At 44.4% G+C, this 42,496-nt stretch carries 28 protein-coding genes, 1 pseudogene and 1 riboswitch; of the genes and pseudogenes, 13 read left to right on the top strand and 16 right to left on the bottom strand.

The genetic code is table 11. The features are described 5' to 3' along the window. The 7 genes from B9T16_RS05565 to B9T16_RS05535 form a co-directional block, all read right to left on the bottom strand. Nucleotides 1-210: phenylpyruvate tautomerase MIF-related protein (locus B9T16_RS05565; protein WP_410244281.1), on the bottom strand; the 210-nt coding region annotated here is incomplete at its 3' end. A 10-nt stretch (nucleotides 211-220) separates the two neighbouring features. After that, entirely contained in the window at nucleotides 221-700 is a 480-nt protein-coding gene (locus B9T16_RS05560) for a flavin reductase family protein (protein ID WP_410244280.1), read from the bottom strand. Nucleotides 701-860: 160 nt separating this feature from the next. Further along, complete coding sequence (locus tag B9T16_RS05555) at nucleotides 861-7,136, bottom strand: glycosyltransferase (protein WP_410244279.1); 6,276 nt, start codon at nucleotides 7,134-7,136, stop codon at nucleotides 861-863. A gap of 32 nt (nucleotides 7,137-7,168) precedes the next feature. Continuing rightward, nucleotides 7,169-8,743: a methyltransferase gene (locus B9T16_RS05550; RefSeq protein ID WP_410244278.1), complete on the bottom strand. Its 1,575-nt coding sequence runs from the start codon at nucleotides 8,741-8,743 to the stop codon at nucleotides 7,169-7,171. Between the two features lie 12 nt (nucleotides 8,744-8,755). Beyond that, nucleotides 8,756-10,174, bottom strand: a complete 1,419-nt coding sequence (locus B9T16_RS05545) for an ABC transporter ATP-binding protein (RefSeq protein ID WP_410244277.1) — start codon at nucleotides 10,172-10,174, stop codon at nucleotides 8,756-8,758. Between the two features lie 74 nt (nucleotides 10,175-10,248). Further along, on the bottom strand, nucleotides 10,249-11,094 hold the full coding sequence (locus B9T16_RS05540; RefSeq protein WP_006618159.1) for an ABC transporter permease: 846 nt from the start codon (nucleotides 11,092-11,094) through the stop codon (nucleotides 10,249-10,251). A gap of 202 nt (nucleotides 11,095-11,296) precedes the next feature. Then, entirely contained in the window at nucleotides 11,297-11,653 is a 357-nt protein-coding gene (locus B9T16_RS05535; protein WP_006618160.1) for a DUF4278 domain-containing protein, read from the bottom strand. 40 nt (nucleotides 11,654-11,693) lie between these two features. Continuing rightward, nucleotides 11,694-11,785, bottom strand: a riboswitch (Glutamine riboswitch). 468 nt (nucleotides 11,786-12,253) lie between these two features. On the opposite strand from B9T16_RS05535, the gene B9T16_RS05530 reads away from it, so the two are divergent. The 10 genes and pseudogenes from B9T16_RS05530 (at nucleotide 12,254) to cheB (ending at nucleotide 28,885) form a co-directional block, all read left to right on the top strand. Next, nucleotides 12,254-15,265, top strand: a complete 3,012-nt coding sequence (locus B9T16_RS05530; RefSeq protein ID WP_410244276.1) for a UPF0182 family protein — start codon at nucleotides 12,254-12,256, stop codon at nucleotides 15,263-15,265. 348 nt (nucleotides 15,266-15,613) lie between these two features. Next, a complete protein-coding gene (locus B9T16_RS05525) occupies nucleotides 15,614-16,090 on the top strand; it encodes an NAD(P)H-quinone oxidoreductase subunit N (protein ID WP_410244275.1) in 477 nt (158 codons plus the stop codon). 39 nt (nucleotides 16,091-16,129) lie between these two features. Further along, complete coding sequence (gene ldpA, locus B9T16_RS05520; RefSeq protein WP_410244274.1) at nucleotides 16,130-17,239, top strand: circadian clock protein LdpA; 1,110 nt, start codon at nucleotides 16,130-16,132, stop codon at nucleotides 17,237-17,239. A 70-nt stretch (nucleotides 17,240-17,309) separates the two neighbouring features. Then, the gene (locus tag B9T16_RS05515) at nucleotides 17,310-19,088 is read left to right on the top strand and encodes a R3H domain-containing nucleic acid-binding protein (RefSeq protein ID WP_410244273.1); all 1,779 of its coding nucleotides are present in this window, start codon (nucleotides 17,310-17,312) and stop codon (nucleotides 19,086-19,088) included. A 178-nt stretch (nucleotides 19,089-19,266) separates the two neighbouring features. After that, on the top strand, nucleotides 19,267-20,829 hold the full coding sequence (locus B9T16_RS05510; RefSeq protein WP_410244272.1) for a CheR family methyltransferase: 1,563 nt from the start codon (nucleotides 19,267-19,269) through the stop codon (nucleotides 20,827-20,829). A gap of 19 nt (nucleotides 20,830-20,848) precedes the next feature. Beyond that, nucleotides 20,849-21,961: a chemotaxis protein CheW gene (locus B9T16_RS05505; protein ID WP_410244271.1), complete on the top strand. Its 1,113-nt coding sequence runs from the start codon at nucleotides 20,849-20,851 to the stop codon at nucleotides 21,959-21,961. A gap of 159 nt (nucleotides 21,962-22,120) precedes the next feature. Then, a complete protein-coding gene (locus B9T16_RS05500; RefSeq protein WP_410244270.1) occupies nucleotides 22,121-23,575 on the top strand; it encodes a methyl-accepting chemotaxis protein in 1,455 nt (484 codons plus the stop codon). A gap of 70 nt (nucleotides 23,576-23,645) precedes the next feature. Beyond that, nucleotides 23,646-25,052, top strand: coding sequence for a methyl-accepting chemotaxis protein (locus tag B9T16_RS05495; RefSeq protein WP_410244269.1), 1,407 nt, complete (start codon nucleotides 23,646-23,648; stop codon nucleotides 25,050-25,052). A 28-nt stretch (nucleotides 25,053-25,080) separates the two neighbouring features. Next, nucleotides 25,081-27,645, top strand: coding sequence for a response regulator (locus tag B9T16_RS05490; protein ID WP_410244268.1), 2,565 nt, complete (start codon nucleotides 25,081-25,083; stop codon nucleotides 27,643-27,645). Between the two features lie 96 nt (nucleotides 27,646-27,741). After that, nucleotides 27,742-28,885: pseudogene (gene cheB, locus B9T16_RS05485) on the top strand (chemotaxis-specific protein-glutamate methyltransferase CheB). Here cheB and B9T16_RS05480 read toward each other — a convergent pair. From B9T16_RS05480 to B9T16_RS05460, 5 genes are all read right to left on the bottom strand, one after another. After that, nucleotides 28,875-29,267, bottom strand: coding sequence for a response regulator (locus tag B9T16_RS05480; RefSeq protein WP_190593699.1), 393 nt, complete (start codon nucleotides 29,265-29,267; stop codon nucleotides 28,875-28,877). The pseudogene cheB and the gene B9T16_RS05480 sit on opposite strands and share 11 nt — an antisense overlap. A 315-nt stretch (nucleotides 29,268-29,582) precedes the next feature. Beyond that, a complete protein-coding gene (locus tag B9T16_RS05475) occupies nucleotides 29,583-30,233 on the bottom strand; it encodes an HAD family hydrolase (protein WP_006618184.1) in 651 nt (216 codons plus the stop codon). A gap of 24 nt (nucleotides 30,234-30,257) precedes the next feature. Next, nucleotides 30,258-31,712 (bottom strand): dihydrolipoyl dehydrogenase family protein, encoded by a 1,455-nt coding sequence (locus tag B9T16_RS05470; RefSeq protein ID WP_410244267.1) that lies wholly within the window; start codon nucleotides 31,710-31,712, stop codon nucleotides 30,258-30,260. Between the two features lie 61 nt (nucleotides 31,713-31,773). Then, nucleotides 31,774-32,439: a Uma2 family endonuclease gene (locus B9T16_RS05465; RefSeq protein WP_410244266.1), complete on the bottom strand. Its 666-nt coding sequence runs from the start codon at nucleotides 32,437-32,439 to the stop codon at nucleotides 31,774-31,776. Nucleotides 32,440-32,563: 124 nt separating this feature from the next. After that, nucleotides 32,564-34,120: a ferredoxin--nitrite reductase gene (locus tag B9T16_RS05460; RefSeq protein WP_410244265.1), complete on the bottom strand. Its 1,557-nt coding sequence runs from the start codon at nucleotides 34,118-34,120 to the stop codon at nucleotides 32,564-32,566. Nucleotides 34,121-34,391: 271 nt separating this feature from the next. On the opposite strand from B9T16_RS05460, the gene cobA reads away from it, so the two are divergent. Next, the gene (gene cobA, locus B9T16_RS05455) at nucleotides 34,392-35,186 is read left to right on the top strand and encodes a uroporphyrinogen-III C-methyltransferase (protein ID WP_410244264.1); all 795 of its coding nucleotides are present in this window, start codon (nucleotides 34,392-34,394) and stop codon (nucleotides 35,184-35,186) included. Nucleotides 35,187-35,201: 15 nt separating this feature from the next. Beyond that, the gene (locus B9T16_RS05450) at nucleotides 35,202-36,434 is read left to right on the top strand and encodes a HEAT repeat domain-containing protein (protein ID WP_410244263.1); all 1,233 of its coding nucleotides are present in this window, start codon (nucleotides 35,202-35,204) and stop codon (nucleotides 36,432-36,434) included. Here B9T16_RS05450 and B9T16_RS05445 read toward each other — a convergent pair. From B9T16_RS05445 to B9T16_RS05430, 4 genes are all read right to left on the bottom strand, one after another. After that, a complete protein-coding gene (locus tag B9T16_RS05445) occupies nucleotides 36,376-37,128 on the bottom strand; it encodes a DUF4079 domain-containing protein (RefSeq protein ID WP_315669963.1) in 753 nt (250 codons plus the stop codon). The genes B9T16_RS05450 and B9T16_RS05445 overlap by 59 nt on opposite strands. Before the next feature lie 37 nt (nucleotides 37,129-37,165). Beyond that, entirely contained in the window at nucleotides 37,166-37,969 is an 804-nt protein-coding gene (locus B9T16_RS05440) for a TIGR03943 family putative permease subunit (protein ID WP_410222943.1), read from the bottom strand. Between the two features lie 11 nt (nucleotides 37,970-37,980). Further along, the gene (locus B9T16_RS05435) at nucleotides 37,981-39,069 is read right to left on the bottom strand and encodes a permease (protein ID WP_410244262.1); all 1,089 of its coding nucleotides are present in this window, start codon (nucleotides 39,067-39,069) and stop codon (nucleotides 37,981-37,983) included. Nucleotides 39,070-39,237: 168 nt separating this feature from the next. Continuing rightward, nucleotides 39,238-41,061, bottom strand: a complete 1,824-nt coding sequence (locus B9T16_RS05430) for an aspartate kinase (RefSeq protein WP_410244261.1) — start codon at nucleotides 41,059-41,061, stop codon at nucleotides 39,238-39,240. A gap of 203 nt (nucleotides 41,062-41,264) precedes the next feature. Between B9T16_RS05430 and B9T16_RS05425 the strand changes: the two genes are divergently transcribed. Beyond that, the coding region (locus B9T16_RS05425) for a fibronectin type III domain-containing protein (RefSeq protein ID WP_410244260.1) at nucleotides 41,265-42,496 on the top strand (1,232 nt) is incomplete at its 3' end.

Below are 42,496 nucleotides of genomic sequence, written 5' to 3'. Positions count from 1 at the left end.
TTCCAAGACAACGGTAAACGCTTCCATATAGCAGACCGGGTCCGTGGTACCACCAAAGGTCATAGGAACATCAGGTTCAAAAGCAGTCATCACATAGGATTCGGGTTTACTTAGATGTTTAGCCAGGGATGCTGACAAATCCTTGAGTAAACTTTCAACTTGGGATTTTTCCGGTTGAGAAATCGATGTTTTGACTTTAATCAGTGGCATAAATCCTGTTTTAACCTCCGTAATTCCATCCTGTACTCGCTAAGGAGAGAATTTCCCCTTCTCGGTGAACTCCGGCCGCGATTACTTCCCCGACGAAAACCGAGTGGTCACCTTTTTCCACGCTACCAACTACATTACACTCGATGTAGCCTAGAGAATCTGAGAGAATCGGGCAGCCTGTTTCTCCTAGGTAAAATTCCAGGTCCTCGAATTTGCTACCGACTAAACGCTGCGGCTTAAAGAATTTTTGGGCAATGTCTTTTTGTCCCAATTCTAAAAAAGTCAGGGCGAACACACCGCTGGCTTTAATCATGGCGTGGGACCGGGAGTCATTGCGAACGCAGTTTACCACTAGGGGAGGTTTAAAGGATGACTGCATCACCCAACTGGCGGTAAAACCATTGATGTCGTCTCCTTCTTTGACTCCACAAATATATAGGGCGTGGGGCATTGTTCGGAGAATAGTTGTTTTTGCTTGTTCGTCTAGCATGGGTTTTTCAGTCTAGGTCTTGTAGTTTTTAGTTTACCGTTATTTTGGTTATGAGAAACGGAATGAGGGCGAAAAATTTAGCGGGGATGTTGAACAAGGAGCAGATATCTGGTTGTGGGGTTTCCGGGAGAGGGAAGTTCCCACACGGAGTCGGATGATTTTAGAACTGTTTGGGGCGTAAAACACATAAACAGAAATCTGACGCTAAACCTCCGGGTATTTCCATCAGGATTTCTTCAAATTCTAATAATAGCCTAACTAATGCTTCTGATTTGGGGTCGCCGGGTAACAGTTGCGTATGTTCTAACAGGGGATACAGAGGATGCAGAATAGCACCGCCAAAGGGATTGTATACCTCGATATTAAAGTAGTATTCGATGAATGGTAAAATTAGCTTAGAACGCACGGCTTCGGATGGGTCGGTGGCGAAGACTTGATGAATGGTGGGATTGATAAAGTTTTCTTGAATTCCAGAACGCAAGATTTCCCCAAAGCATTTATACAGGCGGTTAATTATTTGCACCTGATGGGGGCTATAAATGCAGTAATTATCCCCTACATATTCATTGATGATAAAGTAGCCATCGGGGTGAAGGCAGCCGTGAACTATGCCTAAAAATCTCTCGATTTCTTTGACGTGATGTAAGGATCCCGAACAGAAGGCAATATCGTATTTTTTGCCTTTATCAAGAGTAAAGGTATTGAAATCGTCCTGATAAAAGTTGATATTAACTCCCACATTGGCCGCAGTTTGGCGGGCAATATTTAGGGATGCTTCGGAGAAATCAAAGGCATCAATATGGTTGGCAAACCTTTCTTGTGCCATGACGATTTCATGGTTGCCGATACCACAACCTAGGGAGATTAATTGGTCGAAATTTCGCGGGGTAAAATAGTCTTCAATTAGCCATCGTAGCCAATATTTTTGACTCTGACCACCAGACATTCGCTTATAAATGGTATTAGCTACAATGGGGTTGGATACCCACTGACTAGCTATGGCTGCAGTGGGGTTGGTTTCCCAATAGTTTTTATCCTGGGGGGCTTCTATGGTAACAGTTTCTGGTGGCACTGGGGTTTCGGGGATGGTTTCTGTTTCTACAACTTCTAATTCGGGGGCTTCCTGGGATAACTGAGGATGAGGATGAGGATTCATTAAATAGGCTTCTTGGAAAATCTCACCATAGGCTGCTGTCATCTCCTCAAAGCGATTGAGGGAGTCTAGGACATATTTGGCATTTTGGGCGAATTGCTGCCTTTTAGGCTCATTTTCGAGCAGTTCGGTGAGACATTTGGCTAACTCATCGGGTTGATTGGGTGTATAAAATAGGGCATTAATTTCACAGCGCACTTGTTCAGGAATGCCAAATACAGGGGTGGTGATAATTGGTAAATCAAAACCCATGGCTTCTAAAATTACGCGGGGATAACTTTCGATGCGGGAGGTGCAAATAAAGATATCCGCCGCGCGATAATAAAGGGCTGTTTCGGGGGTTTCTGGGACTACGGAAACGCGACTGCGTAAGGACTCTGGTAGTTGATTAACTAGGTTGGCTAATTGACTGCTATACAGGCTGGGTCGATCGCCTACAATTAAACAACGGATGCGAGAATGCCATTGGGGGGGTAGTAAGGGTAGGGCTTTCACTAGGTCTTGTTGACCTTTGCGATCGCATACTGTTCCTAATAATAAAATCGCGATTTCTCCGGGGTCAATATCCAAGGTTTCGCGGGCTGATTTCCTCGTCCATTTTTCTGCCTGTGTTAAAAGGCGATCGACATCCAAGCCATTATGAATAGTGATAAAATTATGGTGGCTATTCAGTGGCAAATATTGGTTACGGGTAGCATCAGCCACAAAAATCACCCGATAGGGGAAGTGGAAACACTCCAAAGCCTGGGCAGCAATTTCACCCCCAAAGCGATTAAAATAGGTCTGCCACGGTTCACTTTCATGGACATTCCACACACAGGGAACCCCCATATTTTCGGCGGCGGCTACCATAAAGAAATTCTCTAAAGTATTCGCATAAACCAGGTCATAACTATCAAGGCGTAACTCCTCAGCTAAAGCCGAAATAGCCTGACCATAACCCTGTCTATCGTAAACACCAGTTAAGGGATGTTCTCGGACTATTACTTTAATTCCCTGCTGTTCATATACTTGTCGCAGGGGTCCATCAGTCACACTAAAGATGACCGGTTCTATATCCCCATCTCCCGCCAATTTTATGGCTATTTCTAGCTGATGTAAAGGCGCTCCTGTGTATTCTAAGGCATTGCTACACATCAGAACTTTAGGCTGAATTTTGACAGTTAAGTTATGCCCAAAATAGCGCCGGGGTTGTATTTGGAACCACTCATTAGCCAGAGATAAATGGGGGCTATAAAACGGGTCTATTTGATTAGCATACCGACGGCGGAAGGTAGCGACCTCTTTGGGGTTATCCCCAAAACCGCGACTGGTTCCTTCCCTGTGAATTAACTCAGCATCAGGACAATAAACACAACGATATCCCGCCTCAGATAGTCGATAGCCATAATCTGCGTCATTATAGGCTACAGCAAAATCAGTCTCATTAAAACCACCCATTTCCCAAAATAGCGCCCTAGGAGTTAGTAAACAAGCGGCGGTGACGGCTGAGTAATTTTTGACTACTTTAGAATAGGCTAAATAACCAAAATCATCTCGGTGAGTCAGTTTAAAAGCATGACCTGCTAACCCATGATGTAACCCATGAATAATTCCGGCGTGTTGAATAGTATCATTGGGGAAAATCAACCGCGCACCCACAGCCCCCACCGCCTCAAATTGACCATAACCCATCATTTGAGATAACCAGTCTGGATTAATTATTTCGGTGTCATTATTGAGGAATAGCAAATAATCAGCTTCTACCTGTTCAGCGGCGCGATTATTAATGTGGGCAAAACTAAACCCAGTTTCGGGATTAGAAATTTTCAGAACCCTACATTTGGGTAAGTCTGAAAAACTGGCTAAATATGCCAAGGTTTGGGGGTCATCACTTTGGTTATCAATGACTACAATTTGATAGTTTTGATAGCTGGTTTTTGCCAGGGAATTAATACAGGCTTGCAACAGCTTTAATTGATTTTTGGTGGGAATTATAATAGCTACGGAAGGTCCGCTATGGGGGAAAGTATGGCTAAATATACCTAGATTTAATTTAACCGCCCATTGGGGTTGATGAACAGTAGCGGCGCTTTGACGGCGGGCGATCGCATCAATTATGGCATTCTGACCCGCCTGGAAACTAGCAGGTTTGGCGGCACCAGAAACAGCAGTGGAACCGGGTGCAGTACGCCAATGATATAATACTAGGGGAATATGACCGATTTGGCGAGCTTTTTCCGTTGCTCGTAGGGCAAAATCATAGTCTTGGGAACCTTCATAACCAATGCGAAACCCTCCTAATTCTTGGAAGAGGGAATGACGCACTACTAAGGCGTGACCCATGTACATATAAGATAGTAGTAATTCCGGCGACCAGTCGGGTTTAAATTGGGGCGCAAACCGTTTACCTTGGGTGTCTATTTTGTCATCATCACTATAAAGAATATCTGTTTCTGGGTTGGTGACTAGGTAGAGGGCAATTTCTGCTAAAGCGTCGGGGGTGAGTTCGTCGTCATTATCCAGAAATAGGATAAAGTCTCCGGTAGCGAGTGAGGCGGCGCTATTGGTGGCGGCGCTAATATTGCCATTTTCTGACCGGAAATATAGCTTGATACGGGGTTCGGTTTCGGCTAGTTGATTTAGGGTTTTAGCAACTTCTGGGTCGCTGCTACAATCATCAGCTATACAGAGTTCCCAATGGCTGTATACTTGACTACAAACACTGGCGATCGCTTGTTGTAAAAACTCTATAGGAGGGTTATAAACTGGCATCACTACCGAAATTTTCGGCAAAGCTGTCGCCGGAACCGCCGCCAAACGGTTACGCAAAATATCAGCCGCCCTTTCTGTCCAGACGTTAGCTTTTAACCAAGCATCATAAGGGTCAATAGTCGCCGGAATTTCAAACCCTGTTGGTAACAATACTTCCCCAGGAATTTGGCTAGTTTGGTCGTACATTTCCGACATTCGCCGTATGATAGTCGGAATTTCCCAAGGCATGGGAATTAAACGACCAAGACGTTGTTTACGTTCAGCCGCCCGTTGTCGAATAGCCGCGCTAAGTTTAATTAACTGTTTAGTCTTACCAGAAACTTTATTGAGAGGGTTAACGCGCTTAACAGTGAGGGGCTGTTGTTTTTCTAAGGCTACTGTTTCCCCATTTTCCAATTGTGCCTCAAGGGAAATATTCCAAGTTCCCGGAGGTAAATTAATCAACACTTCCCAACCACTATTAGAACTACCTACCCAGTCAGAGAAAATTTCCCCCACGTCACCCCGTGGAAGTCCATAGGCACATTCTACAGTTTGCTGTCCATAACGTAGGAATAGTTTAGTAATTTGGTATTGAGGGTGACAACACCAACCCGCAAATAGAGTTTCTCCCACTGGGACTATATTTGTATTAGGTACATCAAATGCAGCTTGTAGGGGTGAAACTCGCAGGGGATATTCTCCGAACTGATGCCATTGTCCCCTAGTGTCTTTCACTTCTAATTGCAGTCTATTATTACCTGGAATTAGGGGAATTTGTACCCGAAAACCACAGTTAGAACTACCTGGGACGTAATCATATATATTCCCCACGTCCAGGCGTTCTATATTATAGGTTCCCTCGAATATTTCATCATTAACACGGGCGCGAACAGCCTCTAAATTGAGCTTCCCGGTATGTAAACACCAGCCCTGAACTTGCATATAACTATCCCGACACCCCAGCAATTCCCAATTAGTCGGGTTATCAATAGAAGACAAAAACCGAGGTTTGAGGGTGCGTCTGGCTTGCCTTTTCGCCGTAGCATATTTAGTGCGAATTTTCCAGAATTTAGAGGCTTTAATCGCAGCCAATTCCCCTTCCGCCAAGTTCCGCGCCATTTGGGTCTGTCCGAGTTCCTCCTCTAGTTCTCGGAGTTTAGCAAAGGCTTGCTTAAATTGTACTTGGCTAGTTTGTAGTCGAAATTGAGTCTGTCCTAATTCGGTTTCTAAACTGCTAATTTTAAACTGGGCGTTATGTAGTTTAAATTCCGTCGTTCCCAGTTCGGTTTCCGTATTAATTAATTTACTCAAAACATCTTGATATTTGATATCAAAATCTTGATATTTGTCTTGGATTTGTTGCAGTTCCCCCTGGGTTTTTCCGAGTTCTTGTTCCGTGGCTACCAGTTTAGTTGTGGCTTCTTGCAAACCCACTTCTAGGTTGTGGGCGTGGGCTGTCATTCCCCGCAATTCTAGGGTGCTTGCTTCTAGTTCCCCTTGGGTTTTTCCTAATTGTTCTTCGGTGGTAACTAATTTGGCGATCGCATCTTGTTGTTTAATCTCTAAACCATTCAGTTTTAGTTGAGTTCTACCTAGTTCAGTTTCCTTACTAACCAACCTATCTACAGCATCATGAAAATGGTCTTGCCACAGCTTAACATCAGCTTCTAAAATACCGCATTCTTTTTCCAGTTGCCGAATATTTGACCAATCTTTAAACGCCCAACTAGGACTCGGCTTTTGTTGCACAGCTTCCCGCTCAAAATTATTTAAACCACTTCCCAGATTTTTCGCCGCTTCTTCTAGTTCTTGATATAGGCTCAATGCCTCTGGGAAGTAATAGCCAATTAATCCTGGTTTCCTACTTTTAATAATTTCATTGATTAACAGACTTTCGTCAAAATTGCTGCGGTTATCWTCAATTGTTAACCCTAAACCAAGATTTTCATTTATTGCCTTTATAAAATCTTTGGGATAATTTCCCACCTTATAAACATTAGAGATTAAGCATCTTTGGGGATTATTTTTATAAAAGTTTAGCAGCTTGTTATTATAAAAAATCCACATTTTAACCGCCATTTCTGGGGAAGTAATTAAGGCTTCATCTGTAGACCTACGATAAAGAGAGTCCACCACTTCCCAGGGAGTTCTATAAACAAAAATAAACTTAGCTTCTGGTATCAGTTCCCCCCAAAAATCCAACAGCAGAGTCGTCCTCGGATCTTTCCATCCCCAGGGAGATAATGGGTCTTGATTTTGGGCAATTAGCTGTTGTGCCTGTTCCCGTTGAGTCGGTGTTAATGATATCTTATCTTCCGCCACGCAGCCCAATTCATCAATGCCATTATCGCGCAAAATCTCTTTATGAAATTCCACAAAATCAATATTTTCAAAATGACCCTTGATATTTCCATAATTGGAACCCACCAAATTTTGACCAATATTGACACCATACTCCTGGAGCAAAGAAGCCGTCAAGGAAGTGCCAGAACGGTGCATTCCCGTGATAATTAAAATTGGTGATTGACCCTCTGCTGCTATGTCCATAGATTTTACTTAACTAATTCAGATCGATGCGGCTATTCATTTACAGGCAAGCCGAGAACACGCTTTAGTTTAAACCATTTTGTCCGCAGTTTCCAAAACTTGCTACTCTCCATTGCCTGAATACGATTTTCCAGGGTATCAAGCTGATGACTCATTATCTGCATTTGGGGCTGTAGATGCTCCCATTCGCTTTTTTGGGCGAGATATTCTGTCTGATATCGGCTAATTTCAGCTTCCGTCTCGAACTTTCGCGCCTGATATTGGTCTATCTGGGATTGATATTGGGCTATTTGCTGCTTATATTGATCTATTTGGGATTGATATTGGGCTATTTGGGATTGATATTGGTCTATTTGGGATTGATATTGGGTTATTTGGGATTGATATTGGTCTACGGTGGCTGTCAACTGTGCCTGAGTTTGGGTAAGTTGCTGGCGTGTAGTAGATAGTTGAATGTCCCAATTTCTGCGGCTGGAGATAGCCACTAAGCGATCGCCTTCTATAATCGCCTGTAAGCCCTTGCTAGAGACAATTTTGATGATTAATATATCCTGGGGCGAAATCTGGTCACTAGAGAGGACACAGGACCAGCCGGAGAGCAAAAAATCTGGCTGTTGGTAGTGGGCGACAATATCGGGTCGTTCCTCAGAACAGGGATAGACACCAATAAGGCGAGAGTCGGACCACAATTGAATCTCTAAAGTTACCCCAGGGTTAAAATCAATAGCCCATCCACTGAGGCGAACTTCTCCGTTAGGTTGAATATAGCAGTAGTCAATTTTGCCTTCTGGATGATGATAGAATGCCAGAGGATTAGGGGATGCTACAGAGCGATCGCTTACCGCATAAAGGTCTTGATAGCGGTTTAAGCCTTTAGGAATGCGGGTAATTTCAGCATTACCATCACTAATTTGGTCAAGTATTCGCCGCACATATTCTTCCGTCACCCAGGTAGTGCCATACTCTTGTTTATCGAGAGATTTACTTTCACTATCTGGACTAAATACTAACCCCGTTTCCGACCTACGGATATGGGGGTCTAATAATTCCATATCCAAGACGCTAAATAATAGTAAACCCCGCCTTGATTTCAAATCATAAATTTTTTGCATCCAGCCTTCAAAAGTAGTGGCTGGCATATGGCTAAAAAACGAACTAGCCATAATCACATCAAAACTGCGATCAACTTGATAATCTTCAGGTAAAGAGGTGGAATATAKTCCCTGTACTCCAAAGTATTCGCTTTGGAATTTAACCGCCTTTTTATAGATATCAGAAACCCAGATTTTTTCTGGTGGTATTTCTTGGATTAAAAAGCGAGTGAACCGACCATATCCACAGGCAAAATCTAAGAAGGACTCCACCGCCTCAAATCCGCCAAAATGCCAATCAACCAACTGTTTTACTGTGTCCAAAATCGCCCGACCCATAGTATAGTAATAGGTTAAAGCACGATGGGAGTTTTTATCTTCGAGTTGATTAAATACATAGGAGTACATTTCATCGATCGCCATAATTTCTGGTTTAAAAGTTTCAGGCGATCGAGCCAAGGTCTGAATCAAAACATCCACCAGGGGATTATCATGAACAAAAATATTAGTTTTCATGGCAGATGTCATTTATCCCACGGATACACCGTCTAAATTTTCCCAATTAACCTTACCAGAGGTAATAGTTAGTTGTGGTTCAACCAACAGATCAACAACACCCGTACCACAGGACTCTTCGCAGGGTTGAACCCTAAACATAGCCACATCAACGCACCTATCTAAATAGGTAAATTCCCCCTCGACGATACCGGATACACCAGCATTCAAGAAATACACATCAGGAGCCAGGAGGCATTTAAACTGAAATTCTAACATAATTTTAGTTCCAGCATCAATATATTTAATTAACTGAGAGGTTGCCAAAAAAGAAGYCCCCGCCAATTCATAGCCACTAACAGTTTTAACCAACATTCCAAAGCGGACATGGGAGGCTGACTTAATAAACTCAACCTCGTAGTTATAAGTATAGGTTTGACGAGCGACCAAATGATTAACTCGCTTCCCTTTTAAAGTTCTAATATGGGGGTCTTGGATAGTTGCACCCCGACTAGGATAACGAATCAATTGGTCAGGGACTAAATTCGGGTCGTAATAGTCTCGATAATCAGGATTATGTTTAATCATCCCCTGACTCTGAGGCTGACTATGATTACCATTTTGTTGAGAGATGCTAATTACTTTATGGACTTGAGGTTGAGGAGGCAATGAGGCTTTAATCTGCTTAATTTCGGCGCGAACTTGGGCGGCGGCATCTGCATCAGCATAGATCATTTTTTGATATTTAGAAACAATCATTTTCGGGGTATGTTCTAATAACATTTCCCCCTTATCCATAAGTACCGCCGAATCGCATAACTGAATAATTGAGGGTGCCGAATGGGATACAAATAGAATAGTACCGCCCCGGTCTTGGATTTCGTGAATGCGGCTAAAACACTTACGTTGAAAGGCTTCATCTCCCACAGATAGGGCTTCATCAACAATCAAGATATCAGGGTCAACGCTAGTAGCCACAGCAAAACCCAAGCGAATATACATCCCACTGGAATAGGTTTTGACAGGTTGATCGATAAAATCGCCGATATCAGCGAAGGCGGCAATATCATCAAATTTGGTAGCAATTTCTTCAGGTGTCAATCCCAACAACTGACCATTAAAGAAAACATTTTGTCTTCCGGTAAATTCAGGATTAAATCCACTACCTAACTCTAGCAAAGCGGACACACGACCATTAACTTTAACTTCGCCATTAGTGGGGGTTAAAGTTCCCGCAATAATTTGTAGGAGGGTGCTTTTCCCTGACCCATTTCTGCCGACAATTCCGAGAGTTTGACCCCGAAAAACTTGTAGGTTGATATCTTGTAGGGCCCAAAAATTTTCAGCCAGACTGGTTCTAGGCCAAAACATCTCTTTGAGGCGATCTACGGGATGTTTATACCGCTTAAAACATTTGGAAACTTGATTGACGGAAATTGCAATATCAGTCATGGATTCTGATTGAGGATTAGGCTATCAATGGTAAGGTGGCGAACAGTGAAAACTCCGAACAGTAAATATCTGGTCTAAAGCACATCAGCAAAGGCAGGACGTAAGCGCCGATAGACTCCTAAGCCGATAGAGAAAATCACAATGGATACGGCTGTAGCCACGGCTAATTCTCCCCCATGTTGGACAGTTCCCACTAGGACTAGATCTCGATAACTTTCAGCGATCGCCGTAACCGGGTTCAGCCAAAACACCCACACCCGCCACCCTTCAGGGATTTTGCTGGCTGGGTAAACAATTGGCGTTACATAAAACCACAAATTGAGAATCACCCCCAAAGTTTGTGGGATGTCTCGCAGAAAGACTGTCAGCGCCGCCGTTAAATATCCTAAGCCAGCAGTTAACAGCAGTTGTGGGACCCAAATCATCGGTAGTAGCCAGAGGGTTTGGTGAAGGCCTTGATAGGAGAAGCCCACAAATACAATCAACACCGCTAAACCAAAGGTACTTTCAATAAAAGCCGACAAAATTGGCACCAGTGGTAACAATCCCAGGGGAAAGACCACTTTTTTGACCAGATTAGTTTGTCCAATCACAGAAGTAGCCGCCTGGGTCAAGCCATTGATAAATGCAAACCAAGGAATTAGACCAGCAAACAGCCACAGTCCAAAAGTCAGTTTACTGTCCTCTGGCATTCCTGTAATGCTGAGTTTAACCTGCAAAACAATAGAGAAAACATAGGTATAGATGAGCAGTTGCGCCAACTGATTGAGTAAAGGCCAGAGGTTTCCCAGAATAGACCCTTTGTATCGCGCCTCTAGGTCCCGTTGTACAAGGGTAGCGAGTAGGTTGAGTTTTGTGCGCCATTGACTATAGACAACTGGATATCTCCCCCCCCAAACTCTGTGTACAACACCTTTCATTGACCTAAGCAATTTTTTGTCCCTCGTCCACTACACACACCACAGCCAAATATCTTATTAGAGACAATGGTTTGAGGACAAGTGTGCCACATTCGGTGTCTTGATTGCTAGTCCCAGGGCGTTAATAGGGTAGTCGATCGCCAAAAAAAACACCCCAACAGGGGTGCATTAACGTATTTATTGATGGCTAATCAGATATTATTTACCAAGCCGGGTTATAGATTTCGGCGCTGTTGCTATCTAACCCAACCTGATCAGCCAGACGGTTAAACATTGATTTTTCCCGTTTCCAGGTTGACCGTTGCTGCTTGAGGATTAACTCCCGAGAGCGATCGGCTACTGACAGCGGAGTTTGAGAAGGTGTCGCCACTGCTTCCGGGTTATTGGAATATTTCACTCCACGATAAGTCAGGTTATGGCTAGGTTGCAGAACAGGTGCTTTTTTCAAGTTACGGAAGCGCCAGTCTTGACCACGATACTTGCCACCTACTTGGCCAACTGTGGTTTCAACGGATTCGGTATTTTGGCTGTAGCTAACGCCGCGATATGTAAGTCCCATGATTTTCGCCTCTCTTGTTCAAAATTGGTTAACTTAGTGAGGCGCGTTCCTTCGGGATTACTCCCTACTTCCGTCTCCCCTCCTCTGAACTTATGGGCTCGAAAACCCTTAGAGCGAAAAGAGATGAACGATTTGTTTTTGTTTCTGTATCTATTGTTACCGTTTCCCAAATAAATGTCAAGGGTCTATGGGATTTCTTTAGAAAATTTTAATAATTTTGCTAAATACCCCCAAAAGGGGTAGAGACAAGGCCAGCCTTGTCTCCGAGGGGTTTGAGAGGTGGTGGGTTCCTAATGAGCGGAACCGTTACCATGATAGTCGTCGCTGTCGTAGAAGCCGTTTTGTGTGCCGAAGAATATGCAGGCGATGCTAAACACCACGCTTAACCCGACTAAAATTAACTTGATATCCATATTTAAGGTATCCCTCCCGATAAATTTACCAGCGATTAGGATTGTAAACGGTTCTGAGTGAAACCGTGTTGCTACCTCCATAAATTAGGGCCAATTATGGTTTTGACCCCAAAAAGCGATCGCCTTCGACGCGATCGACTCCAGACACTAAAATGGTCAACAGTACAAATTTAACCTACTCCATTCCATGATATCCAAAAACTGGATCCTAAAAGCGCTTCTGTTCCTGTTCGGCGCATGGTTGATATTTGATATGATCACCTGGGTCATCGCCGAATACCTATGGTTTGATGAAGTTGGCTATTTATCCGTATTCAGGCGACGACTGCTAACCCAAGTAGGATTATGGGTCCTAGGGGTAGGTTTGAGTGCAGCCTTTCTATTCTTCAATTTGGCTATTGCTGACAAATTTCGCACTCGTGCCGCCATTAAATCTTACCATCGATTTGAGGATGCCCTATTTTCACCGCCTCCCCCTAGTCCGCCCCCAGCCTTAAATTTGCCATGGCTGTCTTTTCTGGTAATTGGGCCAACTATGTTCATGGTGGTGATGATACTCCACTATGGCCATGAGTTTATTACAGATTTCAACATCAGCCTAGAGCAGGATTTGGTTGTTCCTTTGCTACCCCGTCGGTTTGATTTTGCCGTAGTTTGGGAAATGATCACTCAGCAACCTATCCAATGGTGGCAAATTGCCATGAGTTTGGCTCTGACTATAGCAGTGATAATTAAACCACAACTTTCTCTCAGTGCGATCGCTGTATTTTTTAGCCTCGGTTTTGGTTGGGTTCTTTCCAGTCACTGGATTAATGTACTGGGATTTTTCTACCCCACCGATTTTCAGATTACAGAAGGTCTCTTTAACAAAGATATTGGTTTTTATATTTTTATCCTCTCCGCCATTGACTTAGTAGAATTTTGGCTATTCGGTCTATTTCTGTTAACCCTAATTTCCTGCTCCTTAATTTATCTCCTCTCCGGTGATAGCTTTAACCAAGGAAAATTTCCCGGATTTTCTCGGTTTCAGCAGCGCCACTTACATGGGTTGGCTGGTGTCTTCATGCTATCTATGGCTCTGCGATATTGGTTAAATCGATATGAGTTATTATATTCAGAACGCGGGGTCGTATTTGGGGCTGGCTATACCGATGTTAACGTAGCTGAACCAGCTTATTACCTGATGTTTTTCATTAGTATATTATTTGCACTGTTTCTATTCTGGCAGGCCTTCTTTTCCGTAGAAGTTATTAAACCTTATGTCGAGTTTTTCTTGAAAAATATGGGCTTGCGTCGTCGGCGATCGCAGCCTAAACGCTATGCCAAATTATTCGCGGATAGCTATTCTTTGAGGGCAATTTTATCTGTATATATTTTAATGGGATTTTGTGCCAATGTTTGGTTGCCGGAGATTGTGCAAAGGGTCATAGTTCAGCCTAACGAATTAGAGCGAGAATTGCCCTTTATGGAACGCAATATTCAATTTACCCAACAGGGTTTTAATCTCGACAATATTGAGATTGAAACCTTTGACCCAGACGCTGAACTCAGCCTTGCTGACCTCGAAAGAAATTCTCTCACCATTGACAATATTCGGCTGTGGGACCAGCGACCCCTATTACAAACTAATCGTCAACTCCAGCAAATTCGACCTTATTATGAATTTCTGGATGCTGCAATTGACCGCTATACTTTGCTGAAACCAGAAGAGGAACAAACACCAGATAATCGTACTCAAAAACAACAGGTGATTATTGCAGGAAGGGAATTAGACTATCAGCTAGTCCCCGAAAAAGCGCAAACTTGGATTAATCAACACCTCGTCTATACCCACGGTTATGGATTTACCCTATCGCCAGTTAACAAAGTAGCTGAAGGAGGACTACCCAAATATTTTATTAAAAATATCGGTCCTGCGCCTCGGTTTAACTCAGATACTACCCTAGAAGTTGATCCTCGCGTTGAAGATAGTATCCCTATCGGAAAGCCTCGCATTTATTACGGTCAACTCACTAATACCAATGTCATGACTGGTACTAAGGTTTTGGAGTTTGACTTTCCCTCCGGTGATGAAAATGTCTATAATACCTATAGCGGTGATGGGGGTATCCTGATTAACTCCCTATGGCGGCGGTTACTATTTGCTAAGTATTTAAAAAACTGGCAAATGATTTTTACCCGGAACTTTTTGCCGGAAACTAAAGTCCTATTTCGTCGTCAAATTCCACAGCGAGTTAAAGCGATCGCTCCTTTTTTACGATATGATAAAAACCCTTATTTGGTAGCCGCAGATAGCAGCCTAGGTCAAGATGTGGTTCCCGAAAATGCACAGGATGGCAAATATCTCTATTGGATTTTAGATGCTTACACCACCAGCAGTCGCTACCCCTATTCCGACCCAGAAGATGGCGAATTTAACTACATTCGCAACTCAGTTAAAGTCGTAATTGATGCCTATAATGGCTCCATTAAATTCTACTATCTCAGTGAACCCAGAGACCCGCTGTTAATCACTTTGCGCCAAATTTTCCCCGATTTATTTGAACCCATCGAAAATATGCCCCAATCTTTGTATCAGCATATTCGATACCCCCAAGATTTATTTACGGTGCAATCAGAACGCCTATTAACTTACCATATGCAGGATCCTAGGGTGTTCTATAACCGGGAAGATGTCTGGCGCATTCCCACCGAAATTTATGGCGGTCAAACTCAACGAGTTGCGCCTTATTATTTGATTATGAAACTACCCACAGAAGCCATGGCAGAGTTTATTCTGTTGCAGCCATTTACTCCCGCTAGTCGCCTCAATTTAATTGCTTGGTTAGCGGCGCGATCAGACTCTCCCCAATATGGCAAACTGTTATTATATCAGTTTCCTAAGCAGCGATTAGTATTTGGACCTGAACAGGTAGAGGCACTAATTAACCAAGAACCCCGAATATCTGAGCAGATCTCACTGTGGAATCGTCAAGGCTCCCGCGTGCTTCAGGGTAATTTATTAGTAATTCCCATTGAACAGTCTTTGTTGTATGTAGAACCCATTTATCTCGAGGCGACTGATAATAGTTTACCTACTCTAGTCAGGGTCATTGTTGCCTATGAAAATCGAATTGTCATGCGTCCGACTTTAGATGAATCTCTGCANGCTNTTTTTGATGCTGACCCCATTGAACCCGCCATTATAGTTCCCAATTGATATTGAACAATGGATAATTAACAACAATTAATACAGCTTGTTCAGAAATCGTGCTAAACATTACCCTCACCCTAAATCTGGATCCCAGGGGGGGAGAGGGACTTTGACAGCCTATTGCATGATTACTGAAAAGGCCGTAATAAATAATGAATTGCGGGGTAGGGAGGCGAGGTTGATAATTATTAATTATTAATTATTAATTATTAATTATTAATTGCCGGTTGGGGAGGCGAGGTTATAGAAGAACCCGCCCCTACAATGATCAATTGTGTGGCCGGAAGGTTGCCCGATCGCCTAAATCTGGTAAATTTAAGGTAACAGTTGAGCAAACAGACAGTAATTGAACCTATGGCACTGATTACAACGGGTGGGAAACTAATTCGAGATTTGGAGTCGGAAGGAGCTTTAGCCCTTTATGTTCCCTTGGAGGGAGGATTTGAGGGACGTTACCGCCGCCGTCTCAGAATAGCCGGTTATACTACCTATAGCTTATCGGCAAGGGGATTAGGTGACTTGGCGGCGTACTTGTTGGGGGTTCATGGTGTCCGACCAGCTCACCTAGGGAAAAAAAGCAGCGGTAATGATGCGGCGGTGGGAGACATTTATTATATTCCTCCGGTGGTCAACTATCAGTTAGAAAATCTGCCCCCCAACTCGAAGGGATTAGTATTATGGATCATAGAAGGGCATATTTTGTCAAGCCAAGAGGTGGATTTTCTCAGTCGCTTACCGAGCCTCGAACCTCGGGTTAAAATTGCTATAGAGATGGGAGGCGATCGCCAATTTAGCTGGAAACCTTTAAAAAATGCGATCGCCGTTGCGTAAGCGCCAACCATTTCCTGCAGCTATGTAAACATAGAAAATGTGATCACTATTGATTCCCCCCTAACATCACTGAAAACAGGTCGCTGGTTCAAACTCATTTGCGGAGCCAGTTACCAGCACCTGCCATCAGTTCGCCATCTAGCCTTAGCTTATACCCTAGCGGGGGCGGACTGCATTGATGTGGCGGCGGACCCGGCGGTGATTAAAGCTACCCTCGAAGCGATCGCCATAGCTGCTGACTTAGGAGATAGAGCCCGTCGCCGAGGTTTTGGCTATGGAGGGAGACCGTGGTTAATGGTCAGCCTCAACGACGGAGAAGATCCCCATTTTCGGAAAGCCGAATTTGAAGCTACAGCCTGTCCAACCAATTGTCCCCGTCCCTGTGAAAGCATTTGTCCGGCCGGGGCGATCGCCTTTAGCGACCTACAAGCTGGCGTTATAGATGAACTATGCTATGGCTGTGGTCGGTGTATACCCGTTTGTCCATCAAATTTGATCGGGGCTCGGTCCTATGTATTTAGCCCAGAAGCCGTTGCGCCGCTGGTGTTTCAAACCGGAGTAGATGCCATCGAAATCCATACCCAAAGCGATCGCGAAGCCGACTTCCGTCGCCTGTGGCATCATATTCAGCCCTGGATACACCAACTCAAAGCGATCGCCATTAGCTGTCCCAACAGCCCCGATCTAMTCGATTATTTGCGGAGTCTCCATCAGCTAATCACTCCCCTACCCTCAACCACCGCCTTAATTTGGCAAACCGACGGTAGACCCATGAGTGGCGACATAGGTAGTGGCACCACCAGAGCCAGCATTCAACTGAGCCAAAAGGTCTTATCCGCCCAACTACCAGGATATGTGCAACTAGCAGGAGGCACAAACGATTATACTGTAGCCAAACTGCGATCGCTAAAACTTCTCCCCGATGAGGGAACCGAGAAAAACTCCACTTCCCCAAAAGTCGCCGGAGTCGCCTATGGTAGCTATGCTCGCACCTTACTTTCCCCCATTTTAGAATCCCTAGAATCTCCTAATCAGGAATCTGACCCCCTAGAAATGTCAAAAATCACTCAATTAGAAACCCAAGCAGACCTACTATGGAAAGCCGTTAACCTAGCAAGTTCCCTGGTTTCCCAAATCAAAGGATTTTGAGGTTTCCGTACTCAAATCCCTCAACCAGTTCTCACCCACCCTATTGATTGAACACTTCAACCTGAGAAGTATGCAGATCACAGACGACCTTAACAGATTGCTTGATATTGTTCCCCCAACAGTCCGAAAAAACCTGATCAACCACCCAGAACGCGAATGTTTGATTGAAATAGTCATGGATTTGGGTCGTCTCCCAGAGGCTCGTTTTCCCAGCAATGCCGAATACCTATCCCAACAGCCTGTTACCTGGGATGACCTGAGCCATTGCATATCCCGCATTGGTGAGTTTAGCGGTGACAACCGAGCCGGCATTGAAAAAACCTTACACCGGATTAGTGCCATTCGCAACCGCACCGGGAAAGTTATCGGCTTAACCTGTCGAGTCGGTCGCGCCGTTTTTGGCAAAATCGGCATGATCCGAGACTTGGTAGAAACCGGAGGCTCAATTTTGATGCTAGGTCGTCCTGGTGTCGGCAAAACTACTGCCCTGCGAGAAATTGCCCGCGTCCTAGCTGATGAACTCCATAAACGGGTCGTAATTATCGATACATCTAACGAAATTGCCGGGGATGGAGATATTCCACACCCCGCCATTGGACGAGCCAGACGTATGCAGGTAGCCAGTCCAGAACTGCAACATCAGGTCATGATCGAGGCGGTGGAAAACCATATGCCGGAAGTGATTGTCATTGACGAAATCGGCACAGAATTGGAAGCCCTCGCCGCCCGCACGATTTCCGAGCGGGGTGTGCAATTAATCGGAACCGCCCACGGGAACCGCATCGAAAACCTGATGAAGAACCCCACTTTAGCAGATCTGATTGGCGGAATTCAAGCGGTGACTTTGGGGGATGATGAGGCACGGCGGCGGGGTTCCCAAAAAACCGTTTTGGAACGTAAGGCTCCCCCAACTTTTGATATTGCCATAGAAATGTTGGAACGGGAACGTTGGGTGGTGCATGAGTCTGTATCAACTACCGTTGATGGTTTGCTGCGGGGAATGCAGCCGACTTTACAGGTCAGACAAATGAACGATCGCGGTGAAGTGACTGTTACCCAAGAACGTTATAGCACCCCCGCCGCTCGTAATGCTGTGCCTGCTGGTTCATCCACTGGTTCATCCCGACCCTTACCCCCTTTGTCTGCACCCGGTTTGGGGGGTCTGCGGGCTTCGGGGAAAATGATGCCACTTCCCACTAGCACTACTGTTCGCTCTGGGTCTGTGCCGGAAAAGCAACCCGCCACCCAGGAATTTGAACAGTTGCTAAATGCCTCCTTTGATAGTCAAGGATTGGGGGATGACAATGCTTTGGATCTGGGGGATAATGGATTTAATGAGGATGATTTGCCTCTGCATATCTATCCTTATGCGATCGCTCGCTATCAGATTGAGCAGGTGATTCGCACCCTGATGTTGCCTGTGGTGGTGACTAAGGATATTGATGGTGCTGATGCGGTCTTGGCTTTGCGATCGCATATTCGCAATCAGTCCAAGCTGCGACAAATGGCAAAGAACCGCCATATACCCATTCACACCGTTAAATCTGGCAGTCCCCCTCAGATTGCTAAGGCTCTGCATCGGTTACTACACAGGTCAGATCCTAGCACTCCAGAAGTTCCTGATCTCAGTCTGTTTGCTTCGGGGAATTCCTCTGATGAACTCGAAGCCTTAGAGGAAGCCAGACTAGCGGTAGAGGAAATTGTCATTCCCAAGGGTCAACCTGTCGAACTTTTACCTCGTTCCCCAAAAGTGCGAAAAATGCAGCATGAACTGGTGGAACACTATCGCCTGAAATCTAACAGTTTCGGCGAAGAACCCAACCGCCGGATCAGGATTTATCCAGCATAGCAAATACATCATTACCTAGGGGCAGCCTGTTCGGGTTGCCTCGGTTTATAATACCTGCTCAAAATATAGTCATTTTCCCTTTCAACTTTACCAAGTTTAAACGGGAATAATTAACTCTCCACTGTTCCCTCTTGCCTTTGAGCCTGTTGTGTGGGCAAATAACTTAACTTGATGGTCAATGATTCAACAGCTTATTCAACTAATTACTACCATGACCGGGCTACATATTCGGCCCCAGGATTATGGGACATTCTCGCAAAAAATTTGGCGACGGGTTCAGCAACTGCATCTTTCCAGTTTGAATGAATACTATCATTTACTAACGGCGGCTAATATCGAGAGTAGAACCGAATGGTCGGAATTAATGCCCTTGTTAACCACCACCGAAACCTACTTTTTTCGCGATCGCGGTCAGTTTAAGTTATTGCGTGAGGTGATAGTACCTGAATTGATTGCCGCCCGAAAATCCTCTAAGACTCTGCGTTTGTGGAGTGCTGGATGTTCCACCGGGGAAGAAGCCTACTCTTTAGCCATTTTAGTGCAACAGTTGCTCCCAGACTGGCAAAATTGGTTAATTGAGATTATCGGCACTGATGTTAATGAAGTAGCCCTTCAACGGGCTAGAGATGGGGTATATAGCCATTGGTCTTTTCGCATGGTTGACCCCGAGGTGCAAAGTAAATATTTCTATCCCCAAGGACAGAATTGGTTAGTTAATCGCCCCGCCAAAAGTATGGTTAGGTTCCTGAAACTTAACTTGGTGAGTGATAATTGTATCAATGCGATCGCCAGTCTGGGTAAAATAGATTTGATTTTATGTAGAAATGTTTTTGTTTATTTCGAGAAGCCTTATATTGTACAAGTTCTGAGAAAATTCTATCAGGTACTTAGACCCGGTGGCTATATGATGACAGCCCATGCAGAAATTCAGGGATTATTGCTAGATGAGTTTAAAGCCCACGTTTTTCCAGAGTCCGTGATTTATCAACGGGAAAAACCGACCCGAAATCTGCCTGTATCCTCCCCCAATGACTCCCTAAACCATCAAAGCCAGCCTTTACCCCCGTTACGAAATACGCCCTATTATACCCCCAACGGTAGCCGTTTATCCTCCCCTTCTCAACCTCCGGCAAATCATGGTCAAAATCACCAACGGAATCATCTCTCAACTTTATCTATTGTACCGCCACCAGTTGCCTCGATACCCACCGCATCAGAACAGGCGATCGCCATTAGTCAAAGCCTGGAAGAAGCCCAAAAGCTAATCAACCAAAAAGCCTATAATGAAGCCCTCAAAAAAGTTCAAGAATTTGTGGCTAATCATCCCCACAATTTTGATGCTCATTATCTAATGGCGCAAATTCATGCTAATAGCGGACAGCATGATGCGGCGATTGTGAATTGCCAAAAAGCCTTAGAAATCAATTCCTTGTCCATTGATCCTTATTATATTTTGTTGCACATTTCCCAGGAAAAAGGCGACTGGGAAACGGCGAAAATTTTTGCCAAAAGAATCATCTATTTATCAGATGTTTCTGCCTCGTCAATTTGCGCTCATATGGAGTTGGCGACTGTCCATGAAAGGGAAGGAAATTTGTTGAAAGCCAAAAAACTTTACTTAACAGCACTATCCCTGTTAAATACAATTTCTGACCAGAGTCCTGTTCCCTATTTGGGGAAAATTTCCGCCGGAGAATTAAAGGCTTATCTCCAACAAAAATTAAATCTGATTCTGTATTAATAAATAAGGTACTGTCATCATGGAAATCAAACCTTATCTCATGTTTAAGTTGGGAGGATTGACTTATGGTGTAGATGGCTTGTTAGTGCAAGAGATTTTCTCCTTACCTGAACTCAACCCCATTGTCGAAGCCGCCCCCGAATTAGTAGGGATTCTGAATTTACGCAGTGAATTCTTATCAATCATTGACTTAAATATTCATTTTGGACTGGAAAATGCAGCGAATTCTTATGTAATTGATGATGTAATTATTGTGCTAAGATTAGGTGAGGAAAAGTTAGGAATTTTGGTAAATGAAGTTTGCGAAGTGCAGATGATTGCTACCGAAGATATTACCAGGAATCTCCCCTATAGCGTGATGGTAAACCTACCACCTCAGTCGAGATCGAGAACTCATGATCATGCGATCGCTGGATATGCCGAAATTGAAGATCAGATTATTATGATCTTAGCTCCTGAATCCTTACGGGATAAGATTATCTCTGACAGCAGCGCCCTGATCTCAGATAGCAAGAATGATCATCGAGATGACCATGATTATCCAGTCACCAGAAACCGTAAAATTCCCGTTTTTTGTCCCGACTCAACACCACAAGAAAGGCAGATTTTTCGGGAACGTGCCGATAATTTGAGGCGCAAGACCGAGAAAGATGAGTTATCCGGGTTGATGTCCTTGGTTGTGATTGGTTTAAATGGTGAATACTTTGGCGTAAATCTCCCCATTATTCGGGAATTTACCGATATTCATAATGTTACCCCTATTCCTTGCACCCCCCCTCATATTGTTGGTAATATGAACCTGCGGGGTGAGATTGTCACCTTAGTTGATATTAGGGGAATTTTGGGTTTACCAATGGATATTAACGGTAGTTCCCAAAAGGCGGCGATCGTCCAAGTGGGTGAAGTAGTCGCCGGAATTATTGTTAATGATATTTTTGATGTCACCTATCTAAACCCCTCCGCAATTAAGCCAGTTCCCGCCGCTGTTCATTCTACCCAAGATGAATATTTACGGGGGACAGCAATTTATCGCGATCGCCAAAATCCCGAAGCACAAAACCGGATGATGAGTTTATTAGACCTCGAGAAAATCCTAGTCCAAGAAACCCTGGTAGTTAATGAAGAAATATAAACCAATTGTTAACTAATTATAAAAACTCTATCCTTTGGCATATTCCCAAGTAAAATAGTAGTTATAATCACGATTTAACCTTTTTTTTCAGACTAGCAAACGTTGCCAACCCTCGCCTATTCTAGACACCAATGCCAATGAGCGCATATTTTTACTAACATGATGAAACGATTAACCACCAAACTTTACTGCGGTTTCTTCCTGATACCCGCCACAGTCATCCTAGCTATAAGTAGCTATTCGGTTTTTTCATTCTGGCGCATAGATTCGCGCATTGGCACTATCTATGATGATCGAGTCATACCCCTTCAGCAAATCAAAAATATCTCCGATGCCTATGCGATTGAAATAATTGATGCTGTCAATAAAGCCAACAGTGGCCTAATCACCACCAGTGCCGCATTAAATACTGTTAATCTTGCCATAGAAACAATTAGCACCAACTGGGAAAGTTATAAAAATACCCAATTAACATTAGAAGAGAGAGAAATCGCCAACGAAATTGACCGATTATTTGTTCCTGCCCAGACTCGCATTACCGAACTGCAACAAACACTAATAAGAGGCAATCCCGAAGACTTAGCCGCCTTTGATGGACCGTTATATGATGTCATAGACCCCCTCACCGAGAGGCTTCAGAGGTTAATTGATTTACAACTGCGGGTAGCTTCAGCGGAAAGGGAGAAAGCTCGTGCCGTATTAAATGAAACCCTGTTATTATTTGGATTATTAATCTTACTTGCCATAGTAATCGCCTCTCCCCTAGGTTACTTTTTAAGCCAGTCTATTGCTAATACCTTTAAACAAACTATTAGAGCCATTTCAGATAGTTCCACAGAAATTGCTGTTGCCACAGAACAACACGAACGCATTGCCACAGAACAAGCCGCAGCAGTTAGTGAAACCACCTCCACCATGGATGAATTAGGAGCCTCCTCCCAAGCAGCTACCCAACAAGCAGAAGCGGCTGTCACCGGAGCTAAAAAGGCTTTATCCATGTCCGAAAGTGGTCAAACCGCAGTTAATAGCACCTTAGAAGGTATGGCAAACCTCCAAGATAAAGTGGAGGGAATAGCCCAACAAATTCTCCGCCTCAGTGAACAGACCAATCAAATTGGTAATATCTCCCAATTAGTCGCTGATTTGGCTAATCAAACCAATATGTTAGCCCTGAATGCGGCTGTTGAAGCGGTACGAGCCGGAGAACATGGTCGCGGATTTGGGGTGGTTGCTACCGAAATTCGCAAACTGGCTGATGAGAGTCAGAAATCCGCCCAAAAAATCGGTACTTTAGTTTCGGATATTCAGACAGCGATTAATTCCACAGTGATGGTCACAGAAGAGGGGACTAAAACAGTTCGCTCCAATGTTGATGTGGCGCAAAGAACTGCCCAAGCCTTTTTAGGTGTGAAAGAATCGGTGAATGATGTGGTTGTGAATAATCAACAAATCTCTCTCAATATTAAGCAACAAACCCTGGCTATTAACCAAGTTTTGGAAGCCATGAATTCCCTCAAACAGGGGGCAAACGAAACCGCCAATGGTATCGGACAAACCAAAAGAGGCATGGAACAGCTCAAACATATAGCCGAAGAACTGGAATCCATTATTTAGGGATAATTTTGGGGGTCATAAAACCATGGATATTCAGGGAAAATTATAGAAAATTTAGGAGTCAGGAAAAATGCTGATGTTTAAAAAGCTAAGATACTGGGTTATTGGAGGATATACTATTCCGATATTCCTGATGATTGTGAGTGCTACGGTGGTTTCAGTTAACGTAGGTCGGGTGCAAATAGAATCGCAGCAACTCGAGTTGTCTCGTCAAATAGCTCGAGATGTTGCTAATGTCTCCATAAATCTTCAGGCTATGTCCAGAACCCTGAGAGGCTATCTGATTGATAACAATCCTACATCTATAAATAGCTGGAATGAAGCCAAAAATAGTGTAAATGAAAGCATCAGTTTGTTAAGCCAAATTATGACTGATGAACAGCAACTTAAAACCATGGAGGAAATTAGGAAACAGTATAATGATTTAGACGAATTTCATAGCGATATCATTCAAATCATAGCCAACGGCGAACCTGAAGCAGCTCGTCAAGCCTGGATAGCAAATGGCATAGGAGTGAGAATTGCTGAGGATGTTGCTAAGTTAATTGAGCAGATGAATAGTCGAGAACAGGAACTGGTGGGGTTGAACGTAGCAAGCCAAACCCAGGCTCTGAATAATCTTTTAACATCGGTATGGGTTAGTATTGGTATAGCGATTATCATTTCGATTATTTTAGGAAGTTGGATTATTGCTACTATTGTCCAAAAAATTACCCAGGAAGCCAATAACATCGCCCTAGCAGCTACGGAGATTTCTACTACTATTGAAGAACAGGAACGTGTGGCTGTTCAGCAGGCTGCTTCTGTGAATGAAACTACCACGAGTATGGATGAGTTGGGGGCTTCCTCCCGTCAGTGTGCTGAACAGGCTTCTGCTGCGTCTTCGGGAGCGCGTCAGGTGCTGGCTTTGGCGGGAAATAACCGCCAAGAAGATACTTATGATGGTAGTCCGAGTTTGCGGGAAAAAATGTCACAGGTTCAGGCTCAAATCCTGCGTTTGAGTGAAAACCTCGGCCAGATATATAATATTACTAATTTGGTTAGTGATTTAGCTAATCAAACTAATATGCTGGCTTTGAATGCTTCGGTGGAAGCGGTGAGAGCGGGGGAACATGGTAAGGGTTTTGGGGTGGTGGCTAGTGAAATCCGCAAATTAGCAGATCAGAGTCGCAAGTCGGCGGAAAAAATTGGCTCTCTAATTACGGATATTCAAAATTCGACTAATTCGACTGTGATAGTAACGGAAGAGGGGACTAAGGCTGTGGAAAAAATTATCGCTTCTATTAATGATGTGGCGGTGAATATTCAGCAAATTTCTCTGAATACTAAACAACAGGCGATGGCGGTAGAGCAGGTAATTGATGCGATGAATAGCCTAAATACTGCTGCTCAAGAAACGGCTAACGGTCTAGCTCAAAGTCGTTCTGGTACTGAACAACTTAATAATACGGCGATCGGGTTAAAAAATCTGGTTTAGGAATGGTTGATGGCTAGGAGAAATTACCATGATTGAAGATGATGAATTGCGGGAAGTCTTTAAAATTGCCAGTGAGGAACATTTACAAAAACTTGATGATGGTTTTTTGTACCTAGAACAAAACCCTAATGATAGGACGAAAATAGATGAACTGCTGCGGGAAGCGCACAGTTTAAAGGGAGATGCGGGAATGCTGGGGGTTAAGGATGTTTCTACGCTGGCTCACCAACTCGAACACCTGTTAGGGGCTATAAATAGGGGAGAGGATACGTTTTCCCATCAAATGAGCGATCGCATGGCCCATGGACTGGATGCAATTCGGAAACTGGTAAAAGAAGCGGTTACTGGGGAACCTTCGGGGATTAACGCTTTTTATGTGTTAGCGAATTTAATGGGGGCTAGGGCTGAAGGGGAAATTGCGCGACCCACAGAGGTGGGAACCCCTGCTGTAGCTGATTCTGATAAGTCTTCTGATGAGAACCTGACAGCACCAACGACGGAAGAAGGGGACCAGGAGGAGGCGGAAAGCACCCCAGAAACCCAAGAAACTGAGACCCCAGAAGATAGTGTAACGGAGGGTGAGCATCACCCAGAGAACGCGGAACCAGGGGATAGTCCTACTGTTGAATTAGAAAAGCCAGCGCCTTCTAGTCCTACGGTTACGCCTATTTCGACCTATAAAATTGAGACAATTCGGGTGGCTACGCGAAACTTAGATGCTCTGATGACTCAAACGGGAGAGTTGACGGTAACCAAAATTCGCATTGCTCATAGGTTAGCAGAAATTGAGGAAATAACTAACCTATTAGAGGAGTGGAGTCGGGATGCTTTTATCAATAGGTTTGCTCTCCATGACCTGGAAGCTAGGGAGGGTTTATCTCATGGTAGGGGTACTATGGGACAATTACAAAGTTACCACCAAAGAACAGGCGATCGCCTAGAGATTCTTAGCACATTAGTCAATCAGCTAAGAACTTCCATATATGAAGATATGGCTCGTCTGGATTTAATTTCTGACGAACTAGAAGAGGGAGTCCGTACCCTGCGACTGTTACCCCTATCGACGATATTTAACCTATTTCCGCGCATGGTGCGAGATTTAGCGAGGGAACAGAAGAAACAGGTACAATTGATAATTGAGGGGGGCGAAACTAGGGCGGACAAACGCATCCTAGAGGAGATGAAAGACCCCCTAATGCACATTCTGCGTAATGCTATTGATCATGGCATAGAAACTGCGGCCGAACGTGCGACGAGAGCCAAACCACCCCAGGCTACTATCCGGTTACGGGGATATCAAACGGCTACCAGTGTGGTGATTGAGGTTAGCGATGATGGCCGAGGTTTAGATATTGAGCAAATTAAACAAACGGCGATTAAACGGGGAATTTGTCAGCCAGAAGAATTGGTGGGAATGACTATCCAACAAATTCAAGCCCTGATTTTTACTCCCGGTTTTTCTACCCGGAAATCGGTGACGGAGGTTTCGGGGCGGGGTGTGGGTATGGATGTGGTTCGCACTAATGTGGAACACCTGAAGGGGACGATTAATGTTGATTCGACTTCGGGAAGGGGCTCTACTTTCCGCATTCAATTGGGAACTACGCTGGCTACAGCCCATGTGTTGATTGTGGCGGTTGATAGCATTTCCTATGCGATTCCTGTAGAGTATGTGCAAACTACGCTATTGGTGGATGATACGGATATTTTTGCCATTGAGGGTCGAGATACGATTCTGTTTGATGACCAACCTGTGTCGGTGATGTGTTTAGTGGACTTGCTGGAAGTGAAATCTAGCCGTAATGCTATCATCGGTTGGAACAATGACCGGGGTAAGTCTAAGGGAGAGGGGTCTCAACGAGAAACACCAAGGGATATGGTATCGGTCCGGCTGAGGGAAAATCTCATACCTACGGAAATGAATAATGAGGTTAATTCCAATCAATCTCACCAATCGAAGGCTAAATCTTGTATAATTCTGAGGATGGGGGAAAATCGCCTAGGCTTATTCGTTGATAGCCTGATTGATGAACAAGATGTTGTCCTCAAACCTCAAAGCCAACTCCTGCGACGAGTCAGGAATGTGGCTGGGGCGACTATTTTGGGGACTGGGGAAGTGTGTATGGTGCTTAATCCCCAGGATATGATTCGCTCGGTGCGGAAAAATTGGAAGTCCTCGACTCCTATTAATCTTTCTGATTCGGATGAGTTGGATTTAGAAAGCGATCGCCCATCTGTTATTCTATTAGTTGAGGACTCTATTGCCACCCGCACTCAAGAAAAGCGTATTTTAGAAGCAGCAGGTTATGAGGTGGTTACAGCAGTCGATGGACTAGATGGATTAAACAAACTCAAAACTCGCTCCTTTGATGCGGTAATCTCCGACATCCAAATGCCTAATTTAGATGGTTTGGGATTAACTGCTAAAATCCGCGAACATCAAGAATACAGCGAGTTACCAATTATTCTGGTGACATCTCTTGCTTCTGATGACGATAAACGCAGGGGTGCTGAAGCGGGAGCTAATGCCTACATCACTAAAGGCTCATTTAACCAGGATGTCCTCCTGCAAACTCTCAGCCGATTAGTTTGACTGCATTACAGGAGTTGATTTATGGGTCGGGCTGGTGATTATACAATCCCCGTAACCGCTAGACCTACCTGGTATTTTAGCACACGCGAAATAAATATGGCGATTCGGGTTTTGCTGGTGGAAGATTCCCCAGTTGCTCTGATTATTCTCAAACGCATTTTGGCTCAATGCAACGATATTCTGGTTGTGGGTACTGCTCGCAGCGGTTTGGAGGCTTTGTCTTTGATTCCTCAATTGCAGCCGGATGTGATTTGCACGGATTTACATATGCCTCACATGGATGGCTTGGAATTTACTGGAGAGGTGATGGCTAATTTCCCTAAGCCAATTCTGGTAATTAGTGCATCTGTCCAAGCTGAGGATACTTACAATGTATTTCAACTTCTCAATGCGGGGGNCGGTTGATGTTTTTCCTAAGCCGAAAACTGGGCTGGCTTCTGACTATCAGCAAGCCGGTATGGAATTAATTCATAAAATTAGGGTTCTGGCTGGGGTCAAGGTATTTACTAAGCATCGACGGGGGGCTACTGTTAAGGCGGCTTCGCCGGCGGCGAGTCCATCATCACATCTGGGGAGCAGAGTTAATAGTCCTGTGGCGGTTCCTACTCCTCAGAAAACTTCTTTTTCCTCTCAGATAAAGACTCCACAACATCGCTCTCAATCTGTTACTAGGGTGGTAGTAATTGGTGCTTCTACGGGAGGACCCCAGGCTCTCCATACGGTTCTGACTCAGTTTTCCCCTAAGTTACCGGTTCCGATTATCTGTGTTCAACATATTAGTGAGGGGTTTTTAAGGGGATTGGTCAATTGGTTGGATTGTCAGTGTTCTATATCGGTTAAAATTGCTCAGGCAGGAGATTTACCTGAACGGGGAAATGTCTATTTTGCTCCGGAGGGAAAACATCTCGAAATCGATCGCAATGGTCGGTTTTTGTATTCTTCTAATCCGGCTTTGGGAGGACATCGGCCTTCAATTACTGTGACGATGAAATCTGTGGCTAATTTTTACGGTAGTCACACTCTGGGGGTATTATTAACGGGTATGGGTCGGGATGGGGCTGATGGAATGCTGGAAATTGCACAATGGGGCGGCATCACTATCGCTCAAAATGAGGAAAGCTGTGTGGTTTTTGGGATGCCCCGAGAAGCGATCGCTCTGGGGGCGGCGAGTCATATTCTCCCGGTGGAGGCGATCGCTCCCTTGATTTTAAATATGATTAATTCCACCATCAAGTCTTAACGTTCAATACTGAACCAATTACCTCGCACAATTTCTCGGCATCAAAAGGCTTGGTTAGGTATTCTGTCGCCCCGGCTAGTCGCCCCTGTACTTTGTCAAAGGCTCCATCTCGCGCTGTTAGCATAATAATTGGCAATGCCTGAAATTGCGGAATACTCCGAATTGTCCGACATAGTTCTAATCCATCTATTCCCGGCATCGATACATCTAGCAGTAGCACGGAAACTTTGTTATGATATATCACTGATAAGGCATCGACGGCATTATCAGCCAGCAAAACGTTATAAGTATTAGATAGGGCTTGTTTGACTAAGCCCTGCATAACTGTACTGTCATCTACTGCTAGGACGGTTGCTTGTTGACTACTTTGATTAACAGACATTGATTATCTTTCCCTCCGTGACGCGGCTGGCCCCGACTCACGATTGAGCTATACTATTAGTTTAGATCGTTGTGCTGTGTTTAAACTATCCCTGAAGCGATCGCTTACCTGGAAACTGCTAACTATATATTAAAAAAAAATTAAATCTGAAAAATTCCCCCACAAAAAAGGTTGACTATTGCTCCTGATTTTGGTATAACTGAACTACCATCTTTAACAATTGGCTTTCTTGCAAATTCTGACTGTCACAAAAATTCCATTATAATAAAAGCATAAGTCAAGTCAACCACAAAGTCAACCATTATTTACAACTATTTACAATTCCCCCAAATCATGCCATAACTGGGGATTATGAAAATCCTCAATGACATAAGTTGCGCCGACATTTTTTAAGATGTGGGGGTCATGGGTGGAAGCGACACCAATAGTAGTAATTCCAGCAGCGACGGCGGATCTAATTCCAGAGGTAGAATCCTCAAAAACGATCGCATCTTGAGGGGATATATGCAACTGTTGTAAACAGACCTGGTAGGGTTTCGGGTCAGGCTTACCCACCCCGACATCTTCAGCGACAATAAGGGTCTGGAAATAATCAACCAAGTTTAAAGCCTTCAACATAAACGCCGCATTTTCCCTAGGCGCATTGGTAACAATAGCAGTTTGCAGTCCCTGTTTTTCAATCCAAGCCAACAACTTGATTAAGCCGGGTAGAGGTTTTAAATTCCCGGCAATTTGACGAAATTCCGCTTCTTTTTGGTCAGCCAAAATCCGCCCTTCTTCGGGGGAAAGTTGCGGGAGAATATCCCGAACAATATCAGGGTTTAAACGTCCGCTAATTTTAGCCTTATAAAAATCCGGGTTAATTTCCAGATCATAATTTTTGAGGACATCAACCCAAGTCTGATAATGAATAGGGTCGGTATTAGCCAAAGTCCCATCTAAGTCAAAAATAATCGCTTTCAGCATCATGTAAATCCAATATCTGGGGAATTAATTATTAGACCTGCGCCAGTGAAAGATATTTTCTAGGATATTATACCAAAGTTTTTGGTGTCGATGTCGTTGATGAACCCAAGCGGCGGCGGTTGGGGAAATTATGCCGGTGAGAGTTGGCCAGGGGGGGGTAAAATTAGCGATCGCATTGATGGTAATACCTTTTTGAATAGCGATCGCCAAAAAATTAATCATCTCATCAGCGCCAACCCCGAAAATAGTAGCCCCCAAAAGCCGACCATCAGAATGTCCGACCAACTCACAAAAACCCATAATTTCCCCCAAAATTTGAGTTTTAGGAACCTGTTTAAACATCTGGCGGCTAACTTGTACCTGGTCTCTATAGCGCCGTCGCGCCTGAGTTTCAGTCAAGCCGACCCTAGCCAAAGGTGGGTCAGTAAAAATCACCCAAGGAACATGATTATAATTAACCCGAAATCCCGGAAAATATAGGGCATTTTTGATGGCGATTTGGGCTTCATATTCAGCCACATGAGGCAGAGGATAACCCCCCGCCAATTCTCCACAAGCATAAACTCGACGATTAGTGGTTTGTCTGCGAGAGTTTAGCTGCAAATAACCGCCAATAAATTTAACTCCGATATCATCCAAATTCAAGCCACACAAATTAGGCTGACGACCGATACCTAGGATAATTTCATCAACTTCGATCGCCTTATTTCCGGCCTGTATCCATTTGGTATCATCAATTTGTTTAGCCTGAATTACAGGGGTTTTAGTAAGTACCTGCACCCCTTCAGCTTCTAACAAAGATTGCAGCAAAAAAGCGGTGGGGGGTTCTTCTCTCGGTAGTATGTGGTTACTGCGAACTATGAGGGTAACATCACTTCCCAAACGCCTAAATATTTGGGCTAATTCCACAGCGCTAGGGTCGCCGCCAATGACGGCAACATGATTAGGAATTTTGGTGATTTTATGAAGAGTGTCGGCGGTGAAATATCCGGCAAGAGTCAATCCTTCGATGTCGGGAATTTGGGGTTGAGAACCCATAGCCAGTAAAAAAGTACGCGATCGCAAAATTCGATTATTGACCTTCAAAGCCAGCCGAGGTTCTGTAATAAATTCCCCCACCCCAAAAATCATATCTACCCCCAAAGAAGCGATCGCCGCCGGAGAATAAATACTTTCTAGGTTAGTGGTGATATATTCACTCCATTGACAACTAGAGTCCCACTGTATTAAAATATTTTCGGGCACAATGCGATCGGCAGTTTCCCAACCGATGCCGAATTGTGACACCTGGCGCATTTGTTTAGCTACCTTAGCTATCTGTAAAAGGGGGTGGTGTCTGTTAGCGCCAAGAATTTGACCAACAACAGGGGGTGGGTCAGGTTCCAATAGTGCCACCCGACCCTGCATTTTAGAGGCTTTTATAGCGGCTTTACGTCCGGCTAAAGTGCCACCAATGATAACTATATCATAATCGAGCATTTTGGATAAGACGGAATTTTGATCATATTTCCAGATTTTACCCAAATATAGATTAATTATGTTAATTATGGCGATCGCCTTCTAGTTGTCGCAAACGTTCTTCTAATTCCCGCACCCTGTCCTCGGCCGCTTCAGCCCTTTGGCGTTCAGTTTGCACCTGCGCCGCCAATTCTGTGGACGTGAGGAATTTTTCACCGTCTGGGCGATAAATCGTAAAGTTTCCGTCTTTCAATTCAAACCGGATACCTAAGCGGGGACTCATCCAATTTTCCGGTTCGTCGATCACTTCAAGAGTCCCATCACTACTACGCAGCCAACCGTTGAAATCTAGGCGATCGGGGTCAAAAATATAGTATTCTTCAACCCCATATTGTTCATAAAACTTAAATTTTCTCGCCATTTCTTTCAAGCGATTTCCCGGTGAAAGAATTTCAAAAACCACTTGTGGTGGTATGTTACCTTCTTCCCATTGTTGATAGGAACCGCGATCGCCTTTAGGTCGCCCAAATACTACCATCGTATCAGGGGCTTGACGTATTTTATTATCACCCTGCTGAGGATACCAGAGTAAGTCTCCAGCCACCAACACATTAGGGTCATCATTAAACAAGATTTCTAGGTTTTCTTTAATAACAACAATCCAGCGAAATTGTTTAGTATTATCTGACATAGGATTGCCATCAGATTCGGGATAAATGACCGTGATTTTGTCTTGAGTGCTTGTCATAGACTTGTCATCATGGCTATGATGATATTTCTTTGATTCATTATATCATAGCTGTGGCTGTAGGGTCAGTAGGGCGAAATAGGCAGCACCACGCCTAGCTATATTGTGCATGGTGCTGATATATTTAGTGATTTTGCTTAGGACGTGCGCCAAACTTTTGAATTAATAAATCCCGGATAATTGGCTTGAGGTCATCGCAAGCCACACCCTTTTCTATACGACTTCCTAACTCAGCTTCATGACCGACTTTTCCTCCGGTATAGATATCAACAGCTTCCACTGTTTTACCATCTTTACGGGCTTTAGTACCAATGAAACCGATATCAGCCACTTGGGGCTGTCCGCAAGAGTTAGGGCAGCCAGTCCAGTGAATACGAACGCGATCGCTTATTTCCAACTCCTCATCAAGTTCTCGGGCTAATTTTAAAGCCCTTTGTTTAGTTTCAATCAAAGCAAAATTGCAATAATTATTTCCCGTGCAAGACACAAGCGATCGAGTCAAAGGGGCTGGATTAATCGAGAAAACCTCTAACAAAGGTTCCGCCAAAAACGCCTCTAATTTATCCTCAGAAATATAAGGAATAATCAAATTTTGCTCAACCGTCAGGCGAATTTCTCCCTGGCCATAAACCTCTGCCAAACGGGCTACTTCAAACATTTGGTCTGCCGATAAACGCCCCACCGGAACGTGCAACCCAACAAACTTATATCCCTGTTGTTTCTGGGGGTGAACACCCAAATAATCTTTCTTATCCTGGGTTATTTCATCCTTTAAGGCAGCCGTTGCGAGAGTTTGACCAAATTCTTCCTGCACCTCAGCCCGGAAGCGTTCTACCCCCCATGTATCCACCAACCACATCAAACGTGCCCGTTGGCGATTTTCCCGCAATCCTTCAGTGAGACCATTTTGGGTGTAAACTGTTAAGATAGCGATCGAAAGTTTAATCACATCATCGTTAGCAGGAACCCAAACATTAATCGGCACAGCTTCCACCTGACGTTGTGCCGATAAATACCCACCTACTAGGACATTAAATCCTAAGACATCATCCCGATAAGCCGGCACAAAAGCCAAATCATTAATCTCAGCATGAATGGAATTATCTCGTCCCCCTTCAATAGCAATATTGAACTTACGGGGAAGGTTAGAAAAAGCATAATTACCCTCACCTTGATTGGTAATTACCCTCTCCAATTTTTGCAACAATTCTCGGGTATCGAACAATTCATCTGGGTCAATACCAGCAATGGGAGAACCTGTCAGGTTACGAACATTATCCATACCCGATTGAATGCTGGTCATTCCTACAGCTTTCAATTTACTAAAAATATCCGGGAGGTCTTCCAAACGAATACCGCGTAATTGGATATTTTGGCGGGTAGTAATATCGGCGCTCCCATCATCTCCATAGCGTTGGACAATTTCGGCTAATACCCGCATTTGTGCGCTGTTGAGAGTACCATTGGGAATGCGTAATCTCAACATAAATTTACCGGGAGTAACAGGTCGGAAAAACACGCCCAGCCATTTAAGACGCATTTCTAAATCGGTTTTATCCATGGCTTCCCAACCGATTTTGGCAAAATATTCTAACTCGTCTTTAACGGCTAATCCATCTTTATCAGCTTTAGCTTTTTCGATTTTATTGAGTTTGACTTTGGGTTCAGAGGCGACAACCATGATTTTATCTATAACTGAGGTTAACAATGATTTGTAGATTAAATTCAGAATCAGTGATAATTTGTAGTTGAAGATACATAAAACCTCTGATTTTGCAAGTATTGCATATATAATATGTAAAAAACGCATACTTGCCAGGTTTTAGTATTTTGGAATACCAAATTCCGGGGAAATTCACCATAATTTGGGTTCATCAACCTGATGATGATGGCAAGTTTAAACTTATCTAATGTCTGGGAATTATTTAGTAATTAATTAACGAGGTGCAATTATGGAAACAAAATCAGCTATTGGCAAGGTTTATTTAGTGGGTGCGGGGCCTGGCGATCCGGGTTTGCTGACATTAAAAGGTAAAGTTTTGATTGAGTCAGCGGATGTGGTTATTTATGATGCTTTGGTGAGTGAAGAAATTTTAGCAATGATTAACCCAAAGGCTGAAAAAATCCATGCCGGAAAGCGTCGCGGTCGCCATTCTTTACCCCAAGAGGAAACGACACAATTAATGATTGATCAAGCCCAAACTCATGGGGTAGTTGTGCGTTTAAAAGGTGGCGATCCGTTTGTTTTTGGTCGCGGTGGGGAGGAAATGGAGGCTTTAATTGCGGCGGGAGTTCCGGTAGAGGTGGTTCCGGGTGTGACTTCTGGTATTGCCGCGCCAGCTTATGCGGGGATTCCTTTAACTCACCGGAATTATAGTTCTTCTGTGACTTTTGTAACAGGTCATGAAGCGGCGGGAAAGTATCGCCCAGAGGTGAAGTGGGAGGCTATTGCTAAGGGTTCTGAAACTATTGTGATTTATATGGGGGTTCAAAATTTGGGTAATATTATTGAGGCTTTGGTGGCTGGTGGTTTAAGCATGGAAACTCCCATAGCTTTAATTCGTTGGGGAACTTGTCCGCACCAGGAGGAATTACGGGGCACTTTAAACACTATTATTGAACAGGTGGAAAATACGGGTTTTGAAGCGCCAGCTATTGCTGTTATTGGTGAGGTGGTGGGCTTAAATGATGTTCTGTCTGGATGTCGTCCTGTACCTGTGAAAATCATAACTAATAATGGGATTTGATAAGGATTTGATAATATGATGAATGAATTTATTAACCTAGCTAAGGTGGCTAGTGATAATCGGGATTGGCCCCAGGTTGTTTACGGTCTACAACAGTTTTGCGTGAGTGGGGAAAATGAGGGGTTGGAAGAGGCGATCGCTTTAGCTTTAACAGCTTTACAATATGGAGATTTTCACACCCGTTGGGATGTGGCTAAACTGTTGCCGAAATTGGGTAAATCAGCCTGTTTACCGTTGATAGACATTTTCGAGGATGAAACAGCAGATCCAGAATATAGATGGTTTGCGGGGCGAATTTTAGGGGATTTTAATACCCCAGAAGCGATCGCCTGTTTGGTGAATTTCCTCAGTAGCGATGCTGATGATGAATTAATAGCGATCGCCGCTAGTGCGTTAGCTAATTTAGGACCGGAGGCGGTGGCAAGTTTAACCACTCTTTTAGAAGACCCCGAAACCCGTCTGATGGGTGTGCGTGCTTTATCTCAAATTCGCATTTCGGGGGTAATTTCTCCCCTGTTAACTGTTGTTAAAGACCCCGACCCCCAGGTGAGGGCGATCGCCATTGAAACCTTGGGAAGTTTTCGGGATGATCGGGTAATTCCGGCTTTAATTAATGCCCTAGAAGACCATGCAGCCATAGTGCGATCGGAAGCGGTGATTAGTTTAGGATTTCGGTCAGATATAGCGACACAATGGCACTTGGTAGAGTCGATAGACCCATTACTTTATGATATTAATGTCACTGTTTGTCAGCAGGCAGCAATGGCTATGGGGCGCTTAAAAACGGATACAGCTATTGAAAGCCTATCGATACTTTTAAAATCTTCCCTGACCCCAATTCCTTTACAAATTGCCTGTATTAAAGCGTTAATTTGGATGGAAAGTTCAGCAGGTTTAGACTGCATCGCTAAATGTCTATCAGGTTTTAATGAAGCAGTTATCCTGGAAACTATCCAGTTATTAGGTCGCCTCAAAACTGCTAATCTCAAAAATCAGGCAAGCCAAATGTTGCTATACTTATTCAGGTCAGAACATCCTAGCCTCAGCCAAATAAGGATTAAACAAGGGTTAGCTTATGCTTTAGGTCAGTTAGGAGATGTGAAAACTATGGAGATTCTGCAAGTCCTCAAAACGGATGTTAATGATAGTGTAAAATTTCATGCGATCGCTGCTATCCGACAATTAGAGACTATTTCGACACAGCCTGAATTATCAACTCTTCCGGTGCGCGAGACTGGGAATTATTAGGGCAAGTTTGCGCGCCCCAATCGCACTTTCTCAGATGGTCTAGTTGCCAACTCAGGGGTATTTCCAACAAATCGCGAGACCCGGTAAATCCCTGTCCTATAAATAGCAATAAGGCTATACAATTAAGTATGGTATGAGCCATGCGCCATTTGTAGGATTTGTAAATATCGGGAACAATTGCCAAGGCAAAAATCATCAATAAAGCGGAAGTAATGCCATAATAGTAATGGGAGAAGTGCCACTCATAACCTCGGCGAAAAACGCCATCTTGTGCCCCCAAAATTACTAATCCTGCCCCGGTTAAGGTGGCAAAAACACCCCGCCACAGGGGTTGATTAGCATTAGCACGGTACAGAAAAACTAAGGAGGCGATGGTCCCGATAAAGATTAAAACTATAAAAATCGCCTCAAACATATTCTCATTAGAAAGTTCCTTAAATACTCCTTTAAATCCAATGGAATACGCTAAAGCAATCAGGGTCACTCCTACGACGGCACCAGTTAGTAAACGTCCCATTTTTAAGTGTTCCCGACCTACCATTGGGGGAATGCGACTTGTGCTGCCTTTTTCTAGTGTTTGTAGGCGACGCTGACGAGTTTGCCAAGCCATGTGGGTAGAAATTCCAATTATGGGAAATACGACAACTACGGCTAGAAACGGATGAATCAAACTCATGAAATCGATTAGCTGCATTTCCAAGTCTCCCAAAAAAATTTGCAATTATCAAGCATCAATATTCATAGGGATTTCGAGGTTCTGGAATTGGGGTTAATTTGTCAGCTTTGATAGTTAACCTCCGTTGATTATTGAGAACTTCGGTAGTCATTTCACCCTCAACCTGTAGCCAACTGTCTTGGGGATATGCCCCCCGGTTAGTATCAGGAAGCATGACAGGAAGCGCAATGGGGTAAGCATCAGCAGCACAGCAGGTGATTACAAACCGGGTAATAAAGATAAAATTTTGGGGAAGGTTAGGGGGATAAACGACAAACCCGGTGACATTGACTCTTTGACCTCTATATGTCTCCGGTTCGGGATTGACATTAAGTAGCCTAATCCATTCTATCAGCGATCGCTCTTCTGGTCGAGAAGCGGTACGAAATTGTTGGGGCTGAATTTGTGTAGCGGGTAAAGAGTCCATGATACCCCGTTGTAAGGCGACATAACTACCCAGATTTCGGGGGGTAATGAAAAGACCTAACAGGAGAGAAATTAATAGTAGGGCGGTACTCCAACCTTTGGGAAATAAACTAATATGTTGTAGGGATTGTTGGTCTATCTGCGCTTGAGGTTTTTGGTAATTCTGGGAGAGTTCCCAAATCCGAAATCCTCCAAAGACTAATAACAGAAAACCGCCACCGATAGCGAGGGGAAAATAGTTAGGATGAATGAGGACATAAAGTTGTCCATTCAGCCAATATCTGAGGAGAAGGAATCCCCAAGCTAATATAGCTATAGCGTCCACCCAAGGAGACTGCAACCACAGTTGTAAACGAGATGATAACCTATTTAAGGTCGGTCTAACACGGTTCATAGGCGCTGATATCAATAGTTCAGATTGAGATTGACAGCCAAGGTTAGCAAAAAGGTAAGCTGGGCGGCGAGAATCATCAGATAAATGATGGCGCGAGTTTGGAAAATCGACATCATCAAGCCGACGGTTTTAATATCAATCATGGGTCCGAATACTAAAAATGCTAGTAAGGAACCTGTGGTAAAAGTGGCGGCAAAAGAGAGGGCAAAAAATGCGTCAACAGTGGAACAAATAGAAACTACTCCAGCTAGTAATAACATCGCCATAATGGAGGAAATGGGACCGTAACCTAAGCTGAGGATAATTTCGCGGGGTATTACTGTTTGAATAATAGCAGCGATCGCACTTCCGACTACCAACATTCCCCCCAATTCTCGAAACTCCTGCACGCCACTTTCAATCATTAAACCAACCCGGTCGCGGGTGGGGCGGATAAAAATAGAGGAGAAACTGAAACTTGTTTGAGGCATAGTAGCGACGGCTTGAACACCTTGTCCCTCAGCTTTCCACATAGGCATAGACTGCAAGCGCACGGGAGTGGCTGACTGACCCATAATATAAGTTCCGGATCTTAGTAGGGAAGATTTGGGCATCTCATCGACGGCTTTTTCGGTGAAGTCAGGTTGAGGAATTAAACGGGCGAGGGCTTTTTGTAGAAAGGGCCGCAGGTCTTTTTGGGCGCTAAAAACTAAGCCTAATGTTATGGCAATTATCAGGGAAAATAAAATCCGTAAAACGACGATTTCTGGTTGTCCCCGGAAGGCTACCCAAGTTGACCAAATCACAATCGGATTAATGGTGGGGGCAGCAAATAAAAAGCCGATCGCTGCTGAGGCAGGTACTCCTTGACTCAGGAGGCGACGGGCAACGGGAACATTTCCACACTCACACACGGGAAACATAAACCCGAAAAGACTGCCAAAAATCGCCCCCAGGAAGGGGTTAGTTGGAACGTAGTATAGCAGTTTGCGTTCATCCACTAACCACAGCAGTACACTGGATAACATGACACCCAGTAACAGGAAGGGCATCGCCTCCACTAACAGGCTGAGAAACAGGGTGAAAACAGCGTTCAGTTTGCTAACTATTATTGATGGCATCCTGTCTCAATTTGAATGGTTGACACTAATTTAGCTAGGCACACTCTCCGGTTAACGGCTATATTGTACACCTTCCGATGGTAATTATTAAGAAGCAATTGTCTGGTGGGGGCGGGTTCCCCAATTAATCATAGCCTAGGTCAACCCGCCCTAGGGGGTTTATTGAGGCTACAAGGCGGCGGCGGGGGTGGGAATAGTCACCACCTCATCACCGGACAAACCAAAGGCATCATGAATGGTCTGGACGGCTTTGATGCCATCTTTTTCATCGACTACACAACTGATTTTAATTTCGGAAGTGGCAATCATGGAGATGTTGATATTTTCGGCGGCGAGGGCTTCAAACATACGGGCGGCGACTCCGGGGTTATCGACCATTCCGGCTCCTACGGCGCTAACTTTAGCGATCGCCGAATTGAGGGTAACTTCCCCATAACCCCAATTAGCGATCGCCTTTTTAATCACCAGTTTAGCCTCTTCTGCATCACCTTGAGCGACAGTAAAAGCAATATCGCGGGTGAGAATATCATTAACCTGGTGACAGCGCTGTGATTGGATAATCATATCAACGCTAATATTGTGATGTGCCAGCAGGGTAAACAACTCCGCCGCCATTCCGGGGCGATCGGGAACATGACGGATAGCCAAACGGGCTTGGTTACGGTCTATGGCGACTCCTCGCACTGGGGGAAGATCAGACCTGCCAACCAGTTGAGTCTTTTTGCTGCTGCGGGTTAGTACATCAAAGGTTTGACAGAGGGCAGTTACAGCCCGATCGCACTCAGTGGCATCAATCACACAACTGACTTTCACTTCGGAAGTAGAAATCATCTGAATATTAATTCCCGCCTCGGCTAAAGTGCGGAACATTTGGGAAGCGACTTTGGGGCGACCAATCATCCCCGCGCCGACAATGCTAACTTTAGCGATAGGGCTATCATAGCCGCGCACTTCGGGTTCTCCAATTTGGGGGTCGTTGTTGCGTCCCAAGGTTGGTAAAATTGCATCAGCTACAGCGATCGCTCGTTTATAGCAATTATGAGTCACCGTAAAGGTAATATCATTAATATTGGCTTCATGGATCGACTGAATAATCAAATCCACATTGAGCTTCTGGAGGGCAATTCCCCCAAATAAACGGGCTGCAATCCCAGGGCGATCGGGAATACGCAATAAGGAAACCGCCGCCTGATCTAGATCAAATTCTACCCCATCAACGGGTCGCACCAGTTCCAACCCTTCCATAGAAGGACGCGACGGTGATGAAGAAGTCACCCGTGTACCCGGAGCATCAGTCCAACTCGATCGCACGACTAAGGGAATGCCATAATTTCGGGCAATTTCCACGGCCCTGGGATGGAGAACTTTAGCCCCTAAACTAGCAAGTTCGAGCATTTCATCACAGGTTATTTCATCCATCAACTGTGCTTTAGGGACAAGGCGGGGGTCTGTAGTTAAAATTCCGGGTACATCGGTATAAATTTCGCATTTATCGGCTTGTAATGCTGCCGCCAAAGCGACTGCGGAAGTATCCGATCCTCCTCGTCCTAGGGTGGTAATTTCCAATTCTTGGCGATCGCTAACTCCCTGGAAACCGGCTACTACTACGACCTTACCCTCTTTTAGGTGACGAGTTAGGCGATCGGTTTGGATATTCAAAATCCGGGCGCGACTATGTTCAGCCTCTGTGACAATTCCCACCTGAGCCCCGGTCATGGAAATGGCTGGTTGTCCCATTTCCTGTAGTGCCATACTCATTAAAGCGATCGTCACCTGTTCGCCAGTAGATAACAACATATCCATTTCCCGGCGAGAGGGATGGGTAGAAATTTCTTGGGCTAGTTTCACCAAACCATCAGTAGTTTTTCCCATAGCCGAAACCACCACCACCACAGAATGATCTTCGGCGGTTTTCGCCACCCGACGGGCTACCGCTTGAATGCGATCTACTGACCCAACAGAAGTACCACCATATTTTTGAACAATCAGCATAGTAATTCCACCATAAGGAAACTCAACAATAGGTTACACCGACGACAGATTGCAGGCCGTTGCCCATGTCCACCAGACCGAGGGCGTGACATCCCCCATATTGTATCGGAAACATTCGGGAAAAATTCCCGGCTTTTCTGATACCGTTTAAGTTATAGGTTTCTGATAATCGGTTTGTAGTCCTGGCGATCGCCCCTCCACCCATGATTTCTGCTACCCGGTATTTCTGGATTTTTGGCCTGTTACTGTCTAGTGTGATCTCGATTTTGATTATGGTTTCTCAAGGCTTACAACCTCGTCTCCTCAGCGATCCTTTTTTACAACTACCCACGGAAAACTCAGTCCGGGTGGTGTGGTTTACCGAGTTTTCTGGTTCTCAGCATCAAGTCAATTATGGCAGTAACCTCCAACAAAATGCGATCGCCAGCACCTCCCAACTCACTCGCACTCGCGAAGACCAAAATTCCTGGGTAGGAGTCCAAACCCAAAACAACCGCATCTACACCCAACCCATTCCCAGAGCGATCTGGCGACACGAAGCCACCATCACAGACTTAACCCCAGGCCAACGGGTTCCCTACCAAGTTCACAGTACCACAGACAACGGCATCCCCATCAGTAGCCAAGTATTCAGCCTAGCTAGTTTACCCCAACCCGGAACAGCCTTAAAAATCCTCCTCACCTCCGACCACCAACTTAAACCCATGACCGCCGCCAATCTTCAAAAAGTAGCTGAAACTGTCGATATTGATGCTGTTTTTATGGCTGGTGATTTAGTCAATATTCCCGATCGCGCTTCCGAATGGTTCGACGATAATCGCGGCGGAGCCTTTTTTCCCTGTCTGCAAGGTCGCGCCCATTATCAACTCGAAAAAAATGGTGTCACCACTACTTATAAAGGCGGCGCTTTAATTCAAAATTTCCCCTTATTCCCCGCTATTGGTAATCATGAAATGATGGGGGCTTTTTCCGAAACCGACAGCTTAAACAACCAGTTTAATAATAGTTACCCTCAATTTGCCGCCCAACAGCTTTATCAACAAAATGCTGCCACCATTAACCCTAATAATGACCCCGAAATTCAGCAACAATGGCTCCGAGACCACAGCTTTAACTCAGATACCTATAACCAAATATTTACTCTCCCCAATCCCCACCACAATTATTATGCTATCACCTTTGGAGATATCCGCTTAGTAGTTTTATCCGCGACCAATGTTTGGCGGGTTTATCGGTTAGACTCCCACGCCAGAGGACGTTATCGAGAGAGAGACGCAGACTTTGAACGTCCCGAAAATTGGGGTTATGGCCAACATTTATTTGAGCCTATTTCCGCAGGAAGCCAACAATATATCTGGTTAAAACAGGAACTCAATAGCCCGGAATTTCAACAGGCTAAATATAAAATCGTTATGTTCCATCACCCTCCCCACAC

This window comes from Arthrospira sp. PCC 8006, from assembly GCF_046480465.1.
GTDB classification, from domain to species: domain Bacteria; phylum Cyanobacteriota; class Cyanobacteriia; order Cyanobacteriales; family Microcoleaceae; genus Limnospira; species Limnospira platensis.
Note: the sequence above shows the minus strand (reverse complement) of the source record. Positions and strands in the feature narration are given on the sequence as shown.

Coding starts and splice junctions, on each gene's coding strand:
- B9T16_RS05445 (WP_315669963.1), bottom strand. CDS start 37,128: ATGCAGCTAATCGATTTCATGAGTTTGATTCATCCGTTTCTAGCCGTA.
- B9T16_RS05435 (WP_410244262.1), bottom strand. CDS start 39,069: ATGCCATCAATAATAGTTAGCAAACTGAACGCTGTTTTCACCCTGTTT.
- B9T16_RS05500 (WP_410244270.1), top strand. CDS start 22,121: ATGATGAAACGATTAACCACCAAACTTTACTGCGGTTTCTTCCTGATA.
- B9T16_RS05450 (WP_410244263.1), top strand. CDS start 35,202: ATGATGAATGAATTTATTAACCTAGCTAAGGTGGCTAGTGATAATCGG.
- B9T16_RS05505 (WP_410244271.1), top strand. CDS start 20,849: ATGGAAATCAAACCTTATCTCATGTTTAAGTTGGGAGGATTGACTTAT.
- B9T16_RS05430 (WP_410244261.1), bottom strand. CDS start 41,061: ATGCTGATTGTTCAAAAATATGGTGGTACTTCTGTTGGGTCAGTAGAT.
- B9T16_RS05460 (WP_410244265.1), bottom strand. CDS start 34,120: ATGGTTGTCGCCTCTGAACCCAAAGTCAAACTCAATAAAATCGAAAAA.
- B9T16_RS05480 (WP_190593699.1), bottom strand. CDS start 29,267: ATGTCTGTTAATCAAAGTAGTCAACAAGCAACCGTCCTAGCAGTAGAT.
- B9T16_RS05495 (WP_410244269.1), top strand. CDS start 23,646: ATGCTGATGTTTAAAAAGCTAAGATACTGGGTTATTGGAGGATATACT.
- B9T16_RS05465 (WP_410244266.1), bottom strand. CDS start 32,439: ATGACAAGCACTCAAGACAAAATCACGGTCATTTATCCCGAATCTGAT.
- B9T16_RS05475 (WP_006618184.1), bottom strand. CDS start 30,233: ATGCTGAAAGCGATTATTTTTGACTTAGATGGGACTTTGGCTAATACC.
- B9T16_RS05535 (WP_006618160.1), bottom strand. CDS start 11,653: ATGGGACTTACATATCGCGGCGTTAGCTACAGCCAAAATACCGAATCC.
- B9T16_RS05470 (WP_410244267.1), bottom strand. CDS start 31,712: ATGCTCGATTATGATATAGTTATCATTGGTGGCACTTTAGCCGGACGT.
- B9T16_RS05440 (WP_410222943.1), bottom strand. CDS start 37,969: ATGAACCGTGTTAGACCGACCTTAAATAGGTTATCATCTCGTTTACAA.
- B9T16_RS05515 (WP_410244273.1), top strand. CDS start 17,310: ATGCAGATCACAGACGACCTTAACAGATTGCTTGATATTGTTCCCCCA.
- B9T16_RS05540 (WP_006618159.1), bottom strand. CDS start 11,094: ATGAAAGGTGTTGTACACAGAGTTTGGGGGGGGAGATATCCAGTTGTC.
- B9T16_RS05510 (WP_410244272.1), top strand. CDS start 19,267: ATGATTCAACAGCTTATTCAACTAATTACTACCATGACCGGGCTACAT.
- cobA (WP_410244264.1), top strand. CDS start 34,392: ATGGAAACAAAATCAGCTATTGGCAAGGTTTATTTAGTGGGTGCGGGG.
- B9T16_RS05560 (WP_410244280.1), bottom strand. CDS start 700: ATGCTAGACGAACAAGCAAAAACAACTATTCTCCGAACAATGCCCCAC.
- B9T16_RS05490 (WP_410244268.1), top strand. CDS start 25,081: ATGATTGAAGATGATGAATTGCGGGAAGTCTTTAAAATTGCCAGTGAG.
- B9T16_RS05525 (WP_410244275.1), top strand. CDS start 15,614: ATGGCACTGATTACAACGGGTGGGAAACTAATTCGAGATTTGGAGTCG.